This window comes from Kitasatospora sp. NPDC096128, from assembly GCF_040303105.1.
GTDB lineage: Bacteria > Actinomycetota > Actinomycetes > Streptomycetales > Streptomycetaceae > Kitasatospora.
Genome location: NZ_JBEOSP010000006.1, coordinates 1 through 57,671, shown reverse-complemented (window position 1 = coordinate 57,671; position 57,671 = coordinate 1). Strand labels below are relative to the sequence as shown.

General features: G+C 72.5%; 43 protein-coding genes, 3 pseudogenes and 1 riboswitch (1 of these 47 running past the window's edge). Of the genes and pseudogenes, 38 read left to right on the top strand and 8 right to left on the bottom strand.

Annotated elements, in window-relative coordinates:
* The 3 genes from glyA to gcvT form a co-directional block, all read right to left on the bottom strand.
* A protein-coding gene (glyA, locus tag ABTY61_RS09130) for a serine hydroxymethyltransferase (RefSeq protein WP_350504307.1) crosses the window boundary here: on the bottom strand, positions 1-766 show its 5' portion. Its footprint begins 503 nt before the window's first position; only the first 766 of its 1,269 coding nucleotides appear in the window; it begins with the start codon at positions 764-766; the stop codon falls past the left edge of the window.
* A gap of 82 nt (positions 767-848) precedes the next feature.
* Positions 849-1,229, bottom strand: a complete 381-nt coding sequence (gcvH, locus tag ABTY61_RS09125; RefSeq protein ID WP_350504306.1) for a glycine cleavage system protein GcvH — start codon at positions 1,227-1,229, stop codon at positions 849-851.
* A gap of 100 nt (positions 1,230-1,329) precedes the next feature.
* A complete protein-coding gene (gcvT, locus tag ABTY61_RS09120; protein ID WP_350504305.1) occupies positions 1,330-2,451 on the bottom strand; it encodes a glycine cleavage system aminomethyltransferase GcvT in 1,122 nt (373 codons plus the stop codon).
* Positions 2,452-2,697: 246 nt separating this feature from the next.
* Positions 2,698-2,802: riboswitch (glycine riboswitch) on the bottom strand.
* Positions 2,803-2,987: 185 nt separating this feature from the next.
* Between gcvT and ABTY61_RS09115 the strand changes: the two genes are divergently transcribed.
* The 8 genes from ABTY61_RS09115 (at position 2,988) to ABTY61_RS09080 (ending at position 12,269) form a co-directional block, all read left to right on the top strand.
* Positions 2,988-3,785, top strand: coding sequence for an enhanced serine sensitivity protein SseB C-terminal domain-containing protein (locus ABTY61_RS09115; RefSeq protein ID WP_350504304.1), 798 nt, complete (start codon positions 2,988-2,990; stop codon positions 3,783-3,785).
* 115 nt (positions 3,786-3,900) lie between these two features.
* The gene (locus ABTY61_RS09110; RefSeq protein WP_350504303.1) at positions 3,901-4,851 is read left to right on the top strand and encodes an enhanced serine sensitivity protein SseB C-terminal domain-containing protein; all 951 of its coding nucleotides are present in this window, start codon (positions 3,901-3,903) and stop codon (positions 4,849-4,851) included.
* Between the two features lie 458 nt (positions 4,852-5,309).
* Positions 5,310-6,299: an ABC transporter permease gene (locus tag ABTY61_RS09105; protein WP_350504302.1), complete on the top strand. Its 990-nt coding sequence runs from the start codon at positions 5,310-5,312 to the stop codon at positions 6,297-6,299.
* Between the two features lie 51 nt (positions 6,300-6,350).
* Complete coding sequence (locus ABTY61_RS09100; RefSeq protein WP_350504301.1) at positions 6,351-8,120, top strand: ABC transporter substrate-binding protein; 1,770 nt, start codon at positions 6,351-6,353, stop codon at positions 8,118-8,120.
* A 100-nt stretch (positions 8,121-8,220) separates the two neighbouring features.
* Positions 8,221-9,231 carry an ABC transporter permease gene (locus ABTY61_RS09095; RefSeq protein WP_350504300.1) on the top strand — a complete coding sequence of 337 codons (1,011 nt, stop codon included), beginning with the start codon at positions 8,221-8,223 and terminating at the stop codon, positions 9,229-9,231.
* The gene (locus tag ABTY61_RS09090) at positions 9,228-10,301 is read left to right on the top strand and encodes an ABC transporter ATP-binding protein (protein WP_350504299.1); all 1,074 of its coding nucleotides are present in this window, start codon (positions 9,228-9,230) and stop codon (positions 10,299-10,301) included. The genes ABTY61_RS09095 and ABTY61_RS09090 overlap by 4 nt, the downstream gene beginning before the upstream one ends.
* A gap of 34 nt (positions 10,302-10,335) precedes the next feature.
* Positions 10,336-11,400 (top strand): ABC transporter ATP-binding protein, encoded by a 1,065-nt coding sequence (locus ABTY61_RS09085; RefSeq protein WP_350504298.1) that lies wholly within the window; start codon positions 10,336-10,338, stop codon positions 11,398-11,400.
* A 209-nt stretch (positions 11,401-11,609) separates the two neighbouring features.
* A complete protein-coding gene (locus ABTY61_RS09080) occupies positions 11,610-12,269 on the top strand; it encodes a trimeric intracellular cation channel family protein (protein WP_350504297.1) in 660 nt (219 codons plus the stop codon).
* Here ABTY61_RS09080 and ABTY61_RS09075 read toward each other — a convergent pair.
* Complete coding sequence (locus ABTY61_RS09075; protein WP_350504296.1) at positions 12,175-12,951, bottom strand: IclR family transcriptional regulator; 777 nt, start codon at positions 12,949-12,951, stop codon at positions 12,175-12,177. The genes ABTY61_RS09080 and ABTY61_RS09075 overlap by 95 nt on opposite strands.
* A 184-nt stretch (positions 12,952-13,135) precedes the next feature.
* On the opposite strand from ABTY61_RS09075, the gene ABTY61_RS09070 reads away from it, so the two are divergent.
* From ABTY61_RS09070 to ABTY61_RS09050, 5 genes and pseudogenes are all read left to right on the top strand, one after another.
* Positions 13,136-14,317, top strand: a complete 1,182-nt coding sequence (locus ABTY61_RS09070) for a cysteine desulfurase family protein (protein ID WP_350504295.1) — start codon at positions 13,136-13,138, stop codon at positions 14,315-14,317.
* A gap of 43 nt (positions 14,318-14,360) precedes the next feature.
* Positions 14,361-15,506, top strand: a complete 1,146-nt coding sequence (mnmA, locus tag ABTY61_RS09065; protein WP_350504294.1) for a tRNA 2-thiouridine(34) synthase MnmA — start codon at positions 14,361-14,363, stop codon at positions 15,504-15,506.
* Positions 15,507-15,561: 55 nt separating this feature from the next.
* A complete protein-coding gene (locus ABTY61_RS09060; protein ID WP_350504293.1) occupies positions 15,562-15,831 on the top strand; it encodes a type II toxin-antitoxin system Phd/YefM family antitoxin in 270 nt (89 codons plus the stop codon).
* A gap of 49 nt (positions 15,832-15,880) precedes the next feature.
* Positions 15,881-16,277, top strand: a pseudogene (locus tag ABTY61_RS09055) (type II toxin-antitoxin system VapC family toxin).
* Positions 16,278-16,440: 163 nt separating this feature from the next.
* On the top strand, positions 16,441-17,604 hold the full coding sequence (locus ABTY61_RS09050) for an alpha/beta hydrolase family protein (RefSeq protein WP_350504292.1): 1,164 nt from the start codon (positions 16,441-16,443) through the stop codon (positions 17,602-17,604).
* Positions 17,605-17,648: 44 nt separating this feature from the next.
* Here ABTY61_RS09050 and ABTY61_RS09045 read toward each other — a convergent pair whose 3' ends face one another.
* Entirely contained in the window at positions 17,649-18,806 is a 1,158-nt protein-coding gene (locus tag ABTY61_RS09045; protein WP_350504291.1) for a methyltransferase domain-containing protein, read from the bottom strand.
* 438 nt (positions 18,807-19,244) lie between these two features.
* Positions 19,245-19,691, bottom strand: a complete 447-nt coding sequence (locus ABTY61_RS09040) for an ATP-binding protein (protein WP_350504290.1) — start codon at positions 19,689-19,691, stop codon at positions 19,245-19,247.
* Between the two features lie 141 nt (positions 19,692-19,832).
* On the opposite strand from ABTY61_RS09040, the gene ABTY61_RS09035 reads away from it, so the two are divergent.
* The 21 genes and pseudogenes from ABTY61_RS09035 to ABTY61_RS08935 all read left to right on the top strand — a co-directional run bounded on the left by ABTY61_RS09035 (position 19,833) and on the right by ABTY61_RS08935 (position 49,674).
* The gene (locus ABTY61_RS09035; protein WP_502895262.1) at positions 19,833-21,140 is read left to right on the top strand and encodes a helix-turn-helix domain-containing protein; all 1,308 of its coding nucleotides are present in this window, start codon (positions 19,833-19,835) and stop codon (positions 21,138-21,140) included.
* A gap of 8 nt (positions 21,141-21,148) precedes the next feature.
* Entirely contained in the window at positions 21,149-21,706 is a 558-nt protein-coding gene (locus ABTY61_RS09030; RefSeq protein WP_350504288.1) for a GNAT family N-acetyltransferase, read from the top strand.
* A complete protein-coding gene (locus tag ABTY61_RS09025; RefSeq protein WP_350504287.1) occupies positions 21,703-22,137 on the top strand; it encodes an NUDIX hydrolase in 435 nt (144 codons plus the stop codon). Before ABTY61_RS09030 ends, ABTY61_RS09025 begins: the two co-directional genes overlap by 4 nt.
* Before the next feature lie 102 nt (positions 22,138-22,239).
* Positions 22,240-22,764, top strand: a complete 525-nt coding sequence (locus tag ABTY61_RS09020; protein ID WP_350504286.1) for an LOG family protein — start codon at positions 22,240-22,242, stop codon at positions 22,762-22,764.
* A gap of 13 nt (positions 22,765-22,777) precedes the next feature.
* Positions 22,778-23,467 carry an SDR family oxidoreductase gene (locus ABTY61_RS09015; protein ID WP_350504285.1) on the top strand — a complete coding sequence of 230 codons (690 nt, stop codon included), beginning with the start codon at positions 22,778-22,780 and terminating at the stop codon, positions 23,465-23,467.
* Positions 23,468-23,528: 61 nt separating this feature from the next.
* Positions 23,529-24,539 carry a methionine synthase gene (locus ABTY61_RS09010; protein ID WP_350504284.1) on the top strand — a complete coding sequence of 337 codons (1,011 nt, stop codon included), beginning with the start codon at positions 23,529-23,531 and terminating at the stop codon, positions 24,537-24,539.
* Between the two features lie 19 nt (positions 24,540-24,558).
* Positions 24,559-26,847 carry an NAD-dependent DNA ligase LigA gene (gene ligA / locus ABTY61_RS09005; protein ID WP_350504283.1) on the top strand — a complete coding sequence of 763 codons (2,289 nt, stop codon included), beginning with the start codon at positions 24,559-24,561 and terminating at the stop codon, positions 26,845-26,847.
* 385 nt (positions 26,848-27,232) lie between these two features.
* Positions 27,233-28,984 (top strand): annotated as a pseudogene (locus ABTY61_RS09000) (putative bifunctional diguanylate cyclase/phosphodiesterase); the annotation flags it as partial.
* Positions 28,985-29,169: 185 nt separating this feature from the next.
* A complete protein-coding gene (gene gatC, locus ABTY61_RS08995) occupies positions 29,170-29,466 on the top strand; it encodes an Asp-tRNA(Asn)/Glu-tRNA(Gln) amidotransferase subunit GatC (protein WP_030057414.1) in 297 nt (98 codons plus the stop codon).
* A 5-nt stretch (positions 29,467-29,471) separates the two neighbouring features.
* Positions 29,472-30,965 carry an Asp-tRNA(Asn)/Glu-tRNA(Gln) amidotransferase subunit GatA gene (gene gatA / locus ABTY61_RS08990; RefSeq protein WP_350504281.1) on the top strand — a complete coding sequence of 498 codons (1,494 nt, stop codon included), beginning with the start codon at positions 29,472-29,474 and terminating at the stop codon, positions 30,963-30,965.
* Complete coding sequence (locus ABTY61_RS08985; protein WP_350504280.1) at positions 30,962-31,255, top strand: hypothetical protein; 294 nt, start codon at positions 30,962-30,964, stop codon at positions 31,253-31,255. Before gatA ends, ABTY61_RS08985 begins: the two co-directional genes overlap by 4 nt.
* A 71-nt stretch (positions 31,256-31,326) precedes the next feature.
* Complete coding sequence (gene gatB, locus ABTY61_RS08980; RefSeq protein WP_350504279.1) at positions 31,327-32,838, top strand: Asp-tRNA(Asn)/Glu-tRNA(Gln) amidotransferase subunit GatB; 1,512 nt, start codon at positions 31,327-31,329, stop codon at positions 32,836-32,838.
* Between the two features lie 298 nt (positions 32,839-33,136).
* Positions 33,137-33,295 (top strand): hypothetical protein, encoded by a 159-nt coding sequence (locus tag ABTY61_RS08975; protein ID WP_350504278.1) that lies wholly within the window; start codon positions 33,137-33,139, stop codon positions 33,293-33,295.
* Between the two features lie 134 nt (positions 33,296-33,429).
* Positions 33,430-36,477: a helix-turn-helix transcriptional regulator gene (locus ABTY61_RS08970; RefSeq protein WP_350504277.1), complete on the top strand. Its 3,048-nt coding sequence runs from the start codon at positions 33,430-33,432 to the stop codon at positions 36,475-36,477.
* 504 nt (positions 36,478-36,981) lie between these two features.
* A complete protein-coding gene (locus tag ABTY61_RS08965; protein WP_350504490.1) occupies positions 36,982-39,888 on the top strand; it encodes a putative bifunctional diguanylate cyclase/phosphodiesterase in 2,907 nt (968 codons plus the stop codon).
* A gap of 328 nt (positions 39,889-40,216) precedes the next feature.
* Positions 40,217-42,064, top strand: a complete 1,848-nt coding sequence (locus ABTY61_RS08960) for an acetolactate synthase large subunit (protein WP_350504276.1) — start codon at positions 40,217-40,219, stop codon at positions 42,062-42,064.
* Between the two features lie 34 nt (positions 42,065-42,098).
* On the top strand, positions 42,099-42,623 hold the full coding sequence (gene ilvN / locus ABTY61_RS08955) for an acetolactate synthase small subunit (protein ID WP_097236150.1): 525 nt from the start codon (positions 42,099-42,101) through the stop codon (positions 42,621-42,623).
* A gap of 147 nt (positions 42,624-42,770) precedes the next feature.
* Positions 42,771-43,769: a ketol-acid reductoisomerase gene (gene ilvC, locus ABTY61_RS08950; protein ID WP_350504275.1), complete on the top strand. Its 999-nt coding sequence runs from the start codon at positions 42,771-42,773 to the stop codon at positions 43,767-43,769.
* 231 nt (positions 43,770-44,000) lie between these two features.
* Positions 44,001-45,587 carry a phosphoglycerate dehydrogenase gene (serA, locus tag ABTY61_RS08945; protein ID WP_502895261.1) on the top strand — a complete coding sequence of 529 codons (1,587 nt, stop codon included), beginning with the start codon at positions 44,001-44,003 and terminating at the stop codon, positions 45,585-45,587.
* 292 nt (positions 45,588-45,879) lie between these two features.
* A complete protein-coding gene (locus tag ABTY61_RS08940) occupies positions 45,880-46,041 on the top strand; it encodes a hypothetical protein (RefSeq protein ID WP_350504273.1) in 162 nt (53 codons plus the stop codon).
* A 282-nt stretch (positions 46,042-46,323) separates the two neighbouring features.
* On the top strand, positions 46,324-49,674 hold the full coding sequence (locus ABTY61_RS08935; RefSeq protein ID WP_350504272.1) for a S8 family serine peptidase: 3,351 nt from the start codon (positions 46,324-46,326) through the stop codon (positions 49,672-49,674).
* Between the two features lie 48 nt (positions 49,675-49,722).
* Here the strand turns inward: ABTY61_RS08935 and ABTY61_RS08930 are convergent, their stop codons facing one another.
* Positions 49,723-52,197: a YfhO family protein gene (locus tag ABTY61_RS08930; RefSeq protein ID WP_350504271.1), complete on the bottom strand. Its 2,475-nt coding sequence runs from the start codon at positions 52,195-52,197 to the stop codon at positions 49,723-49,725.
* A gap of 157 nt (positions 52,198-52,354) precedes the next feature.
* Between ABTY61_RS08930 and ABTY61_RS08925 the strand changes: the two genes are divergently transcribed.
* The 4 genes from ABTY61_RS08925 to cimA all read left to right on the top strand — a co-directional run bounded on the left by ABTY61_RS08925 (position 52,355) and on the right by cimA (position 57,374).
* Positions 52,355-52,921, top strand: a complete 567-nt coding sequence (locus ABTY61_RS08925) for a Uma2 family endonuclease (protein ID WP_350504270.1) — start codon at positions 52,355-52,357, stop codon at positions 52,919-52,921.
* Between the two features lie 59 nt (positions 52,922-52,980).
* Entirely contained in the window at positions 52,981-54,018 is a 1,038-nt protein-coding gene (locus ABTY61_RS08920) for a 3-isopropylmalate dehydrogenase (RefSeq protein ID WP_350504269.1), read from the top strand.
* A 213-nt stretch (positions 54,019-54,231) separates the two neighbouring features.
* Positions 54,232-55,344 carry a branched-chain amino acid aminotransferase gene (locus tag ABTY61_RS08915; protein ID WP_350504268.1) on the top strand — a complete coding sequence of 371 codons (1,113 nt, stop codon included), beginning with the start codon at positions 54,232-54,234 and terminating at the stop codon, positions 55,342-55,344.
* A 407-nt stretch (positions 55,345-55,751) separates the two neighbouring features.
* Positions 55,752-57,374: a citramalate synthase gene (gene cimA / locus ABTY61_RS08910; protein WP_350504267.1), complete on the top strand. Its 1,623-nt coding sequence runs from the start codon at positions 55,752-55,754 to the stop codon at positions 57,372-57,374.
* Positions 57,375-57,489: 115 nt separating this feature from the next.
* Here cimA and ABTY61_RS08905 read toward each other — a convergent pair.
* Positions 57,490-57,671: pseudogene (locus ABTY61_RS08905) on the bottom strand (ATP-binding protein); the annotation flags it as partial.

Here is a 57,671-nt window from a genome sequence, read left to right as displayed (position 1 = left end):
GGAAGACCGCGGAGTTGATCTTCTTGGCCCACTCGGCCTTGGACAGGATGACGCCGCCGCGCGGGCCGCCCAGGGTCTTGTGGGTCGTGGTGGTGACCACGTCCGCGTACGGCACCGGGTTCGGGTGCAGGCCCGCGGCCACCAGGCCGGCGAAGTGCGCCATGTCCACCATGAGCAGCGCGCCGACCTCGTCGGCGACCCGGCGGAACGCGGCGAAGTCCAGCTGGCGCGGGTAGGCGGACCAACCGGCGATGATCAGCTTCGGCTGGTGCTCCTTGGCGAGGCGCTCGACCTCGGCCATGTCGACCTGGCCGGTCTTCTCGTCGACGTGGTACGCGGCCACGTTGTAGAGCTTGCCGGAGAAGTTGATCTTCATGCCGTGGGTCAGGTGACCGCCGTGGGCCAGGCTCAGGCCCAGGATGGTGTCGCCCGGCTGGATCAGCGCGAACATCGCGGCGGCGTTGGCCTGCGCGCCCGAGTGCGGCTGGACGTTGGCGTGCTCGGCGCCGAACAGGGCCTTGACCCGGTCGATCGCGATCTGCTCCACCACGTCGACGTGCTCGCAGCCGCCGTAGTACCGGCGGCCGGGGTAACCCTCGGCGTACTTGTTGGTGAGCACCGAACCCTGGGCCTCCATGACCGCCACCGGGGCGAAGTTCTCGGAGGCGATCATCTCCAGCGTGGTCTGCTGGCGGTGCAGCTCGGCGTCGACCGCGGCGGCGATCTCCGGGTCGAGGGCGTGCAGGGACTGGTTGAGAACCGTCATGGTGTGGTCTTCCCGGGGAGGAGAGCGGAGGGACGGTGGGGGTGGGACGGGCCGCGGTGCGGCGGCCCGCCCCGGGGGTGGCTCAGCCCTCGGCGTGGGTGAGCTTGTCGTACTCGGCGGCGCTGAGCAGCGTGTCGGTGGCCTCCACGCGGACCTTGAACAGCCAGCCGCCCTCGAACGGGGCGCTGTTGACCAGGCTGTTGTCGTCCAGGACGTCCTGGTTGACCTCGGTGACCTCGCCGGTCACCGGGGAGTACAGGTCGCTGACCGACTTGGTCGACTCCAGCTCGCCACAGGTCTCGCCGGCGGTCACCGTGTCGCCGACCTCGGGGAGCTGCACGTAGACGATGTCACCGAGCGCGTCGGCGGCGTGCTTGGTGATGCCGACCGTCGAGACACCGTCCTCGGCGGCGGTCAGCCACTCGTGCTCCTTGGTGTACTGCAGGTGCTGGGGGTTGCTCATGGCGTCATTCTCCAGGATGGGAAGCGGGTACGACGCAGCGGGCCGCCGCACGGACGGCTCCGACGTGCGCGGACGGGAAAACGAGGGGGCCGCTACGGCCTCAGCGGGCGCGCTTGTAGAACGGCAGCGCGACGACCTGGACCGGCTCGTGCTTGCCGCGGACGTCCACCGCGACGGTGCCGCCGGGGGTGGCGTGGGCCGCGTCGACGTAGGCCATCGCGATCGGCTTGCCCAGCGTCGGGGACGGCGCGCCCGAGGTGATCCGGCCGATCGGGGCGCCCTCGGTGGAGACCACCGTGTACTCGGCGCGCGGCACCCGCTTGCCCTCGGACACCAGGCCGACCAGCACCTTCGGCGGGTTGGACTCGGCCGCGGCGGCGGCCCGCTCCAGCGCCTTGCGGCCGATGAACGCGCCCTCGTTGGTGGTCTTGTCGAAGCGCACGACCCGGCCCAGACCGGCGTCGAACGGGGTCAGGTCGGTGGACAGCTCGTGCCCGTACAGCGGCATGCCCGCCTCCAGGCGCAGCGTGTCACGGCAGGACAGGCCGCACGGGACCAGGCCGCGGCCCTCGCCGGCGGCGGTCAGCGCCTGCCAGACCGGCTCGGCGTCGGCCGGGGCGCAGAAGATCTCGAAGCCGTCCTCGCCGGTGTAGCCGGTGCGGGCCAGCAGGACGGACTTGCCGGCGACGGTGGCCGGGAGGATCGCGTAGTACTTGAGGCCGGGCAGGTCGGCGTCGGTGGTCCCGGCCAGGATGCCGGTGGCCTCCGGGCCCTGGACGGCGATCAGCGCGTAGGTGTCGCGGTCGTCGGTGACGACGGCGTCGAAGCCCTTGGCCCGGGCGATCAGCTCGTCCAGCACCAGCTGGGCGTTGGAGGCGTTGGCGACGACCAGGAAGGCGTCCTCGCGCAGCCGGTAGACGATCAGGTCGTCCAGGATGCCGCCGTCCTCGGCGCAGATCATGGTGTAGCGGGCGCGCAGCTCGCCGAGCGCGGAGACGAAGCCGACCAGCGCGTGGTCCAGCATCTCGCCGGCCTGCGGGCCGGTGACGGTGATCTCGCCCATGTGCGAGAGGTCGAACAGGCCGGCCTTGGTGCGGACGGCGAGGTGCTCCTCGCGCTCGCTGCCGTAGCGCAGCGGCATGTCCCAGCCGGCGAAGTCGGTCATGGTCGCGCCGAGGGCGCGGTGCAGCGCGTCGAGCGCGGTCAGGCGGAGGGACGACATGGCCAGGAACTCCTCGGTCGGGGCACTCAGGGGTGCGCGCGCCGGACCGGACCCGCTCGGGGACCGACCCCGCGCGCGGGCATGCGGCGGCGTGGGTCTCCCCATCTGTCGTCGAACCTGAGAGCTTCACCGCCCACCTGCCCGCAGCCGGCACCAGCGTCGGCTGGTTCCAGCATCGGGGACAGGACGGCGGCTTGCACCGTGGGTGGGCGCGCGAGCGGGTCGCGCGCCGCTTTCCAGATGTGCCTAACCCGCGCGGTAGGGGGGCCTGAGAGATTCCGGGGAGGACTTGCTCCTTCGGCGCCGGCTGTGCCTCCTGAGGGGCACTCCGGGCTCTCCCGCGCGGGTTCGAGCGGCCGGTGTGGAGTTGTGGGGGCCCGCGGCGCATGCCGTCGGACGCGCACATCATGGCACGTCCGCGCGGAGGAGGGGAGAGGGCCCCGGTCACACCGAGGTCGGGCGCACCCACGCCCTAAACTCTCCCCGTCGGCGCAGCAGTGGGCGGCCGACCCGGCAGGAGGCCGGATCGGCGGCGCATGGAGTACCCGGTGGAGCAGCAGCAGGGGTGGGACGGGCCGCAGGCGGTGCCGTCGGGCGGCGCGTGGCCGGCCAACGAGCTGGAGCAGGTGCTGACGGCCGCGCTGGGCGACCCGGGGGCGACCCCGCGGGTGATCGAGGTGCTGGCCCGCAGCCAGGTGTGGATCCCGCTGCCGGCCGGGGGCGACCCGGCCGGGCAGTCGCTGGACCTGCCGACCGTGGAGCTGGCCGGGGCCCCGTACGTGCCGGTGTTCTCCTCGCAGGAGGTGTTCCTCCAGCAGGCGCCGGGGATGGCCTTCGCGGTCGCGCCGGCCTGGGAGTTCGCCCGCGGGCTGCCGCTGGGCGTGGGCATCGCGGTCAACCCCGAGGCGGCGGTGGGCATCCCGGTGCCGCCGCAGGGCGTGGCGGAGCTGCGCCGCGGCCCGCGCGAGGACCGCTGGGAGCAGCAGCCGGAGGCGCCGACGGGCGGCCGGGTGGCCCTGCGCGAGCCGGTGCCGGGCGAGGACCCGGAGCACTTCCTGGCCGCCTGCCGGGCGGAACTGTCTTCCCTGCCGGGGGTGTTGACCGCGCGCCGGGCGCTGGCCAGCATCGAGGGCGAGCCGACCGTGATGTTCGTGGGCGTGCAGCTGGACCCGGCGGCCCCGGCCGACCCGGCTGCGGTGAACGAGGCGCTCGGGCGGGCGCTGGGAACCGCGCCGCTGCCGGGCGGCGTCCACCTCGTGCTGCTCGACCTCGCCGACGACCCGGTGGTCGAGTGGCTGTTGACCCGGGTCATGCCCTTCTACTCGCGGGTGTGAGCGGGGATCCTTCACAGGCACGTCGCCGTGGCGGTGGCCGGTGCCGCGCCATAGGGTGCGTGCAGGCGGCTGACGGGCCGGCGGGTTCAGGAAAGAGGCGCGGCGAGGTGGGCGCATGAGTGCGGGAACGGGAGCGGGCGGGGCGCCGGGGTCCTGGGGCCAGGCTCCGGCCGGACGCCCGGGCGCGGACCCGGGCGGGTTGGAGCAGGCCCTGCGCGAGGTCGCGCCGGAGCGCTTCGACGCGTACGAGCGGCTGCTGCACGCGCTGGCCGACGGCCAGGTCTGGATGCTGCTCTGGCACGGCACACCGGGCAGCCCGGACGCCCAGTACGGGAACATGGAGATCAGCGGCCACGGGTACGCGCCGGCCGTCACCTCGCCCGAGCAGCTGACCGCCTCCGGCTGGGCCCGGGCCCACGAGGTCATCTCGGGGCGGGAGATCGCCGCTTCGCTGTACCGCACCCGCTGGGGCCTGTGGCTGAACCCGCACGCGCCGGGCGGCGGGGTCGGGGTGCCGTGGGCGGACCTGCGGCGGGTGGCCGCGGGCCTGGACCGGCTGCCGGCCGGTCCGTTGAAGCTGAGCGAGCCGCAGGTGAACGCCCAGCAGTTCTTCGCGCTGCTGGAGCGGCAGGCCGGCGAGGTGCGCGCGGTGCGGGCGCTGCGCCGGGCCTGGGTGCAGCCGGCGGTGGGGGAGCCGTACCTGGCGATCGGCCTGGACCTGTACGAGAGCTCGCCGCCGGCCGTGGAGGCGGTGCGGGCGCTGATGCAGCGGGCGATCGCGGTGGCCCCGGAGGGGCTCGCGGTGTCCACGGTGGCGATGGCGGACGAGTTCGACCCGGTGGCGCTGTGGATGCGCGCCAACGCGCGGCCGTTCTTCGACCGGGAGGCCGGGCGCCCGCCGACCGGTCCGTACCCGTCGGTGCCGCCGCCGTACCCGGGGCAGTCGATGCCCGGCCAGTCGATGCCGGGGCAGTCGATGCCGGGCTACGCGTACGGTGCCCAGCCGCCCGCGCCCGGCTGGGGTCAGCAGCCCCAGCGGCAGTGGCCCGGCTACCCAGGGCGCTGATTGGCAAACGCAGGAATTGCCAAAATCTTTCAGACGAAGCCGACTTGATTCGCCATCAGGTCGGCTTCGGTCGTTTCCGGGCGAATTTCCACACTCTCCGCAGACGTAGCTTGACATGCCTGTTACACCCGTGTGAAGAGGTATATGCCGAAGACCGGACGGGTGCATGCAGGCAGATCACAGTTGGGCATCTGTCGGTTGTCAGGGCTGGCGCAAGCCAGTTCGGATAGCAGAGAGTTCTGCGCAACGCATCGCGCGTCTGGAAACCCCACGAAGGTGAACGCGCACGCCGACCGCTCGATCCACGCGACGCCCATCCCGCGTGGAGGCAGTGCCCGTGCACGACGCACTGCCGCGACCACCTGCTCCTAGCACCTCCGCACGTCCGCAGCCGTACCGCCGAAGCCGGCGCCCGGCACCCGTGGGCCGGCCACCGTCGGCGAGGGGACCAACTGACCATGACCGCACCCATCACTACCGCCGGGAACGAACCCGAGGCGCCCGCCTCCCCGAGCCCGGCCAAGACGATCGAGGGCCGCTCCCTCGGTCGGATCGCCTGGACCCGCTTCAAGCGGGACAAGGCCGCCGTCGCCGGCGGCGTCGTGGTGATCCTGCTGATCCTCCTGGCCGTGCTGTCCGGGCCGCTCGAGGCCCTGTTCGGGCTCGACCCCGACACGCCGAACTCGGACCTGCTGGACGCCAACCTCGGTGGACTCCCGCTCGGTGACTGGGGCGGGATGAGCGGGGACCACCTGCTCGGCATCGACCCGCTGCAGGGCCGCGACCTGCTCGCCCGCGTGGTCGACGGCTCCTGGGTCTCCCTGCTGGTCGCCTTCGGCGCGACCCTGCTGTCCAACACCATCGGCACCGTGCTCGGCGTGATGGCCGGCTACTACGGCGGCTGGGTGGACACCCTGATCAGCCGGCTGATGGACGTCTTCCTGGCGTTCCCGCTGCTGCTGTTCGCCATCGCGATCTCCGCCTCGCTCCAGGGCGGCGCGTTCGGCCTGCACGGCCTCCCGCTGCACATCCTGGTGCTGATCTTCGTGATCGGCTTCTTCAACTGGCCCTACATGGGCCGGATCGTGCGCGGGCAGACCCTCTCGCTGCGCGAGCGGGAGTTCGTCCACGCGGCCCGCAGCCTCGGTGCGCGCGGCCCGTTCATCCTGTTCAAGGAGCTCCTGCCCAACCTGGTCGGCCCGATCCTGGTCTACTCGACCCTGCTGATCCCGACCAACATCCTCTTCGAGGCCGGGCTGAGCTTCCTCGGCGTCGGCATCCAGCCCCCGCAGTCCTCCTGGGGCGGCATGCTCGCCGACGCGAAGAACTACTACCAGGTCGACCCCCAGTACATGGTGGTCCCCGGTGTGGCGATCTTCATCACCGTGCTCGCGTTCAACCTGCTCGGCGACGGGCTGCGTGACGCCCTCGATCCCAAGAGCAACTGACCCTCCGTCAGGCCCTCCCTCCTCCACATCCTCAAGGGGTTGATCTCACCCATGCGCAGGTCCCGTACCGTCGCCTTGACCGCCCTGGCCGCCGCCGCGGTCCTGGTCGTCACCGGCTGCACCTCCAGCACGAAGAGCACCGGCAGCAGCTCCACCTCGGCCGACTCCAGCGGCGGTGGTGCCGACGCGGCCACCAAGCAGATCGTCAACGTCTCGGACAAGAAGGGCGGGACGGTCACCTACGAGATGAAGGGCACCCCGGACTCCCTCGACCCGGGCAACACCTACTACGCGTACATCTACAACTTCTCGCGCCTGTACGCGCGTCCGCTGACCACCTTCAACCCGGCCGCCGGCGCGGACGGCAACAAGCTGGTCCCGGACCTCGCCGAGTCGATGGGCAAGGTCAGCCCGGACGGCCTGATCTGGACGTACAAGCTGCGCGCGGGCCTCAAGTACGACGACGGCACCCCGATCACCTCCAAGGACGTCAAGTACGCCGTGGAGCGCTCGAACTTCGCGCCCGAGGTGAACTCCAACGGCCCGACGTACTTCCACGACCTGCTGGTCGACAACCCGACGCCGTACCAGGGTCCGTACAAGGACAAGACCGGCGACCTCAAGTCGATCGAGACGCCGGACGACACCACGATCGTCTTCCACCTGCAGCACCCCTTCGCGGACTTCGACTACCTGGTCAGCGCCCCGCAGACCGCGCCGGTCCCGCAGGCCAAGGACACCGGTGCCGACTACGTGAAGCACATCGCGTCCTCGGGCACCTACAAGTTCGAGACCTACGAGGACGGCAAGCAGGCCGTCCTGGTCCCGAACACCAACTGGGACAAGAGCACCGACCCGATCCGGAAGCAGCTGCCGGACAAGATCGTGCTCAAGATGAACATCGACCAGGCCACCATCGACAAGGACCTGCTGGCCGGCAACGCCCAGGCCGACCTGGTGGGCGGCGGCGTCGACCCGCAGACCCAGGCGCAGATCCTGCGCGACTCGAAGCTCAAGGCGAAGACCGACAACGCCTACGGCGGCCGCCTGGTCTACATGGCGATCAACAGCAAGGTCGCGCCGTTCGACAACATCGAGTGCCGCAAGGCCGTCCAGTTCGCGCTCGACAAGGTCGCGGTGCAGACCGCGCTCGGCGGCCCGATCCGCGGCCAGGTGGCCAGCACCGTCCTCCCGCCGGACATCCCGGGCCACCAGGACTTCAACCTGTACGAGACCAAGGACAACAAGGGTGACCAGGCCAAGGCCAAGGACTCCCTGAAGGCCTGCGGCAAGGACGGCGGCTTCAGCACCGTGCTGTCGGCCCGCACCGAGCGCGCGACCGAGGTCGCCGCGGCCACCGCGATCCAGGCGCAGCTGAAGAACATCGGCATCAACGTCGAGATCCAGCAGTTCCCGCAGGGCAAGTACCTGACCGACTCGGCCGGTGCGCCGCAGTACACCCAGGACCACAACATCGGTCTGATGATGATGCAGTGGGGCGCCGACTGGCCGACCGGCTACGGCTTCCTGCAGCAGATCGTCGACGGCCGCGCGATCAAGGCCTCCGGCAACAGCAACCTGGCCCAGCTGAACGACCCGGCCGTCAACAAGATGCTCGACGACGCCGCGATCAGCCCGGACCAGGCCGCCCGCGAGAAGATCTACGGCGACATCGACAAGAAGGTCATGGAGTCCGCGGTGTACGTCCCGCTGACCGACTTCAAGGTCTTCCTGTACCGCCCGGACAGCGCCACCAACGTCGCCTCCACCTCGGCCTTCTCGGGTGAGTACGACTACCTGAACATCGGCACCACCAAGTAAAGAGCCTGGCTCCGCAATCCCTGAAGGCAGGTGAAGGCAGCGGCGCCCGCCGCCGTCCGGCAGATCCCGGACGGCGGCGGGCCGCCGGAGCCGCCCAACTGTGTTTGCCTACATCATCCGCAGGATCCTCGCGGCCGTGGCGCTGCTGGTCGTCGTCAGCGCGGTCACCTTCGCGATCTTCTTCCTGCTCCCGCGCATCGCCGGCGAGACCACCGACCAGCTGGCGGCGCAGTACATCGGGAAGAACCCCTCGCCCGAGGCGATCCAGGTGGTCAAGCAGAACCTCGGCTTCGACCAGCCGCTGTACACCCAGTACTGGAACTTCCTCAAGGCGCTGTTCACCGGTGCCGAGTACAAGTTCGGTCCGGAACCGGCCACCTGCCACGTGCCCTGCTTCGGCTACTCCTTCAAGAACCACCTGGAGGTCTGGCCGGAGATGACCAGCCGGATCCCGGTGACCATCTCGCTCGCCATCGGCGCGGCGGTGCTCTGGCTGGTCTCCGGTGTCACCACCGGCGTGATCTCCGCCCTCAAGCCGCGCTCGATCTTCGACCGGCTCTCCATGGGCATCGCCCTGGCCGGCGTCTCGCTCCCGGTCTTCTTCACCGGCGCCCTGCTGCTGACCGTGTTCAGCTACGAGTGGCCGATCCTGGACAACCTGGAGTACGTCGACTTCACCGCCGACCCGCTGATGTGGGCCCGCAACCTGATCCTCCCGTGGATCTCGCTGGCCTTCCTCTACTCCGCCCTCTACGCCCGGCTCACCCGCGCCGGGATGCTGGAGACGATGAGCGAGGACTACATCCGCACCGCCCGGGCCAAGGGCCTGGTCGAGCGCAAGGTCGTGGTCAAGCACGGGCTGCGCTCCGCGCTCACCCCGATCGTCACCATCTTCGGCATGGACCTCGGCCTGCTGCTCGGCGGTGCGCTGATCACCGAGCAGGTCTTCTCGCTCAAGGGCATCGGCCAGTTCGCCGTCCAGGCGATCTCCGACAACGACCTGCCCAAGATCCTCGGCGTCACCCTGCTCGCCGCCTTCTTCATCGTCGCCTGCAACCTCGTGGTCGACCTCCTGTACGCCCTCGTCGACCCCCGCGTGAGGCTCTCGTGACCGACCTCCAGAAGACCCCGGCGGACACCGCGCCCACCTCCCCGGGCGACGACCCCTTCCTGTCCGTCCGCGACCTGCGGATCCACTTCGACACCGACGACGGCCTGGTCCGCTCGGTGGACGGGGTCAGCTTCGACCTGCACAAGGGCCGTACCCTCGGCATCGTCGGCGAGTCCGGCTCCGGGAAGTCCGTCACCTCGCTCGGCATCATGGGCCTGCACCGCTCCAAGCGGGCCCGGATCAGCGGCGAGATCCGGCTGGCCGGCGAGGACCTGCTCGCGGCCGGGCCGGACCGGGTGCGCCAACTGCGCGGCCGCGAGATGGCGATGATCTTCCAGGATCCGCTGACCGCGATGCACCCCTACTACACCGTCGGCGCGCAGATCGTCGAGGCGTACCGGGTGCACCACCCGCAGGCCGGCAAGAAGCAGGCCAGGGCCCGCGCGATCGAGATGCTCGACCGGGTCGGCATCCCGCAGCCGGACCGCCGGGTGGACGACTACCCGCACCAGTTCTCCGGCGGCATGCGCCAGCGCGCGATGATCGCCATGGCCCTGGTCAACGACCCCTCGCTGCTGATCGCCGACGAGCCCACCACGGCCCTGGACGTCACCGTCCAGGCGCAGATCCTGGACCTCATCCGGGACCTCCAGCAGGAGTTCGGCTCCGCCGTCATCATCATCACCCACGACCTCGGGGTGGTCGCCGAGCTGGCCGACGACATCCTGGTCATGTACGGCGGCAAGTGCGTCGAGCGCGGCCCCGCCGAGAGCCTCTTCGACGCGCCCGAACACCCCTACACCTGGGGCCTGTTGGGCTCGATGCCGCGCCTGGACCGGGAGCTGCAGGACCGGCTCGTGCCGGTCAAGGGCACCCCGCCCAGCCTGATCAACGTGCCCTCCGGCTGCGCCTTCCACCCGCGCTGCCCGTACGCCGCCCTGACCGGCGGGCGCTCCGCGAGCGAGGTCCCGGTGCTGGCCGAGGCCGCGTCCGGACACTTCGCGGCCTGCCACCTGGCGGCCGACGAGCGGCACCGCATCTTCGCCGAAGAGATCGCGCCCCGGCTGTGAGCCCGGCCTCGTACCACCTTTCTGGAGACCACCGATGACGGACACTCAGGGAGCTGCACCCCTCTCCCGGGGGGTTGAGGCCTCTCCGGCACCCGCCCCCGCCCGCGAGCCGCTGCTGAAGGTGACCGGCCTGACCCGGCACTTCCCGATCCGCGGCGGACTGCTGCGGCGCCAGACCGGCGCGGTGCGGGCGGTCGACGGCATCGACTTCACCGTCAACGCCGGTGAGACGCTCGGCGTCGTCGGCGAGTCCGGCTGCGGCAAGTCCACCATGGGGCGGCTGGTCACCCGGCTCGACGAACCCACCGGCGGGACCATCGAGTTCGAGGGCACCGACATCAGCCACCTGGGCGCCGGGGCGATGCGGCCGCTGCGCCGCGACATCCAGATGATCTTCCAGGACCCGTACTCCTCGCTGAACCCCCGGCACACCGTCGGCACCATCGTCAGTGCGCCGTTCAAGCTGCAGGGCGTCCAGCCCGAGGGCGGCGTCAAGAAGGCCGTCCAGGACCTGCTGGAGCTGTGCGGGCTCAGCCCCGAGCACTACAACCGCTACCCGCACGAGTTCTCCGGCGGCCAGCGCCAGCGCATCGGCATCGCCCGGGCGCTCGCGCTCAAGCCGAAGATGATCATCGCGGACGAGCCGGTCTCGGCCCTGGACGTGTCGATCCAGGCGCAGGTGGTCAACCTGCTGGACGACCTCCAGCAGGAGCTCGGCCTGACCTACCTGATCATCGCGCACGACCTCTCGGTGGTCCGGCACGTCTCCGACCGGGTGGCGGTGATGTACCTGGGCAAGATCGTCGAGATCGCCGACCGCGACTCGCTCTACCGCAGCCCGATGCACCCCTACACCAACGCCCTGATGTCGGCCGTCCCGGTGCCCGACCCGCGCCGGCGCCAGCAGGGCGGACGCGAGCGGATCCTGCTCAAGGGCGACGTGCCCTCGCCGATCAACCCGCCCAGCGGCTGCCGGTTCCGGACCCGCTGCTGGAAGGCGCAGGACGTGTGCGCGAGCCAGGAGCCGCCGCTGGCGGTGCTGAAGACCGGGCACCAGGTGGCCTGCCACTTCCCCGAGCAGAGCGAGGGGAACGATTGAGCACAGTCCCGGGCAGGGCGAGGGGAACGATTAGGCACAGTCCCGGGCAGGGCGAGGGGAACGATTAGGCACAGTCCCGGGCAGGGCGAGGGGAACGATGAGGCACGGCCTGGAGCGGAGCGCGGCGACCGATGGGGCACGGCCCGGAGAATGCCGCTGACTGAGCCCGTAGCGGAGGGGAGGGTTCCGCGCAGGTCATAGTTGTTCCCGTGACCTCGCAGATCTTCCCCTCCGACGTGCAGCAGTCGCTGGACCTCGTCGGCATCTTCGTCTTCGCGCTCTCCGGGGCGCTGCTCGCCGTCCGCAAGAACATGGACATCTTCGGGATCTGTGTGCTGGCCGAGGTCACGGCCCTCGGCGGCGGGGTGATGCGCGACCTGGTGATCGGCGCGACCCCGGTGGCCGCCTTCACCAACCTCGGCTACTTCCTCACCCCGCTCGCCGCCGGCCTGGTGGTGTTCTTCCTGCACCCCGAGGTCGAGCGGATCAACCGGGCGGTGCAGACCCTGGACGCCCTCGGCCTCGGCCTGTTCTGCGTCACCGGCACCGCCAAGGCGCACGACTACGGGCTCGGCGCGGTCGCCGCCGTCGCGCTCGGCATGGTGACCGCGGCCGGCGGCGGGGTGATCCGCGACGTGCTGGCCGGGGAGATCCCCTCGCTGCTGCGCTGGGACCGCGAGATCTACGCCGTCCCGGCCCTGGTCGGCGCCGCCCTGGTGGCCGTGCTGATCGGTGCCGACCGGCTCACCGGCGCCACCGGGACGGCCGCCGCGCTCACCGCCTTCGGACTGCGGATGCTCGCCCTGAAGTACGGCTGGCGTGCCCCGCGGGCCTGGCACCGCAACGGTTCTCGCACCAGCGAGGAGTAGGCGAGCCGCCGCAGGCGAGCGAGATCGCCTCGGCCGTGCAGAGCAGCTCCGGCAGCATCCGGGCCAGCTCGGCGGCCGGCACCTGGCCGGCCGGGGCGCTCAGCGCGCAGGCCGCGACCGTCCGCCCGCCGCTGCCCGCGACCGGCGCGGCCACGCAGGTCACCGGCTCCCGGTGCTCGGCCGACTCGGCCGCCCAGCCCCGGCGGCGCACCGCCGCCAGCTCGGCCGGCAGCTCCTCCTCGCGCACGCCGTCCTCCGGCAGCCCGGCGAGCAGCACCCGCCCGACGGCCGTCCCGGTCACCGGGGCGCGCCGCCCGATCCGCGTCGGCCGGGCGGCCGACGGCGCGGCCACCTCGTCCAGGTAGAGCACCTCGCCGTCGTGCAGCACGGCCAGCTGCACGGTGTAGCCGCAGCGGGCGTTGAGCGCGGCCAGGTAGGGCGCGGCGACCTGCCGGACGTCGAAGTCCTCCAGCGCCCGGTGGGCCAGCGACAGCACCCGCCCGCCGATCCGGTAGCGCAGGTCGGGCTGGCGCCGGACGAACCCGTGCTCCTCCAGGGTGCGCAGCAGCCGCAGCGCGGTGGACTTGTGCACCCCGAGGCTGCTCGCGGCCTGCTCCAGCGAGAGCGGCCCGTCGCCGAGCGAGCCGAGCAGCGTCAGCGCGCGGTCGACCGACTGCGACATGACGCCCCCTGGAACGCTGGAACCCGATGGAGAAGTGGTCGTCAGGCTAACCGCTGGGCGGCGCAGTGGTACAAACCAGTGCCGGACGCCGCCGCCCGGAGGCCGCGGCCGGTGGCTTGATCGGTGCGCACCCCGGACAGCACCTGGTGGGGCCCCGGGGCATGCCCTCTACAATCGGATGGTTATGCCATACCTGGACCATGCGGCGACCACGCCGATGCTGCCCGAGGCGATCGCCGCGATGACGGCGCACCTGGGGGTGGTCGGCAACGCCTCGTCCCTGCACGCGGCCGGCCGCCGGGCCCGCCGGGTGGTCGAGGAGTCCCGCGAGTCGCTGGCCGAATCCCTCGGCGCCCGCCCGAGCGAGATCGTGCTCACCGGCGGCGGCACCGAGTCGGACAACCTGGCGGTCAAGGGCCTCTACTGGGCCCGCCGGGACGCCGATCCGGCCCGCGTCCGGGTGCTGTGCAGCCCGGTCGAGCACCACGCGGTGCTGGACGCGGTGCACTGGCTCTCCGAGCACGAGGGGGCGACGGTCGAGTACCTCCCGGTGGACGAACTGGGCCGGGTGCACCCCGAGACGCTGCGCGCCTCGATCGAGCGCGACCCCGGCTCCGTCGCCCTGGTCACCGTGATGTGGGCCAACAACGAGGTCGGCACCGTCCAGCCGGTGCGCGAACTCGCCGCCGTGGCAGCCGAGTTCGGAATCCCGATGCACGCCGACGCGGTGCAGGCGCTCGGTCAGGTCCCGGTCTCCTTCGCCGACTCGGGCCTCACCGCACTCACCGTCACCGGGCACAAGATCGGCGGGCCGTTCGGCATCGGCGCGCTGCTGCTCTCCCGCGGCGCCGCGCCCGTCCCGCTGCTGCACGGCGGCGGCCAGGAGCGCGACGTGCGCTCCGGCACCCTGGACGCCCCCGCCGCCGCCGGCTTCGCGGCCGCCGCCGCGCTGGCCGTCGACCGGCAGGCGGAGCACGCGGTGACGCTCGGCGCGCTGCGCGACGAACTGGTGGCCGGGGTGGCCGCGGCCGTCCCGGACGCGGTGCTCAACGGCGACCCGGCGGGGGAGGGCCGGCTGCCCGCCAACGCCCACTTCTCCTTCCCCGGCTGCGAGGGCGACGCCCTGCTGATGCTGCTGGACGCCCAGGGCATCGAGTGCTCCACCGGCTCGGCCTGCTCGGCCGGGGTGCCGCAGCCCAGCCACGTGCTGCTCGCGATGGGCGTCGACCCGCTGCTGGCCCGCGCCTCGCTGCGGTTCTCGCTCGGGCACACCTCGGTCCGCGAGGACGTCACGGCGCTGGTGGCGGCCATCGGCCCGGCGGTGCAGCGGGCCCGCAACGCCGGCCTGGCCTCGGTACGCCGGTAGCGTCCCGGGGCATGTCCGGCGGCCCCGTACGCTTGTACTCACCATGACTGACTTCCCTGGTGCCCCGACCACTCCGTCCACCGGCCGCCTGCGCGTGCTCGCGGCGATGTCCGGCGGGGTCGACTCCGCCGTCGCCGCCGCCCGTGCCGTCGAAGCTGGGCACGAGGTGACCGGCGTGCACCTGGCCCTGTCCGCCAATCCGCAGTCCTTCCGGACCGGCGCGCGCGGCTGCTGCACCATCGAGGACTCCCGGGACGCCTGGCGCGCCGCCGACGTGATCGGCATCCCCTTCTACGTCTGGGACCTCGCCGAGCGCTTCCGCGAGGACGTGATCGACGACTTCGTCGCCGAGTACGCGGCCGGGCGGACCCCGAACCCCTGCCTGCGCTGCAACGAGAAGATCAAGTTCGCCGCGCTGCTGGACAAGGCGATCGCGCTCGGCTTCGACGCCGTCTGCACCGGCCACTACGCCCGCATCGTCGACCTGCCCTCGGGGGAGCGCGAGCTGCACCGTGCCGTCGACGCGGCCAAGGACCAGTCCTACGTCCTCGGCGTGCTCGACGCCGACCAGCTCGCCCACTCGCTCTTCCCGCTCGGCGACACCACCAAGGACGCCATCCGGGCCGAGGCCGAGCGGCGCGGACTGGCCGTCGCCAAGAAGCCCGACAGCCACGACATCTGCTTCATCGCCGACGGCGACACCCAGGGCTTCCTGGCGCAGCACCTCGGCACCGCCACCGGCGACATCCTCGACGTGGACGGCACCAAGCTCGGCGAGCACGACGGCGCCTACGGCTTCACCATCGGCCAGCGCAAGGGCCTGCGGATCGGCCGCCCGGCCGCCGACGGCAAGCCGCGCTACGTGCTCGACATCTCGCCGGTGAACAACACCGTCACCGTCGGCCCGGTCGAGGGCCTGGACGTCACCGCCCTGACCGCCATCCGCCCCCGCTGGTGCGGCACCGAACCCCTCGTCGAGGGCCGCTACACCGCCCAGCTCCGCGCCCACGGCGAGGAGGTGCCCGTCACCGCCGCCATGGCCGACGACACCCTCCACGTCCGCCTCGACACCCCGGCCCGCGGCATCGCCCCCGGCCAGGCCGTCGTCCTCTACGACGGCACCCGCGTCATCGGCTCCGCCACCATCGCCACCACCGAACGCCCGGCCGTCGGCGTCGTCGGGAGCTGACCGGATCGGTTCGAACGGTGTGCCGCACCGACATGCCGGCCCCTACGCTGGAGGCATGTCAGTGCAACCCGAGATCAGCCAACGGGACCTGCGCAGCAGGCCCGAGGAGATCATGGACGCCGTCCAGGCCGGCCAGTCCTTCACCGTGACCAGGGACGGGCACCGGATCGGGGAGCTGATCCCGCTCCGGCGCCGTCGACGGTTCGTGTCCCGGGCCGAGTTCGCCGCCATGTCGCGAAGCGCTCCGGACCTCTCCCTGGACGCCTTCCGTGCTGACCAGGAGGCCACGGCCGAGCAGCGGGCGGACGACCCCTATGGCCGCTGACCACGAGCAGGGTCTCCTCGACACCAACATCATGATCTTGCGCAAGTGAGTGGACCCCGCCGAGCTTCCGGCCGAGATGGCCATCAGCGCGATCATTCTCGCCGAACTGTCCGCCGGACCGCACGAGGTCCGGCGGAACGAGGAACAGAACGACTACGACGAGCACGCCGAACGGGCCCGGCGCCTCGATGTGCTCCAGCGGGCCGAGAACGAGTTCGACCCCCATTCCCTTCGACGCCGAGGCGGCCCGGATCTACGGGCGGGTCTGTGCGGCAGTTGTCGGCTCAGGGCGCAAGCCGAGGCGCCGGGTGGCCGACCTGATGATCGCGGCGATCGCGATCGCCGAGGACCTGCCTCTGTTCACCACCAATCCGGACGACTTCAAGGGGCTCGACGGGCTCCTCACGGTGGTCCCGGTGACCAGGCCGTTGGTCGAGCACACCTGAGGCCGTCCACCATCACCGAATGCCCGCGGTGCGGGACTGAGAGGGCCATGGCGGGTGTCATCCGGAGGGATGACGGGGCTGGACCGGGCGGATGACGGGGGGCCGGAGAGGGCATTCGGCGGGCTGATTCGGGGGTTCGGGGCCCGGACCTACCGTCAGGGGCATGAACCGAATCCGTCGTGTCGCGGCCGTCGCCGCCCTGGTGTTCGCCCTTCCGCTCCCGCTGGCCGGTGCCGCCCTGGCCGCGCCCGCCGCGCCCCCCGCCTCGGCCCCCGCCGCCTTCCACGCCGAGCTGCCCGCCCCGACCGGGCGGTACGCGGCCGGGGAGGAGGTGCTGCACCTGACCGACCGGAGCCGCACCGACCCGTGGGTGCCCTCGGCCGGCCCGCGGCAGCTCGCGGTGTCGATGTTCTACCCGGCCCGGCAGGGCACCGGGGAGCCCGCTCCGTACATGACCCTCGGCGAGGCGCAGGGCTTCGTGGCGACCAGGGTCCCGGCCGGGACCGGGCTTCGGCCGCAGGACGTCGTGGGCGTCGACACCCACGCCTACACCGGGGCGAAGGCCGCCGGCGGGAAGTTCCCGCTGGTGGTGCTCTCGCCCGGCTTCGAGAACCCCCGCGCCACGCTGACCGGCCTGGCGACCGACCTGGCCGGCCGCGGCTACGTCGTCGCCCTGGTCGGCCACACCTACGAGGACTCCGGCGAGACGCTCGCCGACGGCAGCACCCCGGGCTGCGCGCTGTGCGACAGCGGAGCGCCGGACTCGCTCCCGGACAGCCGGGCGCAGGACGTGTCCTTCGTCCTGGACCAGCTGACCGGGCGCCACCCGGCGTGGCGGCTGTCCCACCTGATCGACCGCGACCGCATCGGCATGGCCGGGCACTCCATCGGCGGCGCGTCGGCGCTGAACGCGATGGCCGAGGATCGGCGGATCCTGGCCGGGGTGAACATGGACGGAACGTTCTACCCGCCGGTTCCGACCGACAAGCTGGAGGGACGCTCGTTCCTCCTGCTCGGGAAGCAGAGCGACCACACCGCCGGCGGCGAGGACAAGTCCTGGGGCGAGACCTGGGCCGGCTGGTGCGGCTACAAGCCCTGGCTGGCCGTCGCGGGCGACAACCACTCCAGCTTCACGGACGTCCCGGTCCTGGCCGCCGCAGCCGGCCTGCCGTCCCCTCCCGGGACGACCACCTCGCCCCAGCGCGGGATGCAGCTGACCCGGGAGTACGTCGGGGCCTTCTTCGACCAGACTCTGAAGGGAGTCCACCAGCCCCTCCTGGACGGTCCGTCGGCCGCGAACCCGGAGGTGCAGTTCCAGCGCCCGTGACCGGATCCGGGGCCCGGCCGCGCGGTGCGGACGGCCGGGCCCGTTCAGCGCTGCGGAACAGGGTTGTCCGGGGAGTCCAGCCAGGCACACTGGCCCTCCGGGGTGACGGTGAGGCCGAACCGCTCCGGTCCTGGGCTGCCTTGGGTCTCCCACCACCGGTAGGCGGTCTCCACCTCGTCCCAGAGGCGACGTGGGCCGTACTGCCAGACGGTGTAGTGCTCGTCATCGCGATCGACGGCCGCCCAGGAAAGGGCGTCCGTCGTCGCGATCCAGAGGCGCTCCTCGTCGTCCTCCCAGGCGGTCCACACATCGCCCAGCCTGAGCCCGAGTGCGAACCGGGCCTCCCACTGGTCTCCCGCGATCCGCGAGGGTGGCAGCGACGTCCCGGACTCCTCCGGAACGTGCTCGTCGCGCACGACATCCCGGAAGATGCGGAGGTCCCGCCGCTGGTTGCGCATCAGCATGAACGCGGAGTGCGGGCCGAACCACCCCTGCGCGCGGTCGCGTTCGACGGTGAGCTTGAGCAGCCCCCAGCAGAGCATCGGGCTGTCCCATGGCGTGAGGATGATTCCGCCGGGCTTCGTCTGCTCGATCCACGACCACGGCACCCGCCGAACCGAGCAGGTCGACACGATCCGGTCGTACGGCTGGCGGCGGGGCCAGCCGCGAGCACCGTCCCCGCAGATCACGCTCACGTTCAGCCCCGCCGCGTTGAGCGAGGCCCACGCCTGACGGGCAACCTCGGCGTCGATCTCGACCGAGGCCACCTGCCCGGCGCCGAGGCGGTGCGCCAAGAGCGCCGCGTTCCAGCCGGTCCCGGTGCCCACCTCCAGCACATTCATCCCCGGCCGGACGTCGAGGTCACGCAGCATCCTGACGACGATCGAGGGCGCCGACGCCGATGAGGACGGCCAGGCATCAGCCGCGTCAATCGGCTCCTCACCATCGTTGACCTGCGTCACGATCGGCACGTCCGAGTACGCCGCTTCGAACCAGCGTCCGCCGTCGCCCTGGAGGTCGCAAGGCTCGTAGCCGCCGTTGCCGTCCTCCAGCCAGATCCGCTCCGGCAGAAAACGATGCCGGGGAACCGCTTTGACCGCTTCCTTCCATTCGCGCGGGACGGGGCTGTCAAGCGCCTCACCGACGGCCCGGAGCAGGCCGCGAACGGCGGCCTGCTCCGGTCGATGCACGGGTTCCGTCACTTCTCGCCTTCACCCTTCTTGTGCTTCGGATCGGGCGCCGGCCGCGATCCGTCCGGCGACGGCTTGCTCGTACCCGGGTCCTTCTTGCCCCCGTGCTTGCCACCGCTCGGCTTGTCCGTTCCCCAGCCCATAACTCCTCCAGTTCGGTTGATCGTTGGTGGTCGGTGTGCCTCTATCAGTCCGGCGGCCGGGGCGGCTCCGGCCCGGGGGTAGACATGGCGGTGCTCCTCTCGGTCGGTCGCGGGTGCGGTGCTTTTCCCGCCCGCGCCGCCGACCCGGCGGCGCGGGCGGGGGTTCAGTGGCTGCGGTTGATCAGCACCAGGGCCGCAGCGATGACATGCAGCACGCCTGCTGCCGACACTCCGTAGGCGGTCCAGACCTGAACGGGATCGGGACTCGGCAGCGGTGCGTCCTCGCTCTCGTCGGACGCGGAACAGCTCACCGGTCGGTCGAGTCGGCGACCAGGAGATCGGCGTGAACGATCTTCCCGAGCGGGAGAGGGGTGACACCCCAGCGGCCGCGCGTGAGCAGGTGGACCATCGCGAGTCCCCGCCCGGACGTCTGATCGGTTCCGGCCCCGACCATCGTCGGCATGGCACGACAGCCGTCCCCGACGAGGATGCGGACGACCTGTCCGCTCGGACGGCGCACGGCGACGACCATGCGCGTCTGGCACCCGGTCTTCACCGCGTTTGTGGCCAGCTCACTGACGATCACCAGGGCGTCGTCCAGAAGATCGCCCAGCCCCCACTCCCGCAGCTTGGCTGCGACGAAGTGACGCGCGGTCGCCACTGACTCCGGCCGGTACGGCAGGCGGACCGTTGTCGGCTGCGGCTGCTCCCTTTCGCCGGCTGGCCGGGCAAACAGTGCGGTGGGTGGAGACATCGAGGTCACTCCCTCGGGTGGTCCGGTGGGTTGCTCCCTGGTGCCTGATCTGCCAGCGAGGTATTCCTAGTTCACAGCCCCGTGGTGGTGAACGGGGCTTGCGTGACCGGACGTTTCACCGGACCTTTCGGTGCGTCGGGTATGTCCGGCGGAGGAGTAGGTACGACTGCTGGGGGGTCTGTGGTGGCGCGATCACTGGCGGAGCTGCGAAAGGCTGCCGGATACACGCAGGAAACGTTTGTTGCCGCGTTCCTGGACATGGCACAACGTATGGGTGTCCGCGCTGCGGTGAGTGTTCGACATCTCAGGCGGTGGGAGTCCCCCGGTCCGCCGTTGCCGCACCCTGGTCAACAGGCTGTTCTGGAAGCATTGTTGGGCGTCCCACTGGCTGAGCTCGGGTTCACGGTTCCGTCGGAGCGGACCGTCAGCACGTCAGAGGGTCGGTGTCAGGAGGGCGAGGTGCTGCGTCGGCAGTTTGTTGTCGATGTCGGAGCGCTTCTGGGGGCGTCCGTTTTGCCCTCCGGGAGGACGGGACGGCGAATTGGTGCGACCGATATCCAGGCGTTCAGGTCGAAGGTCTCTGAGCTGTACACCATTGATCACTCACAAGGTGGCCGAGTCGCCCGGCAGGCCGCCACGCGTGTGCTTCACAGCATCGAGAAGGCCGTGACCGGAGGGGTTTATCTCGCCCCCGTCGGACGCGACCTTCAACTGCTGGTCGGTACGCTCCACTCCCACCTTGGATGGATCGAGTTCGATGCGGGGAGGCCGGCAGCGGCCCGCGCATCGTGCACTGAGGCACTGACCTCGGCCCGTTTGGTCGGTGATCCGCTGTTGGAGGTTCGGGCGCTTGACAGTTTGTCCCTGCTCGCCGTTGAGCAGAAGCGACCATGGGAGGCGGTCGCCGCAGCGGCCGCCTCCGGGGAGATCGCACAGGCTCAGGGTGGACCGAAGGTGAAATCAGTGGTCGCCCTGCGGCAGGCCCGGGCTCTCTCGGCTGCTGGTGATCACGCGGGTGCCCGGCGGGCCCTGTCTCAGGCGCTGGTATGGCAGGACCGATCGGACAAAGACGCCGACGCGCCTCCGTGGACGGCGTTCGCCGGTCAGGTTGAGGTGGACTATGCGACTGCTGCGTGGCACGTGGAGACTGGGCAACTTGCGCATGCGATTCCGTTCCTCCGATCCGCCCTCGGGCAGCTCGGTCCGACCTACAGCCGAAACGCGGCGCTGTACCGGGCGCGGCTGGCCGAGGTGCTGATGAGAGCGGGCGAGGTCGAAGAGGCCTGCGCGGAGGTGGTGGCCAGCGCCAGTGCGGCGATGGGCATGGCCTCGACCCGACTCGCCGATCGGCTGCGTACGGTGGCCTCTCTGGCCGCCAGTGTGGATGCGGTGATGGCACGACACTGTGTCGAGGAACTTCGAACGCTCGGGGTTTTGGCCCGGAAGTAGAGGGTGGCGTGACGGTTACGGTTCAGCTTCTCGATGGTGAGCACACTGCGAAGCTGGAGAACGAGTTGAAGCAGGTGTTCGCCGAGGCATTCGCGGAGCCTCCGTACGACGAGGGCCCGGTCGATGTGGAGCGGGCGTTCAGGCGGTTCCGCTCCCAGGTGCGTCGACGCGGCTTTCGGGCGGCCGTTGCCTTCGATGACGACACCGCAGTGGGGATGGCGTACGGCTATCCGCTGTCGGCCTACACGGGGTGGTGGAGAACCTTGATCGACCCCGTGCCTGAGGGCCTCAGTCGTGAAGACGGTGCTCGGACGTTCGGCCTCTTCGAGTTGGCAGTCCGGCCCGAGTGGCGTCGCCAAGGCATCGCCACTCGCTTGCATCGCGTCCTCATCGAAGGTTTGGACAACGCCCGGGTGATGCTGAACAGCCGACCGGAGGCGACTGCGGCCCAGGCGACCTACCGCGCGTGGGGCTACCGGCACGTCGGATCGGCGATTCCATGGGAGGGCGCGGCTCGGCATGACGTGATGATCCTCGACCTGCTTCGCCCGGCGGCGCGAGCATGAACCCCCAGGCAACGCCGCTCCACTCGGTGTCCGTCGCCGGGGCGGTGGTACGTGAGGACGGCAGGGTGCTGGCGATCCGGCGGGCTGACAACGGGACCTGGGAGCCGCCGGGCGGGGTGTTGGAGTTGACCGAGTCGGTTGAGGACGGCGTGCGCCGCGAGGTCTACGAGGAGACCGGGATCAAGGTCGGCGTGGAGCGGCTGACCGGCGTCTACAAGAACGTGAGTCGGGGGATCGTTGCCCTGGTCTTCCGCTGTCGGCCGGAGAGCGGGGCGGAGCGACTCTCGGACGAGTCGGTCGAAGTCGACTGGCTCACGCCGACCGAGGTCTCCGATCGAATGGCGGAGGTCTACGCCGTGCGCCTCCTGGATGCGCTTCGGGTCGACCTGGCACCGACCGTCCGGACCCACGACGGCCGACGGCTGCTGTGATCCGGGCGGGAGACAGCAGGAGGAGGAAGGCGGCAGTGGCGGGGGCTCCGCTCGTAATGCCGGTGAGCGGGGGCGGCCGGGCGTGATAGACCAGACGGCACTATGAACATCTGTGTCTTCTGCTCCGCGTACTCGCTCGACGACCGCTACTCCGCCCCCGCCGCCGAGTTCGCCCGGCTCCTGGGGGAGGGCGGCCACACCCTGGTCTGGGGCGGCTCGAACGCCGGACTGATGGGGCTGCTGGCCGACGAGGTGAAGGCGGCGGGCGGCCGACTGGTCGGCGTGCTGGTCGAGATGCTGAAGCACAAGGGGTACGTCGGCGCCGACGAGCTCGTCATGACCGCCGATCTCGCCGAGCGCAAGCGGGAGTTGGCCGCCCGTGCGGACGCCATCGTGGTGCTGGTCGGCGGGTTGGGGACCATGGACGAGGTCACCGAGGTGCTGGAGCTCAAGAAGCACGGGATCTTCGACAAGCCGGTCGTCCTGCTGGACACCGAGGGCTTCTACGCGGGCCTGCGCACCCAGCTGGAGCGGATGGACGCCGAGGGCTTCCTGCCGAAGCCGCTCGCCGAGCTGGTCACCTTCGCGGACACGCCCGCCGAGGTGTTCGAGCTGCTCAAGGCCTGAGAGGATCGGGCCCATGGCTGCACATCTGATCACCGGCGCCGGCTCCGGCATCGGCGCCGTCCTGGCCGGGAAGCTCGCCGAGCGCGGGGACGAGCTCTGGCTGCTCGCCCGGGACGCCCGGCGGGCCGCCGAGCTGCGGGACCGCTTCCCCGGCGCCCGCACCCTGGTCGGCGACCTCGCCGACCCCGGCAAGCTCTCCTGGGCCTTCGGGCACCAGGCGCTGCCCGTCGAGCTGGACTCCGTCCTGCACGTGGCCGGCATGGTGGAGCTGGGCACCGTGGGCGACCTGCCGGTGAAGGCCTGGCAGGACACCCTGAACGTCAACCTGGTCGCCCCCGCCGAGCTGACCCGGCTGCTGCTGCCCTCGCTGCGCCTGGCCAAGGGCCACGTGGTGTTCGTCAACTCGGGCGCCGGCCTGACCGCCCACGCCGAGTGGTCGGCGTACGCGGCCAGCAAGCACGGTCTGAAGGCGCTCGCCGACGCGCTGCGCCAGGAGGAGCACGCGAACGGCGTCCGGGTCACCTCGGTCTACCCGGGCCGCACCGCCACGGCGATGCAGGCCAAGGTGCACCAGCAGGAGGGCAAGGAGTACGACGCCGGGCGCTGGATCGACCCGGAGTCCGTCGCCAAGGCCGTCCTCGCCGCCCTGGACGCCTCCCGGGACGCCGAGATCACCGACCTCACCGTCCGCCCCGGCCGCTGACCGCCGGCGCCGACCAGGACACCGGCGAACGCACGCGGCGCCGCGCACTAGGCTCGGACGGGTGAGCACCGGACACCCTTTCCCCGACCTGCGCGGCGCCGCCACCGGCGTCGGCTCGCTGCCCGGCACCGACGCCCGGGAGGCCGCCAAGACCTCCACCGGGGCGCTGGAGCAGCTGCCGTTCCTGCCCGAGCTGCCCGCCCGCGGCCCGGGCGCCGACATGATCGGCCGCGGCGCCGGCCTGCTGGTCGAACTCTTCGCGCAGACCGAGCCCAGCGGCTGGCGGTTCGCCGACCGCCCCGGCCGGGACACCCGCCGCGCCCACTCCTGGCTCGGCGAGGACCTGGACGCCCTGGAGGAGTTCACCCAGGGGTACTGGGGCGCGCTCAAGCTCCAGGCCGTCGGCCCGTGGACGCTGGCGGCCAACATCGAGCTCAAGCACGGCGAGAAGGCGCTCGCCGATCCCGGCGCCTGCCGGGACATCGCCGGCTCGCTCACCGAGGGTCTGCGCCGGCACCTGGCCGAGGTCCGCAAGCGGGTGCCGGGCGCCGAGGTGGTGCTCCAGCTGGACGAGCCCTCGCTGCCCGCCGTGCTGGCCGGGTCGGTGAAGACGGCCAGCGGCTTCCAGCGGCTGCGCTCGGTGGACCGGCAGGTCGCCGAGGAGGTGCTGCGGGAGGTGATCAAGAGCCTGGACGCTCCCGTGGTCGTGCACTCCTGCGCGCCGGACGTCCCGGTCCCGCTGCTGCGCCGGGCCGGTGTCGCCGGGATCTCGCTGGACTTCTCCCTCCTCACCGAGCGCCAGGACGACGACCTGGGCGAGGCGGTGGAGGGCGGCACGGCGATCCTCGCCGGTGTCGTCCCCGCCACTGACCAGGCGGTGTCCGACCCGGCCGGTAGTGTCCAGGGGGTCAGGACGTTGTGGCGCAGGCTCGGGTTCGCCCCGGAGCTGCTGGGCCGTCGCGTGCTGGTGACGCCGACCTGCGGGCTCGCCGGGGCCTCCCCGGCGTACGCGCGCAAGGCGCTGTCGCTCGCGGCGCGGGCGGCGCAGAGCCTGGTGGACAACCCCGAATGAGAACGTAGGAGGGCTTGCGGTGACGGCTGTCGAGGGCTGGGAGGACATCCCGGCGGAGGTGCGCAGGCGGCACGCCGAGCTGGCGGCGGAGATCACCGACCACCGCGCCCGGTACTACGAGCAGGACGCGCCGGTCGTCAGCGACGCCGAGTTCGACGCGCTGATGCGCGAGCTGGAGGCGATCGAGGCCGAGCACCCGGCCCTGGTCACCCCGGACTCGCCCAGCCAGCGGGTCGGCGGCGCCGCCACCGGGCTGTTCGCCGCGGTCGAGCACCGGGAGCGCCTGCTCAGCCTGGACAACGCGATGGACGACGAGGAGCTGGCCGCCTGGGCGGAGCGCGTCGCCTCGGAGCTGCACGGCATCGAGTACCACTACCTGTGCGAGCTCAAGGTGGACGGCCTGGCCGTCAACCTCACCTACGAGAACGGCCAGTTGGTGCAGGCGGCGACCCGCGGCGACGGCCGGGTCGGCGAGGACATCACCGCCAACGTCCGCACCATCAAGGAGATCCCGCACCAGCTCAAGGGAGAGAACATCCCCGAGCTGGTGGAGATCCGCGGCGAGGTCTACTTCCCGACCGAGGAGTTCGACGCGCTCAACGCCTCCTTCGCGGAGGAGAACGAGCGCCGCCGGCAGGAGAACGAGGAGCGCGCCAAGGAGGGCAAGCGGCCCCGGGCGATGATCCGGCTGTTCATGAACCCCCGCAACGCCGCGGCCGGTTCACTGCGCCAGAAGGACCCGCACGTCACCGCCTCCCGCCCGCTGCACATGGTGGTGCACGGCATCGGCGCCCGGGTCGGCTTCGACATCGACAACCAGTCGCACGCCTACCGGCTGCTGCACGACTGGGGCCTGCCCACCGCCCGGCACAACCAGGTGGTCGGCACGCTCGCCGAGGTCCGGGCCTTCATCAAGCACTTCGGCGAGCAGCGGCACTCGGTCGAGCACGAGATCGACGGCGTCGTGGTCAAGGTGGACGAGATCGCCCTCCAGGGCCGGCTCGGCGCCACCTCCAAGTCCCCGCGCTGGGCGATCGCCTGGAAGTACCCGCCGGAGGAGGTCACCGGCAAGCTGGCGGAGATCCGGGTCGGGGTCGGGCGCACCGGCCGGGCCACCCCGTTCGCGGTGCTGGCCGAGCCGGTGAAGGTGGCCGGCTCGATGGTGCAGTACGCGACGCTGCACAACCAGGACGTGGTCAAGGCCAAGGACGTCCTGCTCGGCGACACCGTCGTGCTGCGCAAGGCCGGTGACGTCATCCCGGAGATCCTCGGCCCGGTCTACGACCTGCGGGACGGCACCGAGCAGGCTTTCGTGATGCCCTCGCACTGCCCGGAGTGCGACACCGAGCTGCGCCCGATGTCCGAGGGGGACATCGACCTGCGCTGCCCCAACGCCCAGTACTGCCCGGCCCAGATCCGGGAGCGGATCGCCTTCCTCGGCGGGCGGCAGTGCCTGGACGTCGAGGGCTTGGGCTACGTCGCGGCCACCGCGCTGACCCAGCCGCTGGAGCCGGCCGAGGCCCCGGTGCGCAACGAGGGCGACGTCTTCGGGCTGACGGCGGAGCAGCTGCTGCCGATCAAGGTGCTGGTGCGCGACCAGAAGACCGGCATGCCCAAGCTGGACGACCGGACGGGCAAGGAGAAGGAGGTCTTCTTCTTCGCGACCACCAAGGGCGAGCCGAAGAAGTCGCTGCAGACCCTGCTGGACAACCTGGAGGGGGCCAAGGACCGTCCGCTCTGGCGCTTCCTCAACGGCCTGTCGATCCGGCACGTGGGGCCGGTCGCGGCGCAGGAGCTGGCGCGGGAGTTCCGGGACCTGGACCGGGTCTTCTCGGCCACCGAGGAGGAGTTGGCGGCGGTCGAGGGGGTGGGCCCCACCATCGCCCGCTCGATCCGGGAGTGGTTCGAGGAGGAGTGGCACCGGGAGATCCTGGAGAAGTGGCGCGCCGCCGGCGTCCGCTTCGTCGAGGAGTTCGCGGACGAGGAGGAGGCGGAGCGTCCGCTGGAGGGACTGACCGTCGTGGTCACCGGGACGCTGGCCGGCCACACCCGGGACGGCGCCAAGGAGGCGCTGACCTCGCGCGGAGCGAAGGTGACCGGTTCGGTTTCGAAGAAGACCGATTTTGTGGTCGCCGGTGACAACCCCGGGTCCAAGTACGACAAGGCGGTGCAGCTCGGCCTGCCCGTCCTGGACGACGCGGGCTTCGCCGTGCTGCTCTCCGACGGACCGTCTGCCGCCCGTGCCCACCTGGGACTTCCGGAGCCGGAGGCGCCCGAGGAGCCCGCCGCGGTACCCGCCGAGGGCTGATCGGGAGCGGACCCGAGCGGTCGGCACCCGGATCCGTGTTGTTATCGTCCTGATGCAACGTCACCGGGTGCCGTCCCGTGAAAGCGGGCATTGTGTCACTGTGCGGCACCCGGGCGCGGTGGCGCGTTTCCGGTTGTCCGAAAGTCTGCCCACCGGGTGGACCCCGGCATACCCTGGAGCGCAACAGAGTGTCAGCAGGGGTGGGGGCATCGGCCGAGCCGGTGCTCCTCGGGGTCGCTCCATGCCCGGCAGCTGTCGGTACCGGATCGGTGCCTCACCGTAAGGCGGCCTGACGGGGCGGGCCCGACGGAGGACAGGGCTTATGGATCGTACGACCGGCGGCGCGCCCACACGCCCGCCGCAGGGGGTGGCAGGTGCGGTCCTGCTGCTCGGCGTGCTGCTGGCCGGAGCCGCGCCGCTCATCCCGCTGGCCGTCCTGGTCTACCGGTACGAACCCGAACTGCTGCCGCTGTTCGCGGTGCCGCTGGCCGTCCTGGTGGCGGCCTGGCGGATCGCCCGGGACCGGGCCCGCGACCAGCTGACCGACCCCCTGACGGATCTGCCCAACCGTCAGGCCCTGCTGCTGGCCGCCCAGGAGGCGATCGTCGAGCGCGAGGAAGGCTACAGCGTCGGTCTCATCCTGCTCGACCTCGACCGCTTCCGGTCACTCAACGACACACTTGGTCATACGGCCGGTGACCGGTTGCTGGTTCACATCGCCCGCCGGCTCCACCGGGCGCTGCGCTCCGGCGGCCCGGCCGGCAGCGAGACCCGGGAGTCCATCGACGACGTCTTCGCCGGCCTGCCCCGGAACTACCGGCGCGGCCGCCCCATGGTGGCCCGGATGGGCGGCGACGAGTTCGCCGTCCTGCTCCCCGGCATCAACTGCCCCGACAGCCTGGAACGGGTCGCCAAGGCGCTGATCGCCGAACTCGCCGCGCCGATCCGGCTGGACGGGCTGCTGCTGGTGCTGGAGGCCAGCGCCGGCGTCTGCGTCTACCCGCAGGGCGCCCAGGACGCCGAGTCGCTGCTGCGCCGCGCCGACGTGGCGATGGGCCACGCCCAGCGCGAGTGCAGCGGGGTCGCCCAGTACGACGAGACCCAGGACGCCGACACCCCGTACCGGATCGGCCTGCTCGGGGACCTGCGCCGGGCCCTGGAGACCGGCGAGGTGCAGCTGCACTACCAGCCGAAGGTGGCCTTCGACGGCCGGGTGGTCGGCCTGGAGGCGCTGCTGCGCTGGGAGCGGCCCGGCCAGGGCAAGGTCTCCCCGGACGAGTTCGTCGGGCTCGCCGAGTCCAGCGGCCTGATGCCCCGGCTCACCGACTACGTGCTGGAGGCGGCGGTCGGCCAGCTCGCCTACTGGCGCGACCAGGGCCTCCAGGTGCAGGTCGCGGTCAACGTCTCGCCGCGCGACGTGCTCAACCCCGGCTTCGCCCAGCGCGTCGCCGGGCACCTGGTCCGCCACCAGGTGCCGGCCCACGCGCTCCAGCTGGAGATCACCGAGCGGCTGCTGCTGGACGACTCCCGGCGCGCCGCCGACACCCTGGCCGAGCTGCGCGGCTACGGCGTCGGGATGTCCCTGGACGACTTCGGCACCGGCCACTCCTCGCTGGTGCGGCTGCGCAGCCTGCCGGTCGGCGAGCTCAAGATCGACCGCTCCTTCGTCTCCCGGATGGTCGCCGACGACCACGACGCGGCGGTGGTCCGCTGCTCGGTCGAGCTGGCCCACTCGCTCGGCCTGACCGTGGTCGCCGAGGGCGTCGAGGACGACGAGACCTGGGAGCGGCTGCACTGCATGGGCGTGGACGCCGTCCAGGGCTGGCTGGTGTCCGCCGCGCTGCCCGCCGAACAGGCCACCGCCTGGCTGCGGGTGCACCGCACCACCGGGGCCCCGACGGTGGAGCGCCTCGGCGCGCCGCCGCAGCTCCCGTCGATCATCAAGCCGGTCGAGCGGCCCGCCGCGGTCAAGCCGGTCGACCGGTCGGGCGCGCTGCCCCCCGTGCTGCCGCCGACCCTCCCGCCGGTGCTGCCGCCCGCCCTCCAGGCCGGGCAGCGCGGCCAGGCGCTGCCCGCCGCGCAGATCGGCTTCCAGGCACCGGGCGCGCAGGGTTGGGCCCGCACCCGGCCCCAGTAGCCGCAGGGGTGACGGGGCGGTAACGGGGCCGTGGGTCCACTCGTTGGCCGGTGGCCGGGCCGGGCCCCATAGGATGGGGTCCAAAGACCACGAGGACGGAGCGCCGAACCGGCTGCTCCTGCCCGGGCCCGGCACCGCCGCTGGCGTCGCCGGGTCTCACCAGAACTCACCCTGAGGATCGCTGCATGCCTGGCATCACGCGCGAGGAGGTCGCCCACCTCGCCCGGCTGTCGCGTCTTGAGCTGAAGCCCGAAGAGCTGGACCACTTCGCCGAGCAGCTCGACGTGATCATCGGCGCGGTCGCCCGCGTTTCCGAGGTCGCCGGACAGGACGTACCGCCGACCTCCCACCCGCTGCCGCTGACCAACGTCATGCGCGCGGACGAGGTGCGGCCGTCGCTCACCCCGGAGCAGGCGCTGTCCGGCGCCCCCGCCGCCGAGGAGCAGCGTTTCCGTGTGCCGCAGATCCTCGGGGAGGACTGACCGAGATGACCGAGCTGATCAAGTACACCGCGGCCGAGACCGCGGGCGCCATCGCCAAGGGTGAGGTCTCCGCCGTCGAGGTCGCCCAGGCGCACCTGGACCGCATCGAGGCCGTCGACAAGAAGGTCAACGCCTTCCTGCACGTCGACACCGAGGGCGCGCTGGCCGCCGCCAAGGCCGTCGACGACAAGCGCGCCAAGGGCGAGGAGCTGGGCCCGCTGGCCGGCGTCCCGCTCGCGCTGAAGGACGTCTTCACCACCAAGGGCATCCCGACCACCTGTGGGTCCAAGATGCTCGAGGGCTGGATCCCGCCCTACGACGCCACCCTGACCACCCGTCTCAAGGACGCCGGCGTGGTCATCCTCGGCAAGACCAACATGGACGAGTTCGCGATGGGCTCCTCCACCGAGAACTCGGCCTACGGCCCGACCGGCAACCCGTGGGACCTCACCCGCATCCCCGGCGGCTCCGGCGGCGGTTCGGCCGCCGCGCTGGCCGCCTTCGAGGCCCCGCTGGCGATCGGCACCGACACCGGCGGTTCGATCCGCCAGCCCGGCGCCGTCACCGGCACCGTCGGCGTCAAGCCGACCTACGGCTCGGTGTCCCGCTACGGCCTGGTCGCGTTCTCCAGCAGCCTGGACCAGGGCGGTCCCTGCGCCCGTACGGTGCTGGACGCGGCCCTGCTGCACGAGGCCATCGCCGGCCACGACCCGCTGGACTCCACCTCGATCGACGCGCCCGTCCCGGCCGTGGTCGCGGCCGCGAAGATGCGCGATGTCCGCGGCATGCGGATCGGCGTCGTCAAGGAGTTCGCCGGCGAGGGCTACCAGGCCGGCGTGATGCAGCGCTTCGACGAGTCGGTGGAGCTGCTGCGCGAGCTGGGCGCCGAGGTCGTCGAGGTGTCCTGCCCGTCCTTCACCCTGGCGCTGCCGGCGTACTACCTGATCGCGCCGTCGGAGTGCTCCTCCAACCTGGCCCGGTTCGACGCCATGCGCTACGGCCTGCGGGTCGGCGACGACGGCTCGCGCTCGGCGGAGGAGGTCACCGCGCTGACCCGCGAGGCCGGCTTCGGCGACGAGGTCAAGCGCCGCATCATCCTGGGCACCTACGCCCTCTCCTCCGGCTACTACGACGCCTACTACGGCTCGGCCCAGAAGGTGCGCACGCTCATCTCGCGCGACTTCGACGCCGCCTTCGCCGGTGTGGACGTGCTGGTCTCGCCGACCACGCCGACCACCGCCTTCCCGATCGGCGAGCGCGCCGACGACCCGATGGCGATGTACCTGGCCGACCTGTGCACGATCCCGTCCAACCTGGCGGGCAACGCGGCCATGTCGCTGCCGGTCGGCCTGGCGCCGGAGGACAATCTCCCGGTCGGCCTGCAGATCATCGCTCCCGCGATGGCGGACGACCGCCTGTACCGCGTGGGCGGTGCCGTCGAGGCCGCACTCAACGACAAGTGGGGGCACACCCTGCTGGAGGAGGTACCGGCACTGTGAGCAAGATCGAGAAGGCCAAGGCCCAGAGCTCCCTCAAGGCCCAGAGCTCCCTCAAGGCCCCGAGTTCAGTCAAGGGGTGGAAGCACAGCAAGCCCGGCCTGTGGCTGTCCATCGGCACCAGCGCGTTCGGTGCGATCTCCGTGGTCAAGGACGTCCGCAAGGCCCGCGAGGAGAGCGACACCCTCAAGCTGGTCAACGCCCTGGTCGGCGCCGCCGCGCTGATCACCGGCACGGCGCTGCTGGTGCGCGAGCTGCGTCAGCTCGCCTCCGACGACGTGCTGCTGGGCTGACGCCCCGGCCCGGCCCCGCGCGCCGCGGGGCCGGGCCCGTACCTCCCAAGCTTCAAGTGAGAAGGGACGCTGTGAGCGTCATGAACCTGGTCTCCTACGAGGACGCTCTCGCGTCGTACGACCCGGTGATGGGCCTTGAGGTCCACGTCGAGCTGGGTACCAAGACCAAGATGTTCTGCGGTTGCTCGACCGAGCTGGGCGCCGAGCCGAACAGCCAGACCTGCCCGACCTGCCTGGGCCTGCCGGGTTCGCTCCCGGTGGTCAACGCGGTCGGCGTGGAGTCGGCCGTCAAGATCGGCCTGGCGCTGAACTGCGAGATCGCCGAGTGGTGCCGGTTCGCGCGGAAGAACTACTTCTACCCGGACATGCCCAAGAACTTCCAGACCTCGCAGTACGACGAGCCGATCGCCTTCAACGGCTACCTCGACGTGCAGCTGGAGGACGGCTCGACCTTCCGTGTGGAGATCGAGCGCGCCCACATGGAGGAGGACACCGGCAAGTCCAGCCACGTCGGCGGCGCCACCGGTCGCATCCACGGGGCCACCCACTCGCTGCTCGACTACAACCGGGCCGGCATCCCGCTGATCGAGATCGTCACCAAGCCGATCGTCGGCGCGGGCGAGCGCGCCCCCGAGGTCGCCAAGGCGTACGTGGCCGAGCTGCGCGAGCTGATCAAGGCGCTGGGCGTCTCCGAGGCCCGGATGGACAAGGGCCAGATGCGCTGCGACGTCAACCTGTCGCTGCGCCCGAACGGCACCGAGACCTTCGGCACCCGCTCGGAGACCAAGAACGTCAACTCCCTGCGCAGCGTGGAGCGGGCCGCCCGGTTCGAGATCCAGCGGCACGCCACCGTGCTGACCGACGGCGGCACCATCGTCCAGGAGACCCGTCACTTCCACGAGGAGGACGGCAGCACCACCTCGGGCCGGATCAAGGACAACGCCGAGGACTACCGCTACTTCCCCGAGCCGGACCTGGTGCCGGTGGCCCCCGCCCGGGCGTGGGTCGAGGAGCTGCGGGCCGGGCTGCCGGAGCTGCCGCGGGTGCGTCGCGCCCGGCTGCAGGCCGAGTGGGGCCTGTCCGACAAGGACATGCAGTCGGTGCTCAACGCCGGTGCGGTCGAGCCGATCCTGGAGACCATCGCGGCCGGCGCCCCCGCCGACCAGGCCCGCAAGTGGTGGATGGGTGAGCTGGCCCGCCGCGCCAACGAGACCGGCACCGAGCTGAGCGAGCAGCCGATCACCCCGGCGCAGGTCGCCCGGGTGACCGCGCTGGTGGCCGAGGGCAAGCTGAACGACAAGCTGGCCCGTCAGGTCATCGAGGCCGTGCTGGCCGGCGAGGGCGAGCCGGACGAGGTCGTCGAGAAGCGCGGCCTGGCCGTGGTCTCCGACGACTCCGCGCTGGGCGCCGCCGTCGACCAGGCGATCGCCGAGAACGAGGCGGTCGCCGCCAAGATCCGCGACGGCAAGGTCGCGGCCGTGGGCGCGCTGGTCGGCGCGGTCATGAAGGCCACCCGTGGCCAGGCGGACGCGGCCCGGGTCAAGGACCTGATCCTGGAGCGGCTTGCCGTGGAAGGACAGTAGGCGCAGTCTGGAGAAGCCGGGCGTCTGCGCCTGAGTGACCTGAGAAGCCGCGGCTGCCCAGGCTGTCCAGCCCGCCTTCCTAAGGCGTCTAAGGCATCTAAGGCCCTCTAAGTAAGGCCTAAGGCCCCGTCTCACCTATGTATCTAGGTGAGGCGGGGCCTTAAACCTTTTTCTGCGCCGGATCTAAGGCACTCTGCCTTCGGAAGATGGGGCACGCGCCCGATGCAGCACCCCCCACTGGGGGAGGAAGCTCTTACATGTCAGGGAAACGCAGTGAAACCCACAAGGGGAACCCGAAGTGATCGAGTACCAGCTCATCCAGCAGCAGGCCCACGAGCTCGAAGCCCGCGCCGAGCACGAGCGACTGGTCCGCGAGGCCAAGCAGGTCGCCCGTCTGCGCCGCCGTCCGGTGGCCGCCCGCTTCCAGCGGCGCCCCGTGCGTCAGCCGGAATGCTGATGACCCGGCACCAGGACGGTGCCGATGCAGTTCCGGAGGGGGAGGCGCCGCGGGTGAGCGCCTCCCCCTCCGGGCGTTCGCCCCGCGAGATAACCCCTCTCACCAGTGGCTCCGGCTATGGCATGCTCGCCTCCATGCAGCAGATATCGGTCAGTCCCGTCTTCGTCGGCCGCGGCAGCGAGATCACCGAACTGACCGACGCGCTGCGCCGGGCGGGCACCGGCAGCCCGCAGGCCGTGCTGATCGGCGGCGAGGCCGGCATCGGCAAGACCCGGCTGCTGGAGGAGTTCCTGCAGCGGGCCGCCGACGGGGGAGCGGTCACCACGCTCGGCAGCTGTCTGGAGGTCGGCGCCGAGGGCCTGCCCTACGCACCGCTGGCCGCCGCGCTGCGCCGGCTGCACCGCTCGCTGGGGGCCGAGTTCGAGGCGGCGGCGGCCGGCAGCGAGGGCCATCTCGCCCGGCTGCTCTCCGAGTTCGGAGAGGGAGACGGCGAACCCAACGACGAGTACGGCCGGGCCCGACTGTTCGAGCACACTGCGCGACTGTTCGAACGGTTCGGCGCGGAGCGTACCCTCGTGCTCGCCGTCGAGGACCTGCACTGGTCCGACCGCTCCACCCGCGAACTGCTCGCCTTCCTGGTGCGCACCCTGCACCGCTCCCGGGTGCTGCTGGTCGCCACCTACCGCACCGACGACCTGCACCGCCGCCACCCGCTGCGCCCCTTCCTGGCCGAGCTGGAACGGCTGCGCACGGTGCAGCGCCTGGAGCTGGCCCGGTTCAGCCACCGCGAGGTCGCGGCCCAGTTGGCCGGCATCCTCGGCACCGGCGCCCCCGACCGCCAGCTGGTGGACCGGATCCTGCGCCGCTCGGAGGGCAACCCGTTCTTCGTCGAGGAGCTGGCCACCGCCTTCGAGGACGGCTGCGGCGCCGGGCTGACCGACTCGCTGCGGGACATCCTGCTGGTCCGGGTCGAGGGGCTGGACGAGGAGGCCCAGCGGGTGGTGCGGATCGCCGCCGAGGGCGGCTCGCACGTCGAACACGCCCTGCTGGCCGCCGTCCTGGCCGATGACGAGGAGGCGCTGATCGAGGCGCTGCGGGCGGCCGTCGGTGCCAACATCCTGCGCCCGGACAGCGAGGGCGAGGGCTACCGGTTCCGGCACGCGCTGGTCCGCGAGGCCGTCTCGGACGACCTGCTGCCCGGCGAACGGCACCGGATCAACCGCAAGTTCGCACTCGCCGTGGAGGCCGCCCCGCAGCTCGTGCCCGCGGACGCGCTGCCCGCCCGGCTGGCGAACTACTGGTACCACGCCCACGACCCGGCGCGGGCCCTGCCGACCGCCCTGGACGCCGCCCGGGCGGCCCGCCGCCGTAACGCCTTCGCCGAGCAACTCGGCATGCTGGAAAGGGCGTTGGAGCTGTGGGATCTGGTCTCCGAGGAGGTGCTGGCGCACACCCTGCGCCCGTACGACTGGGCCGAGACCTACCCGCCCGGCTCCTGCGACCACAGCCCGGCGGACGCGGACTGCGACCGGATCCAGCTGGTCGACGTGCTGGCCGAGGCGGTGGTCGCGGCCCGGCGCTGCGGTGACCGCGAGCGCGGCCTGAGCCTGGCCAAGCGCGGGATCCGGCTGGTCGACGAGGCGGAGCACCCGGTGCGCGCGGCCTGGTTCCGGATCAACCGGGCCCGGATGCTGGGCAACCTGCGCCGCTCCGGGGACGACGAGGAGATCACCCGCGCGCACCGGCTGGTGGAGCACCTGCCGCCGTCCGCGACCCAGGCCGAGGTGTTCGCGCTGGCCGCCGGCGTGGCGGTGGTCAGGGCGCCCCGCTTCGAGCACCTGGAGCTGGCCGAGCGGGCGATCCGGATCGCCCAGCAGGTCGGCGCCCACTCGGTCGAGGTGCACGCCCGGATGACCCTCGGCAGCCTGCGCTACGACCTGCTGGGCGATGCCGAGGGCGGCCTGGCCGAGTTGGCGGCCGCGGTCGAGCGGGCCCGGTCGCTCGGCATCCCCGACCTCCTGCTGCGCGGCATCAACAACCTGGCCAGCATGCAGCGCGGACTGGGCCGGGCCGAGGAGGCCGTCCGACTGGCCCGGGAGGGCCTGGAGTTCGCGGACGGCAACGGGCTGCAGCGCAACATCGGCAACATCCTGACCGGCAACCTGGTCGAGGCGCTCGCCGACCTCGGGCGGGTGCGGGAGGCCGAGGAGCTGCTCACCGCCAGCGAGCTGATCGGCCTGCCCGGCTCCCACGCCGAGTTCCTGGACCGGATGAGCGGCGACCTCGCCGTGCTGCGCGGGGACCTCGCGACCGCGGCGACCATGCTGGCCCGGGCCCGGGCGGCCAACCGGGTCGGCCAGGCGCAGCACAGCGTGCCGATCAGCCGGCTGGCCGTGCGGATCGCCGGGTACAACGGGCGGCCGCTGGACGCCCGGGCCGAACTGCTGGCGGCGCTCGCGGAGGGCGGGCGGCTGGGGTACGAGTCCGACGTCTACCCGCTGCTGGTGGAGGCCGCCGGGGTGGAGGCGGACAGCCTGGGCGTGCCGGAGACCGCCGCGGGGCGGCCCGCCGCACTGGCCGCGATCGCCGCGGCCGCCGCCGAGCTGCGGCCCCACTCGCCGCTGCACCACGGCTGGGCGCGGCTGCTGGAGGCCGAGCTGGCCCGGGCCGCGGCCGCGGACACCCCCGCGCAGTGGGCGGATGCGGTCGCCGAGCTGCGGCCGACCGGCCTGCCGTACCCGCTGGCGCTCGCCCTGCTGCGGGGCGCCGAGGCGGAGGTGCGGGCGGGGCGGCGCGAGGCCGCGACCGAACTGCTGCGCGAGGCGGGCGAACTGGCGACCGCCCGGGCGGACCGGCCGCTCGGGGCGCAGGTCACCGCCCTGGCGGAGCGGGCCGGGCTGACCCTGGCCCCGGTCGAGCGCCCGGCCGCCGCCGGCGTACCGGCCCAGGCCGTCGGGGACTCCTTCGGGCTCACCCCCCGTGAGCGGGACGTGCTCCGGTTGCTCGCGCGGGGCTGGACCAACCGGCAGATCGCCGAGGAGCTGTACATCTCTCCGAAGACCGCAAGCGTGCACGTGTCCAACATCCTGGGCAAGTTGGAGGTCGGCGGCCGCGGCGAGGCCGCGGCGCTGGCCCACCGGCTGCGCCTCTTCCCCGACGACCTGGCTCCCTCGGGGCGGTGAACCCGCAGGTCGCCGACCGTGTCCGAACGGTCGGTGGCCGGTGCCGTCCGCGTGCGCGGGCGCCGTCGCGTGCTCCCGTGCGCGCCGCGTGAGCCCCTGCCCGCGCGCCGCCGCCAACCGGGCCGATCGGTCGGAATCGGGTGCCTTTGCCTGCCCTGTCGCCATTACTCTAAGTTGAGTGTGCGTGTCATTGAGTGACGGAATTGGTGTAGGGTCCCGAACGGGAGCATCGGTGCGGTGCGGCGGCCGGAAGGCCGCCCACCCCCTGGGCCACCGTCCTGACGGGGCGCCAGGCCACCGCGTACGGCCGAGAGGTGCGCGGCCGGTGGTCCGTGGCCGGGGCGCCGGGCCCCGGGCCGGAGGGGGAGAGGCCGAGTGAGCTCCACCGATACGGTGCTGCCCGGGGTCGGACGACCGGGCGTACCGCCCGCCGACGCGTCCGCGCCCGAGCCGTCGGGGCCGGTCGGACGCGGCCCCCGGCGCCGGCTCCGGGACAGCCGCACCCTGCCCGGCCTGGTCCTCGGCGGACTCTGCCTGGCCTACGCACTGGGCGCCGCCGCCGGCTGGGGGTCACACCAACTCGCCGTGTTCATGGGTGACTTCGGACTCGCCGCGGCGGCCCTCGCGGCCTCGCTGTCCTGCCTGGTGTACGGCTGCACGGTCGGTGGCCACGCCCGCCCGGCCTGGCTGCTGTTCGGCCTCTCCTCGTTCATGGTCGCCTTCGGCAACGGCACCTGGGGCTGGTACGAGCTGGTCGTGCGCACCAAGCTGCCGCAGGACTCGCTCGCCCAGTACGCCTTCCTGCTGTTCGCCCCGCTCGCCATCACCGGCGTGCTGGTGCTCGCCCAGCACCCGCGGTCGGCGGCCGGCTGGCTGTGCCTGCTGCTCGACGGCTGGCTGATCGCCGGCTCGCTGTTCACCCTCAGCTGGAGCCTGGCACTCGGCCGGATCGCGGCCGGCGAGAGCGGCTCCCCGCTGCGGCTGGCGCTCAACCTGGCCTACCCGGTGCTGGACATCCTGCTGGTCAGCCTGGTGGTGGGGCTGCGCTTCGGCGGCCGGGACGGCAACCGGGCGGCGGTGCACACCGCGATGCTCGCGCTCGCCGTCACGGTCACCTGCGACGCCCTGTTCACCTCCCCGGAGCTGCGCAGCAGCTACCACTCCGGCGAACTGCTGGACGCCGGCTGGTTCGCCGGCAGCCTGCTGCTCGCGTGGGCGCCGTGGTCGCCGCGCTGGCGCCGTCCGCTGCGCGAGCACCCCTCGGCCGGCGGCCTGCCGCGCCGCCGGGTGGCCACCACCTTCAGTGCGCTCACCCCGTACGCGGCGGCCGCGGTGTGCACCGCCGGAATCCTCTACAATGCCGTCGGTGGACGCGAGTTGGACCGCGTGGTGGCCGCGGCCGCGTGCACCGTCGGGCTGGCACTGATCCTCAGGCAAGGCGTCATGCTGCTCGACAACCTCTCGCTGGCCCAGGAACTCGCCCACAAGGAGTCGCACTTCCGCTCCCTGGTGCAGGGGTCCAGCGACGTCATCATGATCGCCGGGGCCAACGGCGTGCTCTCGTACGTCTCCCCGGCGGCGCTCGGCGTCTACGGGCGGGACCCGGAGGAGCTGGTCGGCGGCAACCTGCTGGACCTGGTCCACCCCGAGGACGTGGACCGGGTGCTCGCCGAGGTCCGCCGCTACCTCGCGCGGGTGCGGCTCGCCGCCCACCGCACCCCGGGCACCGTCGAGCCCTCGGCCCGGGTGGAGTGCCGGATCAGCTCCGGCGTCGGCGAATGGCTGCACGTCGAGTCGACCGTCAGCCGGCACCGCGACGGGCTGCTGCTGAACAGCCGGGACGTCACCGAACGCGTCATGCTCCAGGCCCAGTTGCAGCACAACGCCTTCCACGACCCGCTCACCGACCTGCCCAACCGGGCGCTGTTCGCCCAGCGGCTGCGCGGCGCCCTCGGCACCCGCGGCCAGCAGGGCGGGACGGGCGCCGGCATCGCGGTGCTCTTCCTCGACCTGGACGGCTTCAAGGCGGTCAACGACACCGCCGGCCACCAGGTCGGCGACGAGCTGCTGGTGCAGGCCGCCCGCCGACTGCAGGGCGCCGTCCGCTGCGGGGACACCGTCGCCCGGCTCGGCGGCGACGAGTTCGCCGCGCTGGTCTGTGGACCGCTCGGCAAGCTGCAGGTCCAGGAGCTGGCCGAGCGGCTGCGGGTCGCGCTCTCCGAGCCGTACTGGATCGGCGGCGTCGAACTCGGCGTCGCCGCCAGCATCGGCATCGCCTTCGGCACCCCCGAACGCGGCCCGGCCGCCGACCCCAGAGCCGCCGCCGACGAGCTGATGCGCAACGCCGACCTGGCGATGTACCGGGCCAAGTCCGAGGGCAAGGGCCGGGTGGTGCTCTACGCCCCCGCGATGCGGGCCGACCTGGAGCGCCGCACCGAGCTGGAGGAACGGCTGCGGCTGGCCGTCCGGGAGGGCGGGTTCACCCTGCTCCACCAGCCCGTGGTGGACCTCTCCAGCGGCGCGGTGACCGCCGTCGAGGCCCAGGCCCGCTGGCGCTCGGCGGGCGGGCTGCTGCTCACCCCGGCCGAGTTCCTGCGCTCGGCCGAGCACGGCGACGCGGCGACCCGGTTCTCCCGCTGGCTGGTCCACGAGGCGGTCGCGGCCGCCGCCGACCGGCGCGACCTCTGCGGCCGGCGCCCCGGCGCCCCGGCGCCCGTCCCGGTGGCGGTCCGGCTCTCCGTCGAGCGGCTCTGCTCGCCCGGTCTGTACGAGACGGTGGCGGCGGCGCTGCGCGACAGCGGGCTGCCGGCCGGCGAGCTGGTGATCGAGGTGGCCCGGATGGGCCCGGACCGGCTCGCGGACGAACTCGGCCGCCGGCTGGCCGCGCTGCGCAGACTCGGCGTCTCCACCTGGCTGGCCGGCTACGGCGCGGGCAGCGGCTCGCTGGGGGCGCTCGCCCGACTGCCGCTGGACGGGCTCAAGCTGGACCGCACGTTGGTCCAGGACCTGGGCGAGTCGGGGCTCAGCCGCACCCTGGCCGGGCACGCGCTGCGGCTCGGCCGGGACCTCGGGATGGCCACCGCCGCGGAGGGGGTGGACCTGCCCCGGCAGGTCGCCGCCCTCCAGGAGCTGGGCTGCCGGCTGGCCCAGGGCTCGGCCTTCGCCCCGCCGCTGGACGAGACCAGGCTGCGCCGGGCGCTGGCCCGCCGCGGCTACCCGGTGCCCAAGCCGCTCGGCCCGCTCTCCGGCCGCCGTGCCCACCTGGCCGCGGACACCCGGACGAGTGGCCGCACGGACGCCCCGGCGGGGCGGGTGCCACCGCACCACGGGGCCTCCGAGCTGCCCGAACACCGGGCCGTGGCCGGTCCGGGAGCCGGTCCGCATGGCGAGACGGTCATCCCACCTGCTTGACACGCCACCCCGGACGGGAGGAAGGTCGTTGCCATGCGCACCCGAATTCTCGTACTTGGCGGGCGCGTCGGCTGAGTGGGCTCGCACGCCCTGCTCGTGACAGACCGACGCGCCACCCCTCGCATGCCCTTGGGCACGAGGGGTTTTTTGTTGCACTGACGCTGTTCCACCCGCAAGACCCCTGGCCCCGATCGGCCCGAAGAGTCCGACTTGTCGGAATCGGCGGGAGGATTGAGGCAGAGCCGGCGATCGGCCCGGACCGGGACCCCACCCTCGCAGCACGGGGCCCGCAGCACCGGGCCGGCAAAACCCGAGAAGAGACAGGCAGATGACCGAGCACGCCGCATCCCCCCGCCGCGGGGACAACCCGGCCGCCCACGCTCCCCAGCACGTCGCCGAGACCATGACCGGCGCCCAGTCGCTCATCCGCTCGCTCGAGGCCGTGGGCGCGGACACCGTCTTCGGCATCCCGGGCGGGGCCATCCTTCCCGCGTACGACCCGCTGATGGACTCGGTCAAGGTGCGCCACATCCTGGTCCGGCACGAGCAGGGCGCGGGCCACGCCGCCACCGGGTACGCCCAGGCGACCGGCAAGGTCGGGGTCTGCATGGCCACCTCCGGCCCCGGTGCCACCAACCTGGTCACCCCGATCGCCGACGCGTACATGGACTCCGTGCCGATCGTGGCGATCACCGGCCAGGTCGCCTCCAAGGCGATCGGCACCGACGCCTTCCAGGAGGCGGACATCTGCGGCATCACGATGCCGATCACCAAGCACAACTACCTGGTCACCGACCCGGCCGAGATCCCCCGGGTGATCGCCGAGGCCTTCCACATCGCCGCCACCGGCCGCCCCGGCCCGGTCCTGGTCGACATCGCCAAGGACGCCCTCCAGGCCACCACCACCTTCCGCTGGCCGGTCGAGACCGCGCTGCCCGGCTACCGCCCGGTCACCAAGCCGCACGCCAAGCAGATCCGCGAGGCCGCGAAGCTGCTGGTCGGCAGCAAGCGCCCGGTGCTCTACGTCGGCGGCGGCGTGATCAAGGCGAACGCCACCGCCGAGCTGCGGATCCTCGCCGAGCTGACCGGTGCCCCGGTCGTCACCACCCTGATGGCGCTCGGCGCCTTCCCGGACAGCCACCCGCAGCACCTGGGCATGCCCGGCATGCACGGCTCCGTCCCGGCCGTCACCGCGCTGCAGAAGTCGGACCTGCTGTTCACCCTCGGCGCCCGCTTCGACGACCGGGTCACCGGCAAGCTGGACAGCTTCGCCCCGTACGCCAAGATCGTGCACGCGGACATCGACCCGGCCGAGATCGGCAAGAACCGCCCGGCGGACGTGCCGATCGTCGGCGACGCCCGCGAGGTGCTGGCCGACCTGATCGTGGCCGTGCAGGCCGAGTTCGACGCCGGCCACAAGGGCGACTACGCCGAGTGGTGGGAGAAGCTCGACGAGTGGAAGAAGACCTACCCGCTGGGCTTCGAGCCGGCCCCGGACGGCCGGCTCTCCCCGCAGCAGGTGATCGAGCGGATCGGACAACTGGTCGGCCCGGAGGCGATCTACGCGGCGGGCGTCGGGCAGCACCAGATGTGGAGCTCGCAGTACATCCGCTTCGAGAAGCCCGGCACCTGGCTCAACTCCGGCGGCGCCGGCACCATGGGCTACGCCGTCCCGGCGGCAATGGGCGCCAAGGCGGGCCGCCCGGAGTCGGTGGTCTGGGCCATCGACGGCGACGGCTGCTTCCAGATGACCAACCAGGAGCTGGTCACCTGCGCCCTGAACGACATCCCGATCAAGGTCGCGGTCATCAACAACGGCTCGCTGGGCATGGTCCGGCAGTGGCAGACGCTGTTCTACAACCAGCGCTACTCCAACACCGTGCTGCACGCCGGCCCCGAGCACGACGGCATCGCGCCGCCGGCCCAGGGCACCCGGATCCCCGACTTCGTCCTGCTGTCCGAGGCGATGGGCTGCGTCGGCCTGCGCTGTGAGCGCCCCGAGGACCTCGACGCGGTCATCAAGCAGGCGATGGAGATCAACGACCGCCCGGTGGTCATCGACTTCATCGTCCACCAGGACGCGATGGTGTGGCCGATGGTCGCGGCCGGCACCAGCAACGACGAGATCCAGTTCGCCAAGGGCGTCCGGCCCGACTTCGGCGACGATCTCGACTGACCGCCCTGCCACTCCAGAACGACTGAGGAACCACATGTCCAAGCACACCCTCTCCGTCCTGGTCGAGAACAAGCCCGGCGTGCTCGCCCGCATCGCCGCGCTGTTCTCCCGTCGGGGCTTCAACATCGACTCCCTCGCCGTCGGCCCGACCGAGCACCCGGATGTGTCCCGGATGACGATCGTGGTCAACGTCGAGGACCTCCCGCTGGAACAGGTCACCAAGCAGCTCAACAAGCTCGTGAACGTGATAAAGATCGTCGAACTCGACCAGGCCGCTGCGATCCAGCGGGAACTGGTCCTGGTGAAGGTCCGCGCCGACAACGAGACCCGGTCGCAGATCGTCGAGATCGTCCAGCTGTTCCGTGCCAAGACCGTCGACGTGTCGCCGGAAGCGGTGACCATCGAGGCCACCGGCAGCTCGGACAAGCTGGAGGCCATGCTCCGGATGCTGGAGCCTTACGGCATCAAGGAGTTGGTCCAGTCCGGCCTGGTCGCCATCGGCCGCGGCGCGCGTTCCATCACGGACCGCTCGCTGCGCGCCCTCGACCGCAGCGCGTAACCCGCGCCGTCTCACCCGCCCGTCGCCCGCCGCCACCCTTCCAAGGGCGCGCCGGCGCGCGGCACCCCTCAAGCAACGATCCGTACCCCGCCGGGCCGACCTAGGCTAGGAACCCCCGGCACCCATCACGCAAGGAGATGTGCCCCCGTGGCCGAGCTGTTCTACGAAGACGACGCCGACCTGTCCATCATCCAGGGCCGCAAGGTCGCGGTCATCGGCTACGGCAGCCAGGGCCACGCCCACGCGCTGTCCCTGCGCGACTCCGGCGCCGACGTCCGGGTCGGCCTCAAGCCGGAGTCCAAGTCCCGTGCCAAGGCCGAGGAGGCCGGCCTGCGCGTGGTCACCCCGGCCGAGGCCGCGGCCGAGGCCGACGTCATCATGATCCTGGTTCCGGACCCGATCCAGGCCGACGTCTACGAGGCCGACATCGCCCCGCACCTGAAGGCCGGCGACGCCCTGTTCTTCGGCCACGGCCTGAACATCCGCTTCGGCTTCATCAAGCCCCCGGCGGACGTCGACGTCTGCATGGTCGCCCCGAAGGGCCCGGGCCACCTGGTCCGCCGCCAGTACGAGGAGGGCCGCGGCGTCCCCGCGATCGTCGCGGTCGAGCAGGACGCCACGGGCAAGGCCTTCGACCTGGCGCTGTCCTACGCCAAGGGCCTGGGCGCCACCAAGGCCGGCGTCATCAAGACCACCTTCACCGAGGAGACCGAGACCGACCTGTTCGGTGAGCAGGCCGTCCTCTGCGGTGGCACCGCCGCCCTGGTGAAGGCCGGTTTCGAGACCCTGGTCGAGGCCGGCTACCAGCCGGAGATCGCCTACTTCGAGTGCCTGCACGAGCTCAAGCTGATCGTCGACCTGATGTACGAGGGCGGCCTGGAGAAGATGCGCTGGTCGGTCTCCGAGACCGCCGAGTGGGGCGACTACGTCACCGGCCCGCGCATCATCACCGCGGACACCAAGGCCGAGATGAAGAAGGTCCTGGCCGAGATCCAGGACGGCACCTTCGCCAACACCTGGATCGCCGAGTACAAGGCCGGTCTGCCCAAGTACAACGAGTACAAGAAGGCCGACGAGGACCACCTGCTGGAGACCACCGGCAAGAAGCTGCGCTCGCTGATGAGCTGGGTCAACGAGAAGGCCTGAGCCTTTTCGTCCCGTGATTCCGTAATTCCCTTGTACAAGTAGGCTGCTCTCGTCCGGGTGATTTCGCCGGACGGGAGCAGCCTGGTACCCAGCCCGTCGATACACTCCCGAGTGCGCGTCAGGCCCACAGCGTCGTGCGTCTACCTACGCGGCCATGCCACCTTCCCCGCCCTCACACGCCACCTTCGTGTGCGGGGAACCGGACAGTTAAGGACCACTGTCGTGAGCACTGTGACCTCCAAGAGCGCCGTCGTACTGATCGCCGAAGAGCTGTCGCCCGCCACCGTCGACGCCCTCGGCCCCGACTTCGAGATCCGCCACTGCAACGGCGCCGACCGCACCGAGCTGCTCACCGCGATCGCCGACGTGGACGCGATCCTGATCCGCTCGGCCACCAAGGTCGACGCGGAGGCGCTGGCCGTCGCCCGCAAGCTCAAGGTGGTCGCCCGGGCCGGCGTCGGCCTGGACAACGTGGACGTGGCCGCCGCCACCAAGGCCGGCGTGATGGTCGTGAACGCGCCGACCTCCAACATCGTCACCGCCGCCGAGCTCGCCTGCGGCCTGCTGATCTCCGTCGCCCGCAACATCGCCCCGGCCAACGCGGCGCTCAAGCAGGGCGAGTGGAAGCGCAACAAGTACACCGGCGTCGAGCTGAGCGAGAAGACCCTCGGCGTGGTCGGCCTCGGCCGGATCGGCGTCCTGGTCGCCCAGCGGATGTCCGCGTTCGGGATGAAGATCGTCGCGTACGACCCCTACATCCAGGCCGCCCGCGCCGCGCAGATGGGCGTCAAGCTGGTCACCCTGGAGGAGCTGCTGGAGGTCTCGGACTTCATCACCGTCCACCTCCCCAAGACCCCCGAGACGATCGGCCTGATCGGCGACGAGGCGCTGCACAAGGTCAAGCCGAGCGTGCGCATCGTCAACGCCGCCCGCGGCGGCATCGTGGACGAGGAGGCGCTCGCCGCCGCCCTGCGCGAGGGCCGGGTGGCCGGTGCGGGCCTGGACGTCTACGCCAAGGAGCCGTGCACCGACTCCCCGCTGTTCGCCTTCGACAACGTGGTCGCCACCCCGCACCTGGGCGCCTCCACCGACGAGGCGCAGGAGAAGGCCGGCATCGCGGTCGCCAGGTCGGTGCGCCTGGCGCTGGCCGGCGAGCTGGTACCGGACGCCGTCAACGTCCAGGGCGGCGTGATCGCCGAGGACGTGCGCCCGGGCCTGCCGTTGGCCGAGAAGCTCGGCCGGATCTTCACCGCGCTGGCCGGCGAGGTGGCCGTCCGACTGGACGTCGAGGTCCGCGGCGAGATCACCCAGCACGACGTGAAGGTGCTCGAACTGTCCGCGCTGAAGGGCGTGTTCGAGGATGTCGTGGCGGAGACGGTGTCCTACGTCAACGCCCCGCTGTTCGCCCAGGAGCGCGGCGTCGAGGTCCGCCTGACCACCTCCAGCGAGAGCGCCGAGCACCGCAACGTGATCACCGTGCGCGGCACCCTCGCCAACGGCGAGGAGATCGCCATCTCCGGCACGCTGGCCGGCCCCAAGCAGACCCAGAAGATCGTCGGCGTGGACACCTTCGACGTCGACGTGGCGCTCACCGACCACATGGCCTTCTTCAAGTACGAGGACCGCCCCGGCGTGGTCGGCGTGCTCGGCCGTCACCTCGGTGACGCGGGCATCAACATCGCGGGCATGCAGGTCGCCCGGGACGGCGGCAGCGCCCTCGCGTCCATCACCGTGGACAGCGAGATCCCGCAGGACGTGCTGACGGTGATCGCCGCCGAGATCGGCGCCCACTTCGCGCGCTCGGTCGACCTGGGCTGAGCCCCCACCGCCCTGACCAGGGCCCGGACCGCCGTGCGAACGGCGGTCCGGGCCCTGGTGCGTTCCCCCGGGTGACAGCCGTCTCAGATACTAGGAAATCCAAGTATTCGTGCAGACACGGCCGGGGCGGGGCCTTACCGTGGAAGGGCCATACGGTGTGCCGCCCCCTTCAGCCAGGGCGCGCGGCCCGTGTGCGCGTGCGCCCCCACGGGCAGGCGATCCCTGCCCCCGCGCGTACCTCTCCCCGTTCTTCTGCCGCGCTGCCACGCGCGCCGCTTCCAAGGAGCCCGGTATGCCCACCACCGCCGACCGCCACGCCACTCCCGCCCCCGCCGCCACCCCGGTCCGCGCCCCGCGCCGTCGCCGGGCGACCGAGCGGAACCCCTTCGCCGCCGCCGCGCTCCAGCGTTCGCTGGACCGCCGGGACAACGGCGGCGCCACCGGTCACAGCTGAGCGCCGGCACAACCGACCGGCGACCGGCGGCGGCTGACCGGCCGGGACTGATCGGCCGCGACTGACCGGCGCCGCCGACGGCGTTCATCGGCCTACTGGGCCGACCGGGCTGACACCGCGTCACTCCATCGGGTGCGACTGGGGTCCATCCGGGGGAAGTCGCTCGCCCCCGCCATCGCGATCATCCTAATTTGGGGCCCCCGGAAGGGTGATCGACGTCCGCGCGGGCGGGCGTCTGCGACACGTGTGCGGATCAGTCCCCCTCCCGGGGGAGAGGGCCCAGTGCGTCTGCCACCCGTCCGCCGACCGGTCGCCCGGATCGGCCTCACCCTGGTCCTGCTGGCCACCGGCGCGGCGTTCGCCGCCACCCCGGCCGCGGGCGGACCGCCCAGCGCCGGACCGCCCAGCGCGGGACCGCCGGGCCGGACGGCCTCCGTCCTGCTCGAACTCGACACCGAGGCGGCCGGCCCCGCCTGGCGGCACGCCGCCGACAGCGCGCGGCAGGCCCGGCGCTCGCCCGACGCCGTCCGTCGGGAGGCCGCCCGGGCGGGAGCCGTCCAGCGCTCCCGGGCCGGGGACGCGCTCGACCGGCTCGCCGGGGCCGTGCACCGCTCGGCGCCCGCCGCCCGCGAGCTCTACCGCACCCACACCCTGTTCACCGGCCTGGCGGTCAGCGCCCCCGCCGACCGGCTGCCCGCACTGCGGGCGCTGCCCGGCGTCCGGGCCGTCCACCCGATCGTGAACAAGCAGCGCGACAACGCCTACTCCGTTCCGCTGACCGGCGCCCCGCAGGTCTGGTCCGGTGACGCGGCGGCGGCCGGGAACACCGGCCAGGGCGTGCGGATCGGCATCATCGACAGCGGAATCGACTACACCCACGCCGACTTCGGCGGCCCCGGCACCGAGGCGGCCTTCCGCTCCGTCGAGCGCGGCAAGCCCGCCCCGGCCGCGCTGTTCCCCACCGCCAAGGTGGTCGGCGGCAAGGACCTGGTCGGCGACGACTACAACCCGGACCCGGCCGCCCCCAACCACCAGCCCGTGCCGCACCCCAGCGACAACCCGCTGGACTGCGTGCGCAACGGGCACGGCACCCACGTCGCCGGGACGGCCGCCGGGTACGGCGTCACCGCCGACGGCCACCCGTACACCGGCCCGTACCGGCCCGGGCTCGACCCGGCCTCGTTCCGGATCGGCCCCGGTGCCGCCCCCGGCGCGCAGCTGTACGCGATCCGGGTGTTCGGCTGCGACGGCTCCACCGACCGGCTCGCCCAGGCCCTCGACCTGGCCGCCGACCCGAACGGCGACGGCGACCTCGGCGACCGGCTAGACGTGGTCAACCTGTCGCTCGGCAGCCGCTTCGGCAGCCCCGACGACACCGACGCGCTGGCCGTCGACCGGCTCGCCGAACTCGGCACCGTGGTGGTCGCGGCGGCCGGCAACGAGGGCGACGTGTACGGCGTCGGCGGCAGCCCCGGCACCGCCGTGCGGGCGGTCACCGTCGCCGCCTCCGTGCACGGGCACGCCGACGTGGACGGCATCACCGTGCTCGCCCCCGCCGCCCAGGCCGGGGTCGTCCCCGGCCACTGGAGCGAGCGCTACCAGGGCTGGACCACCGCGGACGTGACCGGCGGGCTCGCCGTGCCCGCCGACCAGGCGGACGGCTGCACCGAGTTCAGCGAGGCCGACAAGCAGCGCCTCAAGGGGCGGATCGCGGTGCTCACCTGGAACACCCGCGACCCCGACCGGGCCTGCAACTCCGGCCCGCGCGCCGACCACGCCGCCGACGCCGGGGCGATCGGCGCGCTCTACGCCGCCGACACCGACCACCTCGCCGAGATCTCCGGCAACGACCGGATCCCGGCCGTCCTGCTCGGCCGCGCGGACGGCGAACGGCTGTTGAAGGCCGCCGCCGACGGCGACACCCGGGTCCGGCTCGCCGCGCCCGGCAACCCGCTGCACGGCTCGGTCGCGCAGAACCAGCCGGCCCGGGTCGACACCCTCACCGACTTCACCTCCCGGGGCGTCGGCGTGCCCGGCGTGGTCAAGCCCGACCTCGCCGCCCCCGGGGAGACCATCTGGTCCGCCCTGGTCGGCAGCGGCAGCGGCGGCCAGCGCGAGAACGGCACCTCGATGGCCAGCCCGCACGTCGCCGGACTGGCCGCGCTGGTCCGCGCCGCCCACCCGGACTGGCCGGTCGAGCAGGTCAAAGCCGCCCTGATGAACACCAGCACCGACACCTACCTCGGCGACGACCACAGCGGGCCGGTCTACGGGCCCGAGCGCACCGGCGCCGGGCGGGCCCGGGTCGACGGCGCGCTGCGCACCCCGGTGGTCGCCTACGCGGCGGGGGAGGGCGCCGCGGCGGGCGGCGTCGGGGTCTCCTACGGACCGGTCGAGGTCGGCGGGCCGACGGCGCTCGTCCGGGAGATCGAGCTGGCCAACCACGCGTCGGCGCCGCTGAGTTACCGCACCGGCTACGCGGCCGCCACCGAACTGCCGGGCGCCGCCTTCGAGGTGAGCCCGGGCCGGGTGGACGTGCCGGCCGGCGGCACCGCGCGGGTGCGGGTCACGCTGTCCGTACCGGGGCGGCTGGGGCGCGCGCCCGATCCGACCGTCGACACCGTGCAGGGCGGCCGGGCCCGCAGCTACCGGGGCGAGCTGTCCGGGCGGGTGCTGTTCAGCCCGGTCACCGACCAGGGCCTGCCGCAGCTGCGGGTCCCGGTGTTCGCCGCCCCGCGCCCCACCGGCGACCTCGGCGTCACCGCCTCCGCCCGGACCGCCCGGGACGGCACCTTCGTCACCCTCGGCGGCAGCGCCGCCCCCGGCGCCGTGCCCGGACTGGTCAGCGCCTTCGCGCTCGGCGGCGAGGGCGCCCGCTGGCCGGACTGCCGGTCCGGCGCCGGCAAGGCCGTCGGCCCGGGCGCGGGCATCCGGCCCGAGGGCGCCGGGGAGTCGGCCGAGCCGCCCCAGGAGCTCTGCGTCGAGCACCCCGGCGACCGGGTCGCCAACCTGCGGGCCGTCGGTGCGGCCGCCGACTCCGACCTGCTGTACGTGGGCGCCCGGCTCTGGGCCCCGGCGGCCACCCCGGTCGGGCTGTACGGCGTACGGGTGTCGCTGGACACCGACGGGGACGGCGTCACCGACGTGATCCTCAAGGCCGACCGGCTGCGCGGCAGTGACGTCCTGGTCTCCCGGGCCCTCGACGCCCGCACCGGCGCCGAACTCGACGTCCAACCGCTCAACGCCCGCTGGGGCGACACCGACACCGGGCTGCTGGACAGCGACGTGGTGGTCCTCCCGGTCCGGCTGAGCGCCCTGCCCGGCGTCACGCCCGGTCACAGCACCGTCCACTACGGCGTCTGGACCGGCGTGGCCGGCCCGGGCCGGCCCGACCCGGCCGACTCCTTCTCCTCGATCGGCCTGGGCGGCACCCGCCCGACCGTCCCGCTGGACGTCCTGCACCCGGCCCTCACCGTGCGGGCCGGCCTCACCGGCCCGCCCGCGATGCTCACCCCGGCCGGCCCCGGCGCCGTCCTCGACGTGCACCGCACGCCGGGGGACGGCTCCCGGCTCCTGCTGCTGTACCACGTCAACCCGGCCGACCGCCGGGCCCAGGTGCTCGACCTGCCGTGAGGAACCGGGGCGGCCCGCCGGAACCCCCGGCGGGCCGCCGCTTTCCGCTCACCCCTGGGCGGCCGCCCGGCGTTCGCGGCGCGGGGGCCGGGTCGGGCGGCGGGACAGGCGGGCGAAGACCGCCACCAGGGCGAGCACGGCGGCGGTGCCCGAGGCGACGGTGAGGCCCTCGGTGAGGCCGGGCGGGCGGAAGCCGCAGGAGACCCGGTCGGCGCCGCCGCCCAGCGGGACGCCGATCATGCCGAGGACCGGGGTGGGTGCGGCGCGGACGCCGCCGTCGGTGGCGCAGGTCCAGCCCTCGGTGGCGGGGACGGAGAGCAGCGCGGTGCCGGTGGAGCCCGGCGGCAGGGCGGCGGTGAGGGTGTGGCCGCCGGCCTCGACCCGGGTGGCGCCGGTGGCGGTGAGCCGGGTGACGGCGGCCGCCAGGGCGTCGGCCCGCAGGCAGCCGATCGGGCGGGCGGGGATCTGGCTGACCACGTCCGACCGCAGGGTCACCGAGACCGTCCCGTCGGCCGGGACGGTGCCCAGCCGGTGGACGGCCACCGCCGTGGTGGGCTGCTCGCCCTCGCTGCGGTAGCTGGTGTCCAGGCCGCTGACCGTGCCGCGGTACCAGAGCCCGTGGAAGTACGCCGTCGAGCCCGGGGTGCAGGTGGCGGTGAACACCGTGCCCTCCGCGCCGCCCGGCACCGACCAGCCGCTGGTCCCGTGCAGGGTGGGTGCCGGGCCGCCGGCCGGGACGGGCAGCGGGACGTCGTACACCTGGCTGCCGAGCAGCGACTCCTGGCGGGACCAGACCGAGGAGGTGGCCGTCCGGAAGCCCGGCGGCAGCACGGTGACCAGGGGCGGCGCGGGCGCCCGGACGGGGGTGAAACCGGGCGGCGACGGCCCGTCGTCCAGGTGGGCGCCGACCCCGAACAGCGCCTGGCCGACCGGGTCGGTGACGCCCCCGGTCTGCCGCCCGCCGGCCGTCCAGCCGGCGCCGAGGTCGTGCAGCAGCAGGGCGGCGACGGTCGGCAGGTAGCCGCTGGAGTAGCCGCCGCCCTGGCCGTTCAGCAGCAGCGGGTCGTTGGGGGTGAAGGCGTGCGGGCCCGGGTCGCTGCGCCGGTCCGGCCAGTCGGCGCCGGTCCGGACGGCGGCGTGCCCGGCCCGCACGGCGGCGGGGGAGACACTGTCGTCGGGGGGCGCGCCGAGCGCCGCGTACCCGGACCAGACGGCGTTGCCGAGCACCGCGCCGCCGAGCACCCAGGTGGCCAGGGTGTTCGCCCGGCGGTCGGTGTGCCACCGGTCCAGCACCGCGAGCGCGGCGAGCAGGACGGCGCCGCCGGCGCCCAGCAGCACCCAGGTGGAGGCGTGCACCGAGCCCCGGGCGGCCGCCAGGGCGGCGATCACCGCGGTCAGCGCGGCGCCGCCCAGCAGGGCCGGCCAGTCCGGCCGGTGGGCGAGCGACACCCAACCGGCCAGCACCAGCAGCCCGCTGAGCACGAAGGAGACCCGGTACGGCCCGCCGGCCGGGATCGCCAGGCCGTGCCAGACCAGGACGGTCGGGGTCCAGACGAAGCTGAGCACCACCAGCAGCAGCGCCGTGCACCAGGCCGCCCGCTCACGGACCCGCACCCGGCGGTTGAACGGCAGCCCGCACACCAGCAGCAGCCCGAGCACCCCGATCGCCACGTCCGGCAGCGGCCGCCCGCCGGTGGTGGCGGGCAGCAGCTGGGCGAGGTGCCCGTCGAGCCCGGAGGGGCCGAGCGGCTGGAGCGGGGACTCCGGCTGGGCGCCGCGCGCGGCCCGGACGGCGACGAACAGCACGGGGGAGGCGAGCAGCACCCCGGCGGCGGTCAGGGTGACCGCCCGGCCGGTCGCCCGGACCCGGTGCCGGAAGGGGCGCGGGGTGGCGAACAGCCGTACGGCGAACAGGAGTCCGGCGATCAGGGTGGCCAGCGCGGCGGTGTAGAGGTTGCCCGCCCAGGCGAGTGCGACGCACAGCGCGCCGAGCACCCAGCGGCGCTCGTGCAGGCACCAGTCCCCGACCAGGCCGAGCAGCGGCAGCGAGACCAGGCCCCACAGCCACATCGGCGCCCCGCCGCCGACGTCCAGCACCCAGGCGCAGAGCCCGTACCCGACGGCGGCGGACACCCGCAGCCACCGGGGGCCGGGGTGCAGTCGGCCTAGCAGGTGGGCCATCAGGGCGGTGCCGAGGCCGATGGTGGCCAGGGTGACCAGGAAGACGGCGAGTTGCCCCTGGTCGCGGGGGAGGAGCGCGGTCGGCCAGGAGAACGGGTTCATCAGGTAGGCGAAGAAGTCCGCCAGGAACGGGACGCCGTAGCCGCTGTTCCAGTTGAACAGCAGGTCCCCGGTGGCCTGTCCGTGCAGCAGGTCCCACAGGTGCGCGTGGTACGGCACGGCGACCGGGCCCGCCCCGGCCGGCCACCGCCCGCGCAGCCCCGCGGCCAGTGCGAACCCGCCCATCGCCAGCCCGGCCGCCGCCCCGCAGACCAGCACCTCCCGCCGCCGTTCGGCCCTCATCCACGTGCCCCGTTCTGCCAGGAATCCCGAACCCCGCCACCCTAAGCGCGCCCCCGGCGCACCAGCTGCCCCACGCGCTCGCTCGATGGGGTGGCGCCCGGGGACGCTTTGCCGAGTAGCCTGAGAGGGCCGCCAGGATGCCCGTATGGGAGGAACCATGAGCATCGCGCCGTACCCCGACTGGATTCGGCCTCCTGCTGGTGGCTACACCGCAGAGGACCTTGACCGGCTGCCTGATCTCCCGCCGCACACCGAGCTGATCGACGGGAGCCTGATCTTCGTGAGTCCGCAGACCGCGTTCCACATGCGCACACTCCGTAGGCTGGAGCGGGCTCTGGAGGCTGCCGTACCGACGGGATGGGACGTCTGGCGGGAGATGACGGTCAGGTTGGACCAGCGCAACCGACCCGAACCGGATCTGCTCGTCATCGACGACCGAGGGGTGACCGGCCCGAAGCAGACCTTCTGCGAGGCGGCGGACGTCCTGCTGGCCGTCGAGGTCGTGTCGGAGGAGTCCGAAGAGCGTGACCGGGAGACCAAGCCCCGCAAGTACGCGGCTGGGGGCATCAAGCACTTCTGGCGCGTGGAGAGCGACGACGAGGGGAAGCCGATCGTCTACACCTACGAGCTGGAGCCGGCGTCGCGGAAGTACGTCCTGACCGGCATCCACCACAAGCAGTTGAAGGTCGATCAGCCGTTCCCGGTGGAGATCGACCTGACCTGACGCGTCCGGATGCTGGACGCGAGGTGTCAGCACCTGGGACGCGGGAGTAGGGTCCGAGCATGTCTCGCACCATTCGTCTCGCAGTTGTCCCGGGTGACGGCATCGGCCAGGAGGTGGTGGCCGAAGGTCTGAAGGTCCTCGGCGCCGTGCTCCCCGCCGACGTGAAGCTGGAGACCACCGAGTACGACCTCGGGGCCCGGCGCTACCACCGGACCGGGGAGACGCTGCCGGACGACGTGCTGGCCGAGCTCAAGGGCTTCGACGCGATCCTGCTGGGCGCCATCGGGGACCCGAGCGTGCCGTCCGGGGTGCTGGAGCGGGGGCTGCTGCTCAAGCTGCGGTTCGCCTTCGACCACCACATCAACCTGCGGCCGGGCCGGCTGTTCGCCGGGGTGTCGTCGCCCCTGGCCGGCCAGCCGGAGATCGACTTCGTGGTCGTCCGCGAGGGCACCGAGGGCCCGTACGTCGGCAACGGCGGCTCGCTGCGCACCGGGACGCCGCACGAGGTGGCGACCGAGGTCAGTCTGAACACCGCCTTCGGCATCGAGCGCGTGGTGCGCGACGCCTACCGCCGGGCCCAGGCGCGGCCGCGCAAGAAGCTCACCCTGGTGCACAAGAACAACGTGCTGGTGCACGCCGGGCACCTGTGGACGCGGATCTTCGCCGAGGTCGGCGCGGAGTTCCCGGAGGTCACCACCGACTACCTGCACGTCGACGCGGCCACCATCTTCTTCGTCACCCAGCCGGAGCGCTTCGACGTCATCGTCACCGACAACCTGTTCGGCGACATCCTGACCGACCTGGCCGCAGCCGTGACCGGCGGCATCGGCCTGGCGGCGAGCGGCAACATCAACCCGGGCGGCGAGTTCCCGTCCATGTTCGAGCCGGTGCACGGCTCCGCGCCGGACATCGCGGGCCAGGGCAAGGCCGACCCGACCGCCACCGTGCTGTCGGTCGCCATGCTGCTGGAGCACCTCGGCTACCCCGCCGAGGCCGCCAGGGTCGAGGCCGCCGTCGCGGCGGACCTCGCCGAGCGGGCCGGCACCCGTTCCACCTCCGAGGTCGGCGACGCGCTCGCCGAGCGAGTAGCCGGCTGACGGGCCGGGATCCCAGCGGATCCGGCCTGCCGGGCCGGTCCGCATAACCGCAGCTTGCAGCTCCCCAAGGAGCGGGCAGCTGTTCGGCACGGCCCTCTGGATGCGAGTATCGACAGTGGGCCGTGCCGTTGTGCGTTCGTTCCGGCGTTGGATCGCCGTAACGTTCCTTCGGCGGTGGCGGCCCGAACGAACCCCACGGTGAAGGAAACAGCCATGAGCACGCCCACCCAGGCGCCCATCACGTTCGATCTCAAGCCCTCCGCCCACCCGCTGCCCGCGGCGGAGCGCCAGGCCCGGCTGACCAACCCCGGCTTCGGCCGGGTCTTCACCGACCACATGGTCACCATCCGCTGGACGGAGGGCCGCGGCTGGCACGACGCGCAGCTGGTCCCGTACGCGCCGGTGGAGATGGACCCGGCGAACATGACCCTGCACTACGGCCAGGCGATCTTCGAGGGCCTGAAGGCCTACCGCCAGACCGACGGCTCCATCGCGACCTTCCGCCCCGAGGCCAACGCCCTGCGCTTCCAGGCCTCGGCCCGCCGCCTGGCGATGCCGGAGCTGCCGGTGGAGGCCTTCGTCGAGGCGGTCGAGCTGCTGGTCCAGCAGGAGCAGGCGTGGGTTCCGAACGAGCCGGAGCAGAGCCTCTACCTGCGGCCGTTCATGTTCGCCACCGAGGTCGGTCTGGGTGTCCGTCCGGCGAACTCCTACCTCTTCATGATCATCGCCTCGCCGGCCGGCGCCTACTTCCCGGGCGGCGTCAAGCCGGTCTCGGTCTGGCTCTCCAAGGAGTACGTCCGCGCCGCGCCCGGCGGCACCGGTGCCGCGAAGTGCGCGGGCAACTACGCCGCCTCGCTGGTCGCCCAGGCCCAGGCCGCCGAGAAGGGCTGCGACCAGGTGGTCTGGCTCGACGCCGCCGAGCACCGGTGGGTCGAGGAGATGGGCGGCATGAACCTGTACTTCGTCTTCGGCGAGGGCAAGGACGCGAAGATCGTCACCCCGGAGCTGTCCGGCGCGCTGCTGCCCGGCATCACCCGCGACTCGCTGCTCCAGCTCGCCTCCGACCTGGGCTACGCGGTCGAGGAGCGGAAGATCTCCACCGAGGAGTGGCAGCAGGGCAACGCCGACGGCACCCTCACCGAGGTCTTCGCCTGCGGCACCGCCGCCGTGATCACCCCGGTCGGCTCGGTGAAGTCCGCGGCCGCCGACTGGACCGTCGGCACCGGCGAGCCCGGCCCGATCACCATGGAGCTGCGCCGCGCCCTGCTGGCTGTCCAGGGCGGCGAGCAGCCGGACACCCACGGCTGGCTGCACAAGATCGTCTGACCTGACGGACTCCGACACCCCCTCCGGCCTGCCCTGTTCCGCATCGCGAGACGGGCAGGCCGGAGCGCGGATGCTGTGCCAGACTGCCAGCGTGTCCTCGCTTTCGCTGATTATTAGCAGCAGGCGCGCCGGTCCGCAGTGACCGCTCCCGCAGGACCCGATGCGGAGCGACCACCAGCGTCCAGACCCGCGCGCAGACCTCTCGCACCCGCGAGGGGTCTTTTCGCTTTTCGGGCGCAGCCCCACGAACACCGTGGGCTCCGCCCATCGAGCACAGCCCGGACCGGCCGACGGCCCCCACAAGGGGCCCGGGGACACCGGGGTCGCGCGCGGGATGCTGGACAGTGGAGCCGGGACGAGAATCCGGCCGAGCAGTACGAACCTCCCCGAACGGAGAACCAGGGGTCATGACCGAGGTCAGCCGTACCGACGACAGCTTCCACGTGTTCGACACCACCCTGCGCGACGGCGCGCAGCGGGAGGGCATCAACCTGACGGTGGCGGACAAGCTGGCCATCGCCCGGCACCTGGACGAGTTCGGCGTCGGCTTCATCGAGGGCGGCTGGCCCGGGGCCAACCCCCGGGACACCGAGTTCTTCGCCCGCGCCGCCGCCGAACTGGAGCTGCGCAGCGCGCAGCTGGTGGCCTTCGGCGCCACCCGCCGGGCCGGCGGCAAGGCCGCCGAGGACCCGCAGCTGGCCGCGCTGGTCTCCTCCGGCGCGCCGGTGGTCACCCTGGTCGCCAAGGCCCACGACCGGCACGTCGAACTGGCGCTGCGCACCACGCTGGACGAGAACCTGGAGATGATCCGGGACAGCGTCGAGTTCCTCCGCGCGCAGGGCCGACGGGTGTTCCTCGACTGCGAGCACTTCTTCGACGGCTACCGGGCCAACCGCGAGTACGCCCTCGCCGTGGTGCGCACCGCGCACCGGGCCGGGGCGGACGTGGTGGTGCTGTGCGACACCAACGGCGGGATGCTGCCGGCCGGCGTCCGGGACACCGTCGCGGACGTGATCGCGGCGACCGGCGCCCGGGTCGGGATGCACGCCCAGGACGACACCGGCTGCGCGGTGGCCAACACCCTGGCCGCGGTGGACGCCGGCGCCACCCACGTGCAGTGCACCGCGAACGGCTACGGCGAGCGGGTCGGCAACGCCAACCTGTTCCCGGTGGTCGGCGCGCTGGAGCTGAAGTACGACCGCCGGGTGCTGCCCGCGGGCCGGCTGGCCGAGATGACCCGGATCTCGCACGCGATCGCCGAGCTGGTCAACCTGGCCCCGTCCACCCACCAGCCGTACGTCGGCTTCTCGGCCTTCGCCCACAAGGCGGGCCTGCACGCCTCCGCGATCAAGGTCGACCCGGACCTCTACCAGCACACCGACCCCGAGCTGGTCGGCAACACCATGCGGATGCTGGTCTCCGACATGGCCGGCCGGGCCTCGGTGGAACTCAAGGGCAAGGAGCTCGGCTACGACCTCTCCGCCGACCGCGACCTGGCCGGCCGGGTGGTGGCCAAGGTGAAGGAGCAGGAGAACCTCGGCTACACCTACGAGTCCGCCGACGCCTCCTTCGAGCTGCTGCTGCGCGACGAGGTGCGCGGCAGCCGGGACCGCTTCTACCGCCTGGAGTCCTGGCGGACCATCAGCGAGCAGGGCCCGGGCGGGGTTTCGGGCAACGAGGCCACCGTGAAGCTGTGGGCCAAGGGCGAGCGCCGGATCGCCGTCGGGGAGGGCAACGGTCCGGTCAACGCGCTGGACCAGGCGCTGCGGACGGCCCTGGAGGGCATCTACCCGCCGCTGGCCACCTTCGAGCTGGTGGACTACAAGGTCCGCATCCTGGAGGGGCAGCACGGCACCGGCTCCAAGACCCGGGTGCTCATCGAGTCCACCGACGGCACCGCGACCTGGTCGACGGTCGGGGTGGCCGACAACGTGATCGCCGCCTCCTGGCTGGCCCTGGAGGACGCGTACACCTACGGCCTGGTCCGGGCCGGGCTGGAGCCCACCGAGCAGGTCGAGCGGCCCGCCTAGCCGGTCCCGGCCCTGTCCGGCCGTTCCCGGCCGTTCGCCAGCCGTCGCCGTCGGCCCACCGGACTCGACCGAGTCCGGTGGGCCGAAGCCCGTACCGGGTCGCCGTACCGCCGGATCAGCGGAGTCGGGCGAGGAGGGCGTGTTCGACGAGGGTGATGAGGGCGCTCTTGGCGCTGTCGCGGCGGCGGGCGTCGAGGGTGATGACGGGGGTGTCGGCGCCGAGTTGGAGGGCTTCGCGGACTTCGTCGGCGGTGTGGGGCTGGTGGCCGTCGAAGCCGTTGAGGGCGACGACGAAGG

Coding starts and splice junctions, on each gene's coding strand:
- gcvH (WP_350504306.1), bottom strand. CDS start 1,229: ATGAGCAACCCCCAGCACCTGCAGTACACCAAGGAGCACGAGTGGCTG.
- gcvT (WP_350504305.1), bottom strand. CDS start 2,451: ATGTCGTCCCTCCGCCTGACCGCGCTCGACGCGCTGCACCGCGCCCTC.
- ABTY61_RS09115 (WP_350504304.1), top strand. CDS start 2,988: ATGGAGTACCCGGTGGAGCAGCAGCAGGGGTGGGACGGGCCGCAGGCG.
- ABTY61_RS09110 (WP_350504303.1), top strand. CDS start 3,901: ATGAGTGCGGGAACGGGAGCGGGCGGGGCGCCGGGGTCCTGGGGCCAG.
- ABTY61_RS09105 (WP_350504302.1), top strand. CDS start 5,310: ATGACCGCACCCATCACTACCGCCGGGAACGAACCCGAGGCGCCCGCC.
- ABTY61_RS09100 (WP_350504301.1), top strand. CDS start 6,351: ATGCGCAGGTCCCGTACCGTCGCCTTGACCGCCCTGGCCGCCGCCGCG.
- ABTY61_RS09085 (WP_350504298.1), top strand. CDS start 10,336: ATGACGGACACTCAGGGAGCTGCACCCCTCTCCCGGGGGGTTGAGGCC.
- ABTY61_RS09075 (WP_350504296.1), bottom strand. CDS start 12,951: ATGTCGCAGTCGGTCGACCGCGCGCTGACGCTGCTCGGCTCGCTCGGC.
- ABTY61_RS09070 (WP_350504295.1), top strand. CDS start 13,136: ATGCCATACCTGGACCATGCGGCGACCACGCCGATGCTGCCCGAGGCG.
- mnmA (WP_350504294.1), top strand. CDS start 14,361: ATGACTGACTTCCCTGGTGCCCCGACCACTCCGTCCACCGGCCGCCTG.
- ABTY61_RS09060 (WP_350504293.1), top strand. CDS start 15,562: ATGTCAGTGCAACCCGAGATCAGCCAACGGGACCTGCGCAGCAGGCCC.
- ABTY61_RS09050 (WP_350504292.1), top strand. CDS start 16,441: ATGAACCGAATCCGTCGTGTCGCGGCCGTCGCCGCCCTGGTGTTCGCC.
- ABTY61_RS09040 (WP_350504290.1), bottom strand. CDS start 19,691: ATGTCTCCACCCACCGCACTGTTTGCCCGGCCAGCCGGCGAAAGGGAG.
- ABTY61_RS09035 (WP_502895262.1), top strand. CDS start 19,833: ATGTCCGGCGGAGGAGTAGGTACGACTGCTGGGGGGTCTGTGGTGGCG.
- ABTY61_RS09025 (WP_350504287.1), top strand. CDS start 21,703: ATGAACCCCCAGGCAACGCCGCTCCACTCGGTGTCCGTCGCCGGGGCG.
- ABTY61_RS09020 (WP_350504286.1), top strand. CDS start 22,240: ATGAACATCTGTGTCTTCTGCTCCGCGTACTCGCTCGACGACCGCTAC.
- ABTY61_RS09015 (WP_350504285.1), top strand. CDS start 22,778: ATGGCTGCACATCTGATCACCGGCGCCGGCTCCGGCATCGGCGCCGTC.
- gatC (WP_030057414.1), top strand. CDS start 29,170: ATGCCTGGCATCACGCGCGAGGAGGTCGCCCACCTCGCCCGGCTGTCG.
- gatA (WP_350504281.1), top strand. CDS start 29,472: ATGACCGAGCTGATCAAGTACACCGCGGCCGAGACCGCGGGCGCCATC.
- ABTY61_RS08970 (WP_350504277.1), top strand. CDS start 33,430: ATGCAGCAGATATCGGTCAGTCCCGTCTTCGTCGGCCGCGGCAGCGAG.
- ABTY61_RS08960 (WP_350504276.1), top strand. CDS start 40,217: ATGACCGAGCACGCCGCATCCCCCCGCCGCGGGGACAACCCGGCCGCC.
- ilvN (WP_097236150.1), top strand. CDS start 42,099: ATGTCCAAGCACACCCTCTCCGTCCTGGTCGAGAACAAGCCCGGCGTG.
- ABTY61_RS08940 (WP_350504273.1), top strand. CDS start 45,880: ATGCCCACCACCGCCGACCGCCACGCCACTCCCGCCCCCGCCGCCACC.
- ABTY61_RS08930 (WP_350504271.1), bottom strand. CDS start 52,197: ATGAGGGCCGAACGGCGGCGGGAGGTGCTGGTCTGCGGGGCGGCGGCC.
- ABTY61_RS08925 (WP_350504270.1), top strand. CDS start 52,355: ATGAGCATCGCGCCGTACCCCGACTGGATTCGGCCTCCTGCTGGTGGC.
- ABTY61_RS08920 (WP_350504269.1), top strand. CDS start 52,981: ATGTCTCGCACCATTCGTCTCGCAGTTGTCCCGGGTGACGGCATCGGC.
- ABTY61_RS08915 (WP_350504268.1), top strand. CDS start 54,232: ATGAGCACGCCCACCCAGGCGCCCATCACGTTCGATCTCAAGCCCTCC.
- cimA (WP_350504267.1), top strand. CDS start 55,752: ATGACCGAGGTCAGCCGTACCGACGACAGCTTCCACGTGTTCGACACC.